At 71.9% G+C, this 57,671-nt stretch carries 44 protein-coding genes (1 of these 44 running past the window's edge); 16 read left to right on the top strand and 28 right to left on the bottom strand.

The annotated features are described in order from the left end of the window. The 3 genes in view from AIIKEEIJ_RS10435 to AIIKEEIJ_RS10425 are tightly spaced (at most 58 nt apart) and all read right to left on the bottom strand, a layout consistent with a single transcriptional unit that may run on beyond the window. Positions 1-563, bottom strand: the beginning of a protein-coding gene (locus tag AIIKEEIJ_RS10435) for a fumarate reductase/succinate dehydrogenase flavoprotein subunit (RefSeq protein ID WP_006946168.1). Its footprint begins 1,354 nt before the window's first position; only the first 563 of its 1,917 coding nucleotides appear in the window; its start codon is at positions 561-563; the stop codon falls past the left edge of the window. 58 nt (positions 564-621) lie between these two features. Then, entirely contained in the window at positions 622-1,437 is an 816-nt protein-coding gene (locus AIIKEEIJ_RS10430) for a hypothetical protein (protein WP_161995598.1), read from the bottom strand. Beyond that, positions 1,434-1,718 (bottom strand): hypothetical protein, encoded by a 285-nt coding sequence (locus AIIKEEIJ_RS10425; RefSeq protein WP_006946170.1) that lies wholly within the window; start codon positions 1,716-1,718, stop codon positions 1,434-1,436. The genes AIIKEEIJ_RS10430 and AIIKEEIJ_RS10425 overlap by 4 nt, the downstream gene beginning before the upstream one ends. Positions 1,719-1,986: 268 nt before the next feature. On the opposite strand from AIIKEEIJ_RS10425, the gene AIIKEEIJ_RS32545 reads away from it, so the two are divergent. Next, a complete protein-coding gene (locus AIIKEEIJ_RS32545; RefSeq protein ID WP_006946171.1) occupies positions 1,987-2,139 on the top strand; it encodes a hypothetical protein in 153 nt (50 codons plus the stop codon). Positions 2,140-2,174: 35 nt separating this feature from the next. Then, positions 2,175-2,603 carry a hypothetical protein gene (locus tag AIIKEEIJ_RS10420; RefSeq protein WP_029544103.1) on the top strand — a complete coding sequence of 143 codons (429 nt, stop codon included), beginning with the start codon at positions 2,175-2,177 and terminating at the stop codon, positions 2,601-2,603. A gap of 108 nt (positions 2,604-2,711) precedes the next feature. On the opposite strand, the gene AIIKEEIJ_RS10415 is transcribed toward AIIKEEIJ_RS10420, so the two are convergent. The 6 genes from AIIKEEIJ_RS10415 to AIIKEEIJ_RS10390 all read right to left on the bottom strand — a co-directional run bounded on the left by AIIKEEIJ_RS10415 (position 2,712) and on the right by AIIKEEIJ_RS10390 (position 8,481). Continuing rightward, positions 2,712-3,161: an ATP-binding protein gene (locus AIIKEEIJ_RS10415; RefSeq protein WP_006946173.1), complete on the bottom strand. Its 450-nt coding sequence runs from the start codon at positions 3,159-3,161 to the stop codon at positions 2,712-2,714. Between the two features lie 94 nt (positions 3,162-3,255). Then, positions 3,256-3,645, bottom strand: coding sequence for an STAS domain-containing protein (locus AIIKEEIJ_RS10410; protein WP_006946175.1), 390 nt, complete (start codon positions 3,643-3,645; stop codon positions 3,256-3,258). A gap of 62 nt (positions 3,646-3,707) precedes the next feature. Further along, positions 3,708-4,994: a SpoIIE family protein phosphatase gene (locus tag AIIKEEIJ_RS10405; RefSeq protein WP_161995597.1), complete on the bottom strand. Its 1,287-nt coding sequence runs from the start codon at positions 4,992-4,994 to the stop codon at positions 3,708-3,710. A 245-nt stretch (positions 4,995-5,239) separates the two neighbouring features. Beyond that, the gene (gene bioD / locus AIIKEEIJ_RS10400) at positions 5,240-5,935 is read right to left on the bottom strand and encodes a dethiobiotin synthase (protein WP_161995596.1); all 696 of its coding nucleotides are present in this window, start codon (positions 5,933-5,935) and stop codon (positions 5,240-5,242) included. Then, a complete protein-coding gene (locus tag AIIKEEIJ_RS10395) occupies positions 5,932-7,071 on the bottom strand; it encodes an 8-amino-7-oxononanoate synthase (RefSeq protein WP_006946185.1) in 1,140 nt (379 codons plus the stop codon). Before AIIKEEIJ_RS10395 ends, bioD begins: the two co-directional genes overlap by 4 nt. A gap of 129 nt (positions 7,072-7,200) precedes the next feature. Next, the gene (locus tag AIIKEEIJ_RS10390) at positions 7,201-8,481 is read right to left on the bottom strand and encodes an adenosylmethionine--8-amino-7-oxononanoate transaminase (RefSeq protein WP_029544114.1); all 1,281 of its coding nucleotides are present in this window, start codon (positions 8,479-8,481) and stop codon (positions 7,201-7,203) included. Between the two features lie 103 nt (positions 8,482-8,584). Here AIIKEEIJ_RS10390 and glgX point away from each other — a divergent pair, with 103 nt between their 5' ends. Both glgX and treY read left to right on the top strand, forming a co-directional pair. Further along, positions 8,585-10,999 (top strand): glycogen debranching protein GlgX, encoded by a 2,415-nt coding sequence (gene glgX / locus AIIKEEIJ_RS10385; RefSeq protein ID WP_161995595.1) that lies wholly within the window; start codon positions 8,585-8,587, stop codon positions 10,997-10,999. Then, positions 10,996-13,356 carry a malto-oligosyltrehalose synthase gene (gene treY, locus AIIKEEIJ_RS10380; protein ID WP_161995594.1) on the top strand — a complete coding sequence of 787 codons (2,361 nt, stop codon included), beginning with the start codon at positions 10,996-10,998 and terminating at the stop codon, positions 13,354-13,356. Before glgX ends, treY begins: the two co-directional genes overlap by 4 nt. A gap of 79 nt (positions 13,357-13,435) precedes the next feature. On the opposite strand, the gene AIIKEEIJ_RS10375 is transcribed toward treY, so the two are convergent. From AIIKEEIJ_RS10375 to AIIKEEIJ_RS10345, 7 genes are all read right to left on the bottom strand, one after another. Continuing rightward, on the bottom strand, positions 13,436-13,681 hold the full coding sequence (locus AIIKEEIJ_RS10375; RefSeq protein ID WP_161995593.1) for a hypothetical protein: 246 nt from the start codon (positions 13,679-13,681) through the stop codon (positions 13,436-13,438). Between the two features lie 698 nt (positions 13,682-14,379). Continuing rightward, complete coding sequence (locus AIIKEEIJ_RS10370; RefSeq protein WP_006935401.1) at positions 14,380-14,637, bottom strand: chorismate mutase; 258 nt, start codon at positions 14,635-14,637, stop codon at positions 14,380-14,382. A gap of 133 nt (positions 14,638-14,770) precedes the next feature. Beyond that, positions 14,771-15,562 (bottom strand): ABC transporter permease, encoded by a 792-nt coding sequence (locus AIIKEEIJ_RS10365; RefSeq protein ID WP_029544126.1) that lies wholly within the window; start codon positions 15,560-15,562, stop codon positions 14,771-14,773. Next, positions 15,559-16,344 (bottom strand): ABC transporter permease, encoded by a 786-nt coding sequence (locus AIIKEEIJ_RS10360; RefSeq protein ID WP_006935399.1) that lies wholly within the window; start codon positions 16,342-16,344, stop codon positions 15,559-15,561. Before AIIKEEIJ_RS10360 ends, AIIKEEIJ_RS10365 begins: the two co-directional genes overlap by 4 nt. Then, a complete protein-coding gene (locus tag AIIKEEIJ_RS10355) occupies positions 16,341-17,303 on the bottom strand; it encodes a daunorubicin resistance protein DrrA family ABC transporter ATP-binding protein (protein ID WP_006935398.1) in 963 nt (320 codons plus the stop codon). The genes AIIKEEIJ_RS10360 and AIIKEEIJ_RS10355 overlap by 4 nt, the downstream gene beginning before the upstream one ends. Positions 17,304-17,335: 32 nt before the next feature. After that, positions 17,336-28,960: an amino acid adenylation domain-containing protein gene (locus tag AIIKEEIJ_RS10350; protein ID WP_338020935.1), complete on the bottom strand. Its 11,625-nt coding sequence runs from the start codon at positions 28,958-28,960 to the stop codon at positions 17,336-17,338. A 134-nt stretch (positions 28,961-29,094) separates the two neighbouring features. Further along, positions 29,095-29,586, bottom strand: a complete 492-nt coding sequence (locus tag AIIKEEIJ_RS10345; protein ID WP_029544130.1) for a TIGR00725 family protein — start codon at positions 29,584-29,586, stop codon at positions 29,095-29,097. Between the two features lie 106 nt (positions 29,587-29,692). Between AIIKEEIJ_RS10345 and AIIKEEIJ_RS10340 the strand changes: the two genes are divergently transcribed. Then, complete coding sequence (locus tag AIIKEEIJ_RS10340) at positions 29,693-30,595, top strand: alpha/beta fold hydrolase (RefSeq protein ID WP_029544132.1); 903 nt, start codon at positions 29,693-29,695, stop codon at positions 30,593-30,595. A gap of 8 nt (positions 30,596-30,603) precedes the next feature. Here AIIKEEIJ_RS10340 and AIIKEEIJ_RS10335 read toward each other — a convergent pair whose 3' ends face one another. From AIIKEEIJ_RS10335 to AIIKEEIJ_RS10325, 3 genes are all read right to left on the bottom strand, one after another. Then, entirely contained in the window at positions 30,604-31,224 is a 621-nt protein-coding gene (locus AIIKEEIJ_RS10335) for an FHA domain-containing protein (RefSeq protein WP_006943787.1), read from the bottom strand. 21 nt (positions 31,225-31,245) lie between these two features. Next, entirely contained in the window at positions 31,246-31,566 is a 321-nt protein-coding gene (locus tag AIIKEEIJ_RS10330) for a chorismate mutase (RefSeq protein WP_161995592.1), read from the bottom strand. A gap of 93 nt (positions 31,567-31,659) precedes the next feature. Further along, positions 31,660-32,649, bottom strand: a complete 990-nt coding sequence (locus tag AIIKEEIJ_RS10325; RefSeq protein WP_006943783.1) for a magnesium transporter — start codon at positions 32,647-32,649, stop codon at positions 31,660-31,662. Positions 32,650-32,742: 93 nt separating this feature from the next. On the opposite strand from AIIKEEIJ_RS10325, the gene AIIKEEIJ_RS10320 reads away from it, so the two are divergent. Beyond that, entirely contained in the window at positions 32,743-33,150 is a 408-nt protein-coding gene (locus tag AIIKEEIJ_RS10320) for a YchJ family protein (protein ID WP_082120248.1), read from the top strand. Positions 33,151-33,182: 32 nt separating this feature from the next. Here AIIKEEIJ_RS10320 and AIIKEEIJ_RS10315 read toward each other — a convergent pair whose 3' ends face one another. The 3 genes from AIIKEEIJ_RS10315 to AIIKEEIJ_RS10305 all read right to left on the bottom strand — a co-directional run bounded on the left by AIIKEEIJ_RS10315 (position 33,183) and on the right by AIIKEEIJ_RS10305 (position 35,462). Continuing rightward, complete coding sequence (locus AIIKEEIJ_RS10315) at positions 33,183-33,413, bottom strand: DUF6480 family protein (protein WP_006943781.1); 231 nt, start codon at positions 33,411-33,413, stop codon at positions 33,183-33,185. 101 nt (positions 33,414-33,514) lie between these two features. Next, positions 33,515-33,766 (bottom strand): hypothetical protein, encoded by a 252-nt coding sequence (locus AIIKEEIJ_RS10310; protein ID WP_006943779.1) that lies wholly within the window; start codon positions 33,764-33,766, stop codon positions 33,515-33,517. Positions 33,767-34,616: 850 nt separating this feature from the next. After that, positions 34,617-35,462, bottom strand: coding sequence for an alpha/beta fold hydrolase (locus AIIKEEIJ_RS10305; RefSeq protein ID WP_338020934.1), 846 nt, complete (start codon positions 35,460-35,462; stop codon positions 34,617-34,619). 117 nt (positions 35,463-35,579) lie between these two features. On the opposite strand from AIIKEEIJ_RS10305, the gene AIIKEEIJ_RS10300 reads away from it, so the two are divergent. After that, entirely contained in the window at positions 35,580-36,554 is a 975-nt protein-coding gene (locus AIIKEEIJ_RS10300; RefSeq protein ID WP_161995590.1) for a helix-turn-helix domain-containing protein, read from the top strand. A gap of 15 nt (positions 36,555-36,569) precedes the next feature. Here the strand turns inward: AIIKEEIJ_RS10300 and AIIKEEIJ_RS10295 are convergent, their stop codons facing one another. Beyond that, positions 36,570-37,238 (bottom strand): TetR/AcrR family transcriptional regulator, encoded by a 669-nt coding sequence (locus AIIKEEIJ_RS10295; protein ID WP_006943771.1) that lies wholly within the window; start codon positions 37,236-37,238, stop codon positions 36,570-36,572. Positions 37,239-37,261: 23 nt separating this feature from the next. Between AIIKEEIJ_RS10295 and treZ the strand changes: the two genes are divergently transcribed. Further along, entirely contained in the window at positions 37,262-39,073 is a 1,812-nt protein-coding gene (gene treZ / locus AIIKEEIJ_RS10290) for a malto-oligosyltrehalose trehalohydrolase (RefSeq protein WP_161995589.1), read from the top strand. Positions 39,074-39,137: 64 nt separating this feature from the next. Here treZ and AIIKEEIJ_RS10285 read toward each other — a convergent pair whose 3' ends face one another. Next, complete coding sequence (locus AIIKEEIJ_RS10285; RefSeq protein ID WP_161995588.1) at positions 39,138-40,661, bottom strand: MFS transporter; 1,524 nt, start codon at positions 40,659-40,661, stop codon at positions 39,138-39,140. A gap of 94 nt (positions 40,662-40,755) precedes the next feature. Here AIIKEEIJ_RS10285 and AIIKEEIJ_RS10280 point away from each other — a divergent pair, with 94 nt between their 5' ends. Further along, a complete protein-coding gene (locus AIIKEEIJ_RS10280; RefSeq protein ID WP_161995587.1) occupies positions 40,756-41,292 on the top strand; it encodes a TetR family transcriptional regulator in 537 nt (178 codons plus the stop codon). Positions 41,293-41,427: 135 nt separating this feature from the next. Here the strand turns inward: AIIKEEIJ_RS10280 and ilvA are convergent, their stop codons facing one another. The 3 genes from ilvA to AIIKEEIJ_RS33650 form a co-directional block, all read right to left on the bottom strand. Continuing rightward, positions 41,428-42,750 (bottom strand): threonine ammonia-lyase IlvA, encoded by a 1,323-nt coding sequence (gene ilvA, locus AIIKEEIJ_RS10275; protein WP_037200948.1) that lies wholly within the window; start codon positions 42,748-42,750, stop codon positions 41,428-41,430. A gap of 115 nt (positions 42,751-42,865) precedes the next feature. Continuing rightward, positions 42,866-43,300 carry a nitroreductase family deazaflavin-dependent oxidoreductase gene (locus AIIKEEIJ_RS10270; protein ID WP_006943762.1) on the bottom strand — a complete coding sequence of 145 codons (435 nt, stop codon included), beginning with the start codon at positions 43,298-43,300 and terminating at the stop codon, positions 42,866-42,868. A 55-nt stretch (positions 43,301-43,355) separates the two neighbouring features. Beyond that, positions 43,356-43,487 carry a hypothetical protein gene (locus AIIKEEIJ_RS33650; RefSeq protein ID WP_255326746.1) on the bottom strand — a complete coding sequence of 44 codons (132 nt, stop codon included), beginning with the start codon at positions 43,485-43,487 and terminating at the stop codon, positions 43,356-43,358. A 1,476-nt stretch (positions 43,488-44,963) separates the two neighbouring features. On the opposite strand from AIIKEEIJ_RS33650, the gene AIIKEEIJ_RS10265 reads away from it, so the two are divergent. The 7 genes from AIIKEEIJ_RS10265 to AIIKEEIJ_RS10235 all read left to right on the top strand — a co-directional run bounded on the left by AIIKEEIJ_RS10265 (position 44,964) and on the right by AIIKEEIJ_RS10235 (position 54,420). Beyond that, positions 44,964-46,637, top strand: a complete 1,674-nt coding sequence (locus AIIKEEIJ_RS10265; RefSeq protein ID WP_065922498.1) for a thiamine pyrophosphate-binding protein — start codon at positions 44,964-44,966, stop codon at positions 46,635-46,637. 20 nt (positions 46,638-46,657) lie between these two features. Beyond that, positions 46,658-47,314, top strand: a complete 657-nt coding sequence (locus tag AIIKEEIJ_RS10260; protein WP_161995586.1) for an SRPBCC family protein — start codon at positions 46,658-46,660, stop codon at positions 47,312-47,314. Between the two features lie 2 nt (positions 47,315-47,316). Next, complete coding sequence (locus AIIKEEIJ_RS10255) at positions 47,317-48,372, top strand: 3-oxoacyl-ACP synthase III family protein (RefSeq protein WP_029544146.1); 1,056 nt, start codon at positions 47,317-47,319, stop codon at positions 48,370-48,372. Then, the gene (locus tag AIIKEEIJ_RS10250; protein ID WP_161995585.1) at positions 48,369-49,400 is read left to right on the top strand and encodes an aminotransferase class I/II-fold pyridoxal phosphate-dependent enzyme; all 1,032 of its coding nucleotides are present in this window, start codon (positions 48,369-48,371) and stop codon (positions 49,398-49,400) included. The genes AIIKEEIJ_RS10255 and AIIKEEIJ_RS10250 overlap by 4 nt, the downstream gene beginning before the upstream one ends. A gap of 10 nt (positions 49,401-49,410) precedes the next feature. Then, complete coding sequence (locus AIIKEEIJ_RS10245; protein WP_161995584.1) at positions 49,411-50,811, top strand: cytochrome P450; 1,401 nt, start codon at positions 49,411-49,413, stop codon at positions 50,809-50,811. 73 nt (positions 50,812-50,884) lie between these two features. Further along, a complete protein-coding gene (locus AIIKEEIJ_RS10240) occupies positions 50,885-53,260 on the top strand; it encodes an MMPL family transporter (protein WP_238406293.1) in 2,376 nt (791 codons plus the stop codon). A gap of 875 nt (positions 53,261-54,135) precedes the next feature. Then, positions 54,136-54,420 (top strand): chorismate mutase, encoded by a 285-nt coding sequence (locus tag AIIKEEIJ_RS10235; RefSeq protein ID WP_006943743.1) that lies wholly within the window; start codon positions 54,136-54,138, stop codon positions 54,418-54,420. 768 nt (positions 54,421-55,188) lie between these two features. On the opposite strand, the gene AIIKEEIJ_RS10230 is transcribed toward AIIKEEIJ_RS10235, so the two are convergent. After that, a complete protein-coding gene (locus AIIKEEIJ_RS10230; protein WP_238406292.1) occupies positions 55,189-57,537 on the bottom strand; it encodes a LuxR C-terminal-related transcriptional regulator in 2,349 nt (782 codons plus the stop codon). Positions 57,538-57,671: the final 134 nt, after the last annotated feature.

Genomic DNA, 57,671 nt, shown 5'->3' with positions numbered 1-57,671 from the left:
GCACCGGCGATGCGGCCCTCGGCGTCCTTCAGCAGTTCGGTGACGGTGCATTCGGCGAACACCCGCACCCGGGCGTCGTAGTCGCCCGTGGCGGCGTGGTCCTCCTGCTGCAGGGACACGATCTTCTGCTGCATCGTGCGGATCAGCTCGAGGCCGGTGCGGTCACCGACGTGCGCCAGCCGCGGATAGGTGTGACCGCCGAAGTTGCGCTGGCTGATCCGGCCGTCGGGGGTGCGGTCGAACAACGCACCGTAGGTCTCGAGTTCCCACACCCGGTCGGGCGCCTCGCGGGCGTGCAGTTCGGCCATGCGCCAGTTGTTGAGGAACTTGCCTCCTCGCATGGTGTCCTGGAAGTGCACCTGCCACGAGTCGTGCGGGTTGGCGTTGCCCATCGCGGCGGCGCAACCGCCCTCCGCCATGACGGTGTGCGCCTTGCCGAACAGCGACTTGCACACGACCGCGACCCGCAGTCCGCGTTGACGCGCCTCGATGACGGCGCGCAGCCCCGCCCCGCCCGCGCCGATGACCACCACGTCGTAGCTGTGCCGTTCGACGTCCGCCATCCAGTCCTCCTTCGCTGCCGAGTCGGCCCGGGGCCGGCGCCCGGGCCGTCGTCGTGGCTCAGCCGACGAACCGCAGGTCCGAGATGGTGCCGCTCGCCACGAGCATGATGTAGAAATCCGTGATCATCAGGGTGCCCAGCGTGGTCCACGCCAGTTGCATGTGCCGGGTGTTGAGCCGGGAAACCGCCGTCCAGATCCGGTAACGCAGCGGGTGTTTCGAGAAGTGCTTGAGCCGGCCGCCGGTGACGTGCCGGCACGAGTGGCACGAGACGGTGTACGCCCACAGGAGCAGCACGTTCCCCACCAGGATGAGGTTGCCGAGGCCGAAGCCGAACCCGCCGCCGGAACCGTGGAACGCGACGATCGCGTCGTAGGTGTTGATCGCCGAGATGACGAGCGCGACGTAGAAGAAGTAGCGGTGCGAGTTCTGGATCAGCAGCGGCAGCCGCGTCTCCCCCGTGTACCGGGCGTGCGGCTCGGCGACGGCGCAGGCCGGCGGCGCCAGCCAGATCGAGCGATAGTAGGCCTTGCGGTAGTAGTAGCACGTCAGCCGGAATCCGAGCAGGAACGGCAGCGACAGGAACGCCAGGGGGATCCACATGGGCAGCTCGCCCACCCACGTCCCGAAGTGCCGGGCGCCGGGCACGCACGACGCGCTGACACACGGCGAGTAGAACGGCGTGAGGTAGTGGTACTCCTCCACCCAGTACGCGGTGCGCACGAAGGACCGAATCGTCGCGTAGACGACGAAGACGGCCAGCCCGAGCGTGGTGAGCACGGGCGGTTGCCACCACCGGTCGGTGCGTAGCGTGCGCGCCGCGATCCGGGCCCGCGTCGAGGACCGGACGCCGGCGCCTGCCGCGGGGACGCTCACCGCGAGCCGTGCAGGCCGCCGAGCCCCTCGTCGTCACAGTCGACGCCGCGGAAGATCTCGTCGTACGGGGTGTCGGGGATCGGAATCCGCTCGCCGGCCGGCCGGGACGTCTCGCGCGGCGGCGAAGCCGCCAGATCCTGCGCGTCGATGTCGAGCCGGTCCACGTCGTTGATCAGGCGGCGCACCGCAGCGGCGTCGCCGTACCTCGACCGGAGCGAGGTCAGGCAGTGCCGAAGGTGACCGATGGTGCGGTGCAGTTCCTGCATTTCGGTGGTGGACATTCGTACCTCCGAGAGGGCGGTCGGCACGTCGACACCTGCCGACTCGATGTGACAGCTATCACAGTACGACATTCGCGCGGCAACACATGCGAATCCGGCGATCGGCGCGTAAACGCCCCGCCGGGCGGCCTATCCGCCCCGGATCCGGACATTTCAGTCCAGGAAATGTGAAATCTCTGCTACAGGTTTCGAAAATCCCGCATCCGGGAAAGCTTTGGTGCCAGTGTGAAAACAGCTCGCGCTGAAGAGAGTAAGGACCGAAACCGTCATGCAGACCACCTTGTTCGCCTCCGCCGCTTCCCGTCGCGCCACGGCCTCGGCCGGCTCGGCCATGAGTACCGAGGAGATCAAGCGCCGCATCGAGGCGATGTTCGCCGAACCACGCACCGACGAGCGGTCGGCGAGCACCGGGCGCGCATGAGGTCGACGACGTCGATGTGGAAAGCAGGGGATCAGATGAGTTCAGGATCGATCGAAGGGGTACCGGCCGGCGAACTGCTGATCGTCGGTGACTGCTCCCGGGTGCTCGACGGCGCCCGCGGTGCCGAGCTGCGGACGTGGGCGCGTCACCACGGACTCGGTTTCACCGACACCTTCGCCCCGGGCCGGGTGGTGTGCGCGATCGTCACCGAGGAGGTGCTCGACGGCGCCTGCTCTCCCGCCGAGGCGATGACGATGCAGTCCGTGCGCGCCGCCGGCATCCCCTGCGTCTGCGTGCACGACGCCCCCGAACGGATCCTCGAGGCACTCGTCGAACACGACCTGCTCGGCGACACCGTGACCCGGTCCCGCGGGGACGTCACGGTGCCCGCCGGGACCGTGTGCACCTCGGTGTTCGCCCTGAACGGTGACGCCGGGGCCCGCCGGGACCCGCAACCGGCCTGACTCCGTCCACGAAATCGACTCCGGCCCCGGCGCGTCGTGCGCCGGGGCCGGAGTCGTTCGGTCGACCAGCCGTCGGGCGAGCAGGAGACGCCGCCCCGGCGGCCCGGATCAACCCGAGAAGGCCGAGGCCTCCTGCGGCAGGTGCCAGCGCATCGCCACCACGGTGCCGTCGGAATTGACGGCCAGGTCGGTGTCCGCGGCCAGGTTCCGGATCAGCGTCAGGCCGTGCCCGCGCGAGCTCCCGGCGGTCGGCACGGCCGATTCCCGCCAGTGCCCGCGATCGGTGACGACGATCTCGACGCACCGGTCCTGAGGCGAGTACTTCGCCTCGAGGTCGACCGTGCCGTCACCGTCGGCGTAAGCGTGCTCCACCGCGTTCGCGAGCGCCTCGTAACTGGCCAGCAGCACATCCTGGCCGCCGACCTCGGCGAGCCGCAGGCCGCTGAGCCACCGATCGAGAGCCTGCCGCAGCATCGTCACCTGCGAGGCCTCGGCGCGTACGCCGCGGTAGTACAGTCCGGTCGTCAGAAAGGCTGGTGCTACGCCTCGCGTCTGCATCCTCGTTCCCTCGTCGTCGACAGGTCCCCGACCGGTTCGTGTCCGGCGTGCCAGGTCTCCGCCCGGCGCATGCCTCCCTGCCGGCCTTGTCGGCTCATGCCTCCGTGCCGGCCTTGTCGGCCTGCAGGGCGGCCAGCGCCTCGTCGAGGCGGCTGTGGATCGGGAACACCTCGTCGAGCCCGAGCAGCGACAGGGGCCGCGCGGTGGCCGAGCCCTGCGCGACGACGGCGTAGGGGATCGTGCCGGCGGTCTTCTTCGACAGGTCCACCAGCACGGCGATGCCCACCGAGGCAAGGAAGTTGACGGCACCCAGGTCCACGATCAGACCCCGGCACTTGTCGTTACCCAGGGTGGCGACGGCTTCCTCCTCGAGCTGCGGGGCGCTGACCAGATCCACGTCACCGGCCACCGACAGCACCGCGATGTCGCCGCTCCACGTCTGGGATACGGCCATGATCGGCTGTTCGGAAGTCGCTTCGTTCATCTGTCCATCATGCAAGACTCTGTCCTCCTGTGCGATAGCGGGTCCGATCCGGGGATCGGAAGTCAACGGGGTACACCCACGGCGAGCAGGGCGATGTCGTCCTGCGCCCGCAGGCTGGGAATCAGTTCGGAAAGCTCGGCGACGAGGCGGATCGGGGTGGCGTCCGGCACTCGCGCGGAGAGGAATGCGACGACGTTCTCCTCCCCGAAGATCTCCCGCCCGTCGGGGCGGGCCTCGGTGAGTCCGTCGGTGTAGAGCAGCAGCGTCTCTCCCGGCTCGAGGTCGACGGTGCACGCTCCGAAGCGGGCCTCGGGCAGCGCGCCCACCAGCATGCCGCGCACGCCGACCGCAGCGCACACCGCCCCCGAGCGCCGCAGCAGCAGCGCGGGCGGATGCCCGCCGGTGGCGAGGGTCACCCGGGCGCCCTCGCGACCCTCGAGGTTCGGTTCGATGATCCCGAGCAGCACGGTGCAGAACCGGTGCTGCTGCGGGTCGAGCAGCAGGACGGTGTTGAGTTCGGCCAGCGCCAGCCGCGGGTCGGAGAATCGCACGGCGGCCGCCCGCAGCGTGTACCTGATCAGCGAGGTGACCGAGGCCGCGACGGGCCCGTGCCCCTCGACATCCCCGAGGAAGAACGCCCACCGGTCGTCACCGAGGTGGAACACGTCGTAGAAGTCGCCGCCGACCTGCTGGGAGGACGCCGCATGGTAGTGGCACGCGAGCTCGATGCCCTCGATGGCCGGCAGCGACGGCGGCAGCAGGGTCCGCTGCAGGGTCGTGGCGAGTTCGGCGAGCACGTGCCGGTCGCGCTCGGCCTGCAGCCGCAGGTCCCGTTCGGCCCGGACGGTGGCCAGCGCCGACAACCGCAGCTCCAGCTGATCCATCACCACCGACGCGAGGTCCTCGAGGACGGACAGGTCCGCGGCGGAGACCTCCCGGGGCCGGGTGTCGAGGACGTTGACCGTGCCGAGCCGGTAGCCGTCCGCGGTGGTGATGGGGGCGGCGGCGTAGAACCGCACCCCCAGCTCGCCGTGGACGAGGGGATTCTGCGCGGTCCGCGGGTCGGTCCGGGCATCGGCCACCACATAGGGACGGTCGCAGAGAATCGCGGAGGCGCACAGGCCCGGGTCGCGGTCGATCTGCCGCACCCCCTCGAGGCCGTGGGCGGCCTTGAACCAGATGCGGTCCTCGTCGACGATCGTCACCGTGGCGATCGGGGTGCCGAACCAGGACGCAGCCAGTCGGGCGATCCGGTCGAACGTGCCGTCGGCCGGGGTGTCGAGAATGTTGTAGCGGGAAACGGCCCGCATGCGGGCAGTCTCCCACTGCTGGTGATCGAGCACCGTCATCGCCTGCGCTGTCTCCTACACCGACTTCCGGTCCTGCCTCGGTCGGTGAAACACAGCAGTCGACACCCAACGCGACGAGCACTGCGTAGCACTGACGTAGGGACGCGTAGTCGGAACGCGTACCTCACAGGCACTACGGCTGGTGTCTCAACCGCATCGGACACCCTACCCGAACTCGCCGTCTTCGCACATTCGTTCACCTGCAGGAAACGTGCCGGGGCGCCGACCGGGGGCCGCGACGGGCGTCAGGATCGCATCGGCAGCCCGGTCCGGTCGGCCGGCAGCCAGCGTGCGGCCTGCTCGCCGAAGGCCACGGCGTCGAGGGCGCCACTGCCCGCCGGGATACGCCCGACGACGGGCACGCCGGTCACCTCGGGCAGGTCCTGCAGATTGCACCGCTCGGCCAGACCGGGCTGCTCCGGCCACGCGCCGATCACCACGCCCGCGCACCCGACGCCGCCGGCCTGCAGCGCGGCGACGGTCAGCGCGCTGTGGTTCAGGGTGCCCAGGGCGGGGGCCGCCACCACCACGGTCGGGGCGCTCAGCGCGGCGGCGACGTCGAGGAGGGTGAACCCGTCCGCTCCCAGCCGGACGAGCAGCCCGCCGGCCCCCTCGACGAGCACCAGGTCGTACGCGTCCGCGAGTGCCCGCACGGCGGTGACGACGTCGGGCAGGTGCAGCGGCGGCCGCCCGCTGCGCCGCGCCGCGGTGTCCGGTGCGAGCGGCTCCGGGTAGCGGGCCAGTTCGACGGTGTGGACCCGGTGCCCGGTGAGCCGGGCGATCTCGGCGAGGTCGCCGGGTGCGTCGTCGGCGACGCCGGTCTGCGCCGGTTTGCACACGGCGACCCGCAGGCCCGCCGCGGCGGCCACGGCGGCGTAGGCGGCCGTGACGACGGTCTTGCCCACCTCGGTGGAGGTGCCGGTCACACACAGGACGGTCATGCCCGCACCCCGGCCAGCACGTCGGTGAGGACGCTTTCGATGCGGGCGAGCTCGTCGGCGCCGAGATTCGCGCGCGCGGTCAGCCGCAGCCGGGACGTGCCCTCGGGGACGGACGGCGGCCGGAAGCAGCCGACGTGGACGCCCCGGCTGCGGCACGCCTGGGCGGCGTCGAACGCGACCTGCGGGTCACCGAGGATCACCGACACCACCGCCGACGTGGGGGCGGCGACGCCGGTGATCCGGGCCAGGTCGGCGGCCCGTTCGAGCACGGCGGTGGCCCGTTGCGGCTCGTCGCGCAGCACGCGCAGCGCACCGCGGGCGGCGCCGACGGCCGCGGGCGCGAGACCGGTGTCGAAGATGAAGGTGCGGGCGGCGTCGATCAGGTGGGCCCGCACGCGGGTATCGGCGAGGACCACGCCGCCCTGCGAGGCCAGGGACTTCGACAGCGTGGCGGTGACCACGACGTCGGGTTCGCCGGCGAGACCCGCCTCGTGGACGAGTCCGCGGCCCCCCTCACCGCGGACTCCGACCCCGTGGGCCTCGTCGACGAGCAGCAGTGCGCCGTGCGCGCGGCACGCCGCATGCAGTTCCGGCAGCGGCGCGAGGTCTCCGTCGGCGCTGAACACGGAGTCGGTGAGCACGAGGGCGCGCCGCTCGGTGCGGGTGGCGAGGGCCGTCCGCACGAAGTCGACGTCGGCGTGCGGGGCGATCTGCACCCGCGCGCGGGTCAGCCGGCATGCGTCGACCAGGGACGCGTGGCAACCCGCGTCGGAGACCACGAGGGTGTCGCGGTCGGCGAGGGCGGTGACGGCGCCGAGGTTGGCGGCGTAGCCGCTGGCGAATACGAGGCCGGACTCGGCGCCGGTGAACTCGGCGAGTTCACGCTCGAGCAGTTCGTGCTCGCTGGTGGTGCCCGTGACGAGGCGGGATCCGGTGGCGCCGCCGCCCCACCGGCGCAGCGCGGCGGTCGCGGCGGCGAGGACCTCGGGGTGCCGGACGAGCCCGAGGTAGTCGTTGGAGGCGAGGTCGACGGTGCCCGGTGCCGGGGTGCGCGGATGCAGGGTGCGGCGCAGGCCCGCCGCGCGACGGGCGTCGGCGACGTCGTCGAGCCACTGGAGGCTGGCGAAGGCGGTCATGTCGGCAGACCATACCTGAACACTGTTCAAGTGACGCTCCGGGCGGCCGATTCCTCCCCGTGCGGTGGCTGCCGGCGGTGACCGCCGCCCCGCGAGTTCCCCGCTCGTGACCCGGCGTGCCGGGCCGGATCAGGCCCGGGCCGCCGCGCACATCCCCGCGGCGATCCTCTGCACGTCGTCGGCGCTGCAGACGTAGGGCGGCATCGCGTAGATCAGGTTGCGGAACGGGCGCAGCCACACACCGGCCGCGACGGCGGCCGCCGTCGCGGCGCCCATGTCCACCGGCCGGTCCAGTTCGAGCACGCCGATGCCGCCGAGCACCCGCGCGTCCACCACGCCCGGCAGCTCCCGCGCCGGCGCCAGGCCCGCCTCGAGGCCGGCGGTCAGCGCGGCCACTTCGCCGCGCCAATCCCGTGACAGCAGCAACTCCACGGCAGCGACGGCAACCGCGCACGCGAGCGGATTGCCCATGAACGTCGGGCCGTGCATGATGCCGCCGCCCTCGCCCGCACTGACCACTTCGGCGACGGCCGATGTGCACAGCACCGCGGCCAGGGTCAGATAGCCACCGGTCAACGCCTTGCCGACGCACATGACGTCCGGCGCGACGGCCGCGTGGTCGGCGGCGAACAGCTCCCCGGTACGGCCGAACCCGGTGGCGATCTCGTCGAAGATCAGCAGCAGCCCGTGTGCGTCGCACATCCGGCGCAGCTCGTTCAGATAGCGGGGGTCGTGGAAGCGCATCCCGCCCGCCCCCTGGACCACCGGCTCGACGATCACGGCGGCCAGCTCGTCCGTATGGGCTTCGAGCAGCGCTTCGAACTCGGCGACGTACGCCGGATCGAACTCGCGGGGCGGCGCCGGGGCGAACACCTGCCGCTGCAGCACGCCGGTCCACATCGAGTGCATGCCGCCCTCGGGGTCGCACACGCTCATCGGCGCGAACGTGTCGCCGTGGTAGCCGCCGCGCCACGTCATGAGCCGGTGACGTCCCGGCCTGCCGGCCGCGCGCTGATACTGCAATGCGAGTTTGACCGCGACCTCCACCGACACCGACCCGGAATCGGCGAGGAAGACCTTGTCCAGACCGTCGGGGGTGATCTCCACGAGCAGCTCCGCGAGCCGCGCGGCCGGCTCGTGGGTGAGGCCCCCGAACATGACGTGGCTCATCCGGCCCAGCTGCTGCGTGACCGCCGCGTCGAGGACCGGGTGGCGGTATCCGTGCACGGCGGCCCACCACGAGCTCATGCCGTCGACGAGTTCCCGGCCGTCGGCCAGCCGCAGCCGGGTCCCGTGCGCCTCGTCGACCACGAGCGGCGCGGTCGATGCAGGGACGGCTCCGTAGGGGTGCCACAGGTGCGCCGCGTCGAGCGCGGCGACCCGGTCGGGACTCAGACGACGAACGGTCACGAGGATCGACTGTAGGCGTCCCCGCCCCGGGGCCGATCGTCGCCCGTGCCGGGGAGGATCGCTCGCCCCGTACGCGACCGTCGATCCGGTTAGGGTTGCGGTCATGGAACCCACCGAGCCGAGCACGTCCACGGAGGCCCTCCCGGCCGACATCCCGGTGTGGCCGGGGAGCGCATATCCGCTCGGCGCGACCTACGACGGGGCGGGCACGAACTTCGCCCTCTTCTCCGAGGTCGCCGAGAAGGTCGAACTGTGCCTGATCGCCAAGGACGGCACCGAGACCCGCGTGCCGATCGAGGAGGTCGACGGCAACGTCTGGCACGTCTACCTGCCCACGGTGACCCCCGGCCAGCGATACGGCTACCGGGTGCACGGCCCCTACGACCCGGCGCAGGGTCTGCGCTGCGATCCGAGCAAGCTGCTGCTCGACCCCTACGGCAAGGCCTACGACGGCGCGTTCGACGGCGATGCGTCCCTGTTCTCGTACGCGATGGTCGGGGCCGAGGACGCACCGTCCGAACCGGAGCATTCGGCAGGAGCCGAGGAGGCACAGTCGGCGCCGGAGCCGGCGGCCCGGGCCGCGGAGGACGCCGGCGCCGAGGCCGCCGGGGACACGACCGCCGACGAGGCGGACGACTCGGACGGGACCGGGTCCGGCGAGACCGAGGGCGACGGGACCGGGGGCGACGGGACCGGGGACGACGGGGCCGGGGACGACACGGCGGCCGAGTCCGCCCCCGAGCCCGCCGCACCGGCGAATCCCGATTTCCCGCAGCTCGATTCGCTCGGGCACACGATGACGACCGTGGTGATCAACCCGTTCTTCGACTGGGCCTCCGACCGGCACCCGCGCCGGCCCTACTACGAGACCGTCATCTACGAAGCCCACGTGAAGGGCATGACCGCGACCCATCCCGGCGTGCCGGAGCAGCTGCGCGGCACCTACGCCGGACTGGCGCACCCGGTGATCATCGACCATCTGCAGAGCCTCGGGGTCACCGCGATCGAACTGATGCCCGTGCACCAGTTCATGCACGATCAGGTCCTGCTGGACCGTGGGCTGCGGAACTACTGGGGCTACAACACCTTCGGCTTCCTGGCCCCGCACCTGGACTACTCGTCGGCGAGCAACCCGAGCGGCGTCGTCGCCGAGTTCAAGGCGATGGTGCGCGCCTACCACGAGGCAGGCATCGAGGTGATCCTCGACGTGGTCTACAACCACACCGCGGAGGGCAACCACCTGGGACCGACCATCTCGTTCCGCGGCATCGACAACGCCGCCTACTACCGGCTGGTCGACGACGACAAGTCCTACTACATGGACTACACCGGCACCGGCAACAGCCTCAACGCCCGCCACCCGCACACCCTGCAGCTGATCATGGATTCGCTGCGCTACTGGGTGACCGAGATGCACGTCGACGGCTTCCGCTTCGACCTGGCCTCCACCCTGGCCCGCGAACTGCACGACGTGGACCGGCTGTCCGCGTTCTTCGACCTGGTGCAGCAGGATCCGATCGTCTCGCAGGTCAAGCTGATCGCCGAACCGTGGGACGTCGGCGAGGGCGGCTACCAGGTGGGGAACTTCCCCGGCCTGTGGACCGAGTGGAACGGCAAGTACCGCGACACGGTCCGCGACTACTGGCGCGGTGAACCGGCCACTCTCGGCGAGTTCGCCTCCCGGCTCACCGGCTCGTCGGACCTGTACGAGGCCACCGGCCGCCGCCCGAGCGCCTCGATCAACTTCGTCACCGCGCACGACGGCTTCACCCTCGCCGACCTCGTCTCCTACAACGAGAAGCACAACGACGCCAACGGCGAGAACAACATGGACGGCGAGTCGCACAACCGGTCGTGGAACTGCGGCGCCGAGGGCCCCACCGACGACCCGGAGGTGCTGGCCCTGCGGCAGCGGCAGAGCCGCAACATCCTGGCGACGCTGATGCTCTCCCAGGGCACCCCGATGATCGCGCACGGCGACGAGTTCGGGCGCACGCAGCAGGGCAACAACAACGTCTACTGCCAGGACAACGAGCTGTCCTGGATGGACTGGTCGCTCGCGGAGACGAACGCGGACCTGCTGGACTTCACCCGCAACGTGATCGCCCTGCGCCGGTCGCACCCGGTGTTCCGGCGGCGGCGGTTCTTCGAGGGCCGGCCGATCCGCAGCGGCGAGCAGTCCCGCGACATCGCCTGGCGCACCCCGGCGGGCGAGGAGATGACCCCGGAGGACTGGGACAGCGGGTTCGGCAAGTCGCTGTCGGTGTTCCTCAACGGCGAGGGCATCCACGAGCCGAACCAGCGCGGCGAACGCGTCGTCGACGATTCGTTCCTGCTGTGCTTCAACGCCCACGACGAGCCGATCGACTTCGTCACCCCAGACGGGCCGCACGCACAGGAATGGTCGGTGGCGCTGGACACGGACGTGCCGGACGGACTGCGCGAACAGGTCGTGACCGCCGGGGGGTCGGTGCGGGTGCAGGCCCGTTCGCTGCTGGTGTTGCGGAGGACCGCATGAGCCCGCGCCCGGTGTCGTCGACGTATCGGCTGCAGCTCACCGGCGACGGGACGACCTTCGCGGACGCGATCGCGCTCGTGGACTACCTCGAGGCGCTCGGGGTCTCACACGTGTACCTGTCCCCCGTGCTCAGCGCCGCGGCCGGATCGACCCACGGCTACGACGTGGTGGACCCGACCACGGTGTCGGCGGCGCTCGGCGGCCGCGCGGGCCTCGAGGCCCTCGCCCGCGAGGTCCGCTCCCGCGGGATGGGTCTGCTGATCGACATCGTGCCCAACCACGTCGGCGTCGGCGATCCCCGCGAGAACCCGTGGTGGTGGGACGTGCTGCGGCACGGCCGCGACTCGCGGTACGCGACCTACTTCGACGTCGACTGGGCCGCGGACAACGGCACCGACGGCCGGATCGCCCTGCCCGTGCTGGGTTCGGCGGCCGACGTCGAGGAGCTGACCGTCGACCGCACCGGCGACGAGCCGACGCTGGCCTACTACGAGCGGCGCTTCCCCGTCGCCCCGGGCACCGACACCGGGACCGGAGCGGAAGTACATGCGCAGCAGGCGTATCGGCTGGTGCCGTGGGACAGCGGCCTGATCGGGTACCGCCGGTTCTTCACCGTCGACGACCTCGCCGCGGTGCGGGTGGAGGATCCCGCGGTGTTCGACGCGGTGCATGCCCAGGTGGCGTCGTGGATGGACGACGACCTCACCGACGGCGTCCGCGTGGACCATCCCGACGGCCTGGCCGACCCGACCGGCTACCTGCGGCGGCTGCGCGGGCTCGTCGGCCCGGACCGGTGGCTGGTGATCGAGAAGATTCTCGGCGACCGCGAACCGCTCGACCCGACCCTGCCCGTCGACGGCACCACGGGCTACGACGCGCTCGGCGAGGTCGGTGCGGTGTTCCTCGATCCGCGGGGCGAGAAGGACCTGAACGCGCTGTCACTCGACCGCACCGGCACCCCCGGCGACGCGGAGTGGCTGCACGCGCAGGAGAAGCAGATCAAGCGCGCGGTGCTGCAGACGGGGCTGGCGCCGGAGGTGCGCCGGCTGGTGCGGGCCGTGCGGCGAGATGCCGCCGATGCGACCTGCCCGGACGAGCGGCTGCGCGACGCCGTGATCGCGGTGGCGGCGGAACTGCCCGTGTACCGGTCGGACTATGCGTCGCTGGGCGGGATGCTGCCCCGCATCCTGGGTGACCGCGCCCGCGCCGACGCCGCGCTCGAACCCGCCCTCGAGGTGCTGGCCCGGGCCCTGGCCCGCGGCGGAGAGGCGGCGGCCCGGTTCGGCCAGGTGTGCGGCGCCGCGACGGCGAAGGCCGTCGAGGACTGCCTGTTCTACCGGGCGGCGCGGCTGGTGTCGCTGCAGGAAGTCGGTGGCCACCCGGGACGGTTCGGGTTGCCCGTCGCCGAGTTCCACCTGGCGTGGGCGGAGCGGGCGCGGCGGTGGCCGCGGGCGATGACGTCGCTGTCGACGCACGACACCAAGCGGGGCGAGGACGTCCGCGCCCGCATCGGGGTGCTCTCCCAGGTGCCGCAGCTGTGGGCGGCGTGCCTGTCCGAATGGGAATCCGTCGCCCCGCCGCCGGACGCCGCCACCGGGCTGTTCCTGTGGCAGAACCTGTTCGGCGCGTGGCCGCGCGACGGCGTGGTGACCGGGGAACTGCGGTCGCGGCTGCGCGAGTACGCCCATAAGGCGTTGCGGGAGAACGGCTTGCGCACCACCTGGACCGAGGTCGACGAGGAGTTCGAGGGCGCGGTGGCGGCCTGGCTCGACGCAGTGTGCGACGGGCCGGTCGGCGCGTCACTGACCGAGTTCGTCTCGTCCCTGACCCCTCATTTCTCCGCGGATTCGCTCGGGCAGAAGCTGCTGCAGCTGCTCGGACCCGGCATCCCCGACGTGTACCAGGGCACCGAACTGTGGGAGGACTCGCTCGTCGACCCGGACAACCGGCGGCCCGTGGACTTCGCCACCAGACGCCGGCTGCTCGCACAGGACGCACCGCCGGCCGTGGACGACGCCGGCACCGCGAAGCTCGCCGTGGTGCGGACGGCGCTGCGCCTGCGCCGCGAGCGGCCGGCGAGCTTCGTCGGCGGGGCCTACGTTCCGCTGTCCGCGTCGGGGCCGGCCGCCGGTCACCTGATCGGGTTCGGGCGGGGCCCGGCGGCCGAGGAGGTCGACGTGGTGGCGCTCGCGTCGCGGCACACTGTCACGCTGAAGGAAACCGGGTGGGGCGACACGACGCTCGACCTGCCGCCGGGACTCTGGGTCGATCGGCTCACCGGGCGGCGGCTGTCGGGAACGGTGTCGCCGGCGGAGGTGTTCGCGGATCTTCCCGTTGCGGCGCTGGCCCGCGATTAGGAATTCTCCTCCTGGGGGTGGACGGCCCTCGGCCGGCGACGCCGGCCGAGGGACCCGGCGACCGGGACGAGCCGGCGGTTCAGCCCACACCGGTCGGCGGTGGCCCCGTGGGGGTCTCGAAGCCTTTGCGCCCTTGCGCGAGGAGGACGCGCGTCACCTTACGCAACAGCCATCCCTTGATCCCGGGAAGACTCGCGGCGATCTGCTCTTCGATGGCCAGCTTGTCGTAGTACGAGCGGAGCCGGTGGATCCGGGCCGACCCATCGAACTCGTAGACCGTGACCACCGGAGCTCGATATGCGATCCCCCGGTACGTCTGGGTCATCCGACCTGGGGTTAGCCCAGGGTCGTGTGGCGGGAGGGGTCCCCCCTTCGGCGTGGCGTGGCCCGGACCGAGCGGTGCTTGTCACCGGTTGGGGCTACCGCCGAGGTACTGCGCGACAGGGGCGCTACAGCGTTGGTAGAGGAGCTGACGGAGGACGTCGTGGCAGTGTCGGCCTCGCTCTCCGGCAGGGACAGGAGGTAACCGATGAGTACCACGGGAGATCGTCGGTCTGCCCGGAAAGCGAAAGCCCGTGCCGATCGCGCGTTGTGCCCGGTCGCGGTATCAGCCACCTTGGGGCTTCGGGTCGCTGATGTGGCGGAGGCGATGCGCGCCCACGCCGTCGCGAGGCCACTCGACGTCGCGACCGCCGGGCGCCGGCTCCGCGGCGCGGAGCCCATGCCGGACCGGGTCTGTCAGCTGCTCGCCCGCAAGGCCGTACGAGCAGCTCGGCGGTGCGCCGGCAACGGAGCCGGGCGTTTCGAGGAGGAGCATGCGAACCTGCTTCGGTCCGAGCGGGTGCACCGGCTCCTCGAATCCGGCAGGCGCCGACGCTTCGACGAGCCGGCGATGATCACGGTGCGGGACGTCGCCTTCCGGGCGGCGAGACCTTGCGCGCGGCGCGACGGCGGGCGATCTCTCGGACGGCGAGCGGGCGGCTCTGCGGATTGTGGGTGTGGACCCGGGACTGCCCCGCACCGCTAACGCAGGCGCAGCAGGACCAGGGCCAGGGCCGTGCCGTCCTCGCCGAGCTCCGCGGCGTATCGGCGGATCACGCTCATGTCGTGGGCGTGGGTGACGCGGGGCGCGCCCGTCCCGACCCGAAGCTGCCCGATCCGTCGTTCGAGCGCGATGCGGCGCCGCACCACGGCGAGGAGCTCGGCGTCGAGGCCGTCGATGTCGGCGCGCAGACGGGGCAGTTCGGAGTCAGTGGTGCCTGGTTCGGCAACGGCGGTCATGATGCCTCCCTTCGGGATTCGGTGTGTTCGCTGCATCGATACTCCCGCGCGGGCGCGGCGGGTAACAGCCACCCCAGGTGGCGGATTCGCCACCCCGACGGGGTCACTGTCACCGGCGCGCCGTCGGATCCGGTCACAGTGCCCGCCGGTAACCGCGGATCACCGGCACGGCGCACACCGCGAGCAGGGCGACCGACCAGGCCACGGTGCGCAACAGCGGCCCCTGGACGGCGCCACCGAGGGCGAGCGCCTGCATCGTCTCGACGGCACTCGTCATGGGCTGGTTGCGGATCACCGGCGCAAGCACCTCCGGGTACGCACCGATCGGCACGAACCCCGGGTTGAAGAACAGCATCAGCGTGCACAGCAGCGAGATCGATTCGATGACAACGGTTTTCGCGGCCATGAGCGCGGCCGCGGTGACCAGCGCGGCGAACGCCACCCCGAACAGCACCGGCACCGCCAGGAAGCCGATCGCGGCGAGCGGGCCCCGCTGGAAGCGGAAGCCGAGGACGAAGCCGGCGGCGACGATGACGACGGTGGTCACGGCGATGCGCACCGCCTCGGCGAGGAACCGCGACGCCAGCGCCGACGCCCGGTGGACGGGCAGCACCCACAGCCGCGCGGGCAGCCCGGCCGCGCATTCGCGGCCGAGCGTGACGGCGCCGGCCAGCGAGCCGAGCAGGGCGCTCATCACGACGACCATCGGCACCGTCCCATACAGGGCGTCGTGCCCGGCGAACGCCGAGACCTGCCGGCCGAGCACCGCCTCGAGCATGAGCAGCAGCAGCACCGGGTAGGCGAGGCTCTGCAGCATCGTCATCGGATCCCTGCGCCACCGGGTGAGCAGGCGCCCCGCCTGCAGCCAGGTGTGCCTGACGAGAGCGGGTACCGAGTTCTCGGGTGCGGTCACGGTGGTGCTCATCGCTGTCTCCGATTCGTGCGGGCCGCCAGGGGGACGACGACCAGAAGGATCCCGCCGAGCCACAGCAGCGTCGGCGTCAGCGCGGTGGCGGTGGCGGTGCCGTCGGCGAGACCGCGCAGGCTCGACGCGAACTGTGAGACGGGCTGGTTGCGGACGAACGGCTGGATCCAGGCCGGAAACTGGTCGATCGGGACGAAGCCGCAGGAGAGCATCCCGAGCACGAGCTGCGGCAGCATCAGTGCCTGGGTCGTGGCTTCCGGGCTGCGGAACAGGGTGCCGATCACGTCGGCGCCGAGCGTGAGGACCATCCCGACGGTCAGCGCGAGTGCGCAGAACCCGACGGCTGCGGCGGTTCCGGCGAACCGGAACCCGATCACGTGCCCGCAGCCGATCGCCGCCGAGAGCGACAGCGCGCACTTGACGGCGCTCGCGGACAGGCGCGCGGCGAGCGGCACGGCCGCCGCGATCGGCATCGTCGCGAAGCGGCGGTCGATGCCGTGCACCGCGTCGGTCGCGGCCAGGAAGGCTGCGGAGATCGCGGTGAAGGACACGGCTTGCAACGCGATCAGCGGCATCAGGAACTGCCCGTAATCGACGGTTCCGCCGGTGAACAGGGCGATCACGCGTTGCAGCGGCACGTAGAACCCGACGGTGAACACGAGCGGCGCGACGAGCGCGGTGACGAGTTCGCCGCCGCGGATCGCCGGGATCAGGGTGCGTACGGACAGCACCCACCACTGGTAGAGCGGCGAGGGAACCGGTGCGACGGTCGTCGTGGTCATGCCACCACCTCGAATCGCGGCCGGGCGGCGGTGAGGGCGAGGAAGACCTCGTCCAGCGACGGTCGCCGCAGCGCGATGTCGGAGACGGCGACGCCGTGGGCGGCGACGGCGGTGGCGACCTGCGCCAAGGTGCCGGCGCCGTGCGGCGCGGGGATCGTGACACGGTCGGCGGCGACCTCGATCGCCGCGGCCGGCGCGAACCGGCCGAGCACGTGCGCCACGGCCGGCACGTCGGCCACCCGCACCGGGACGACCTCGCAGAAGGTGGCGCCGACGCGCTGCTTCAGCTGGGCGGGGGTGCCCTCGGCGACGACGGTGCCCCGGTCGATGACGACGATCCGGTCGGCGAGCAGGTCGGCCTCCTCGAGGTACTGCGTGGTGAGCAGCGTGGTGACGCCCTGGGATTTGAATCCGGCGATCAGGTCCCAGACCCGTTGGCGGCTGCGCGGATCGAGCCCGGTGGTCGGCTCGTCGAGGAACACCACCTGGGGCGGGACGACGAGCCCGCAGGCGATGTCGATGCGGCGGCGCATGCCGCCGGAGTACTTGCCGACCCGCCGGTCGGCGGCATCCTCGAGGTCGAATTCGGCGAGCAGTTCCCGCGCCCGGGCGCGGGCCGCGCGGCGCCGCAGCCCGAGCAGCCGGGCGAACAGGACCAGGTTCTCGAAGCCGGTGAGCATGTCGTCGAGGGCGGCGTACTGGCCGGTGAGCATCACCGCGCGGCGCACCCCGGCCGCGTCGGCGACGACGTCGTGGCCGGCGACGACGGCGCGACCGGAATCCGGCCGCAGCAGGGTGGACAGGATGTTCACGGTGGTGGTCTTGCCGGCGCCGTTGGGGCCGAGGACGCCGAGGACCTCGCCGGCCTCGGCGGTGAAGCTCACGCCGCACAGGGCCGGGACCGGCCCGAAGCTCTTGGTGACGGCGTCGACGAGGACGGCTGGGGTCGAGGGGGACATGGTGCTCCGTTCGGAAGGGGTGGACTGCGGGATCAGGACGCGGCGAGGTACCGGTCGTCGCCGAGGTGCCGATCGAGCACCGCGGCCAGGGCGGGCACCGCGTCGGGTGCGGTCATCCGGTCGTGCTCGACGTCGAGCAGGTGGTTGTGCATCGCGCCGGTGACGTAGGGCCCCCAGCCGGCGAAGCCCCCGGCATGGTGCGTCTTGTCGGCCGTCGCGGTGACGAAGACGAGATCGCCGTCGTAGAGCGGCGGCCGGTACCCGGCGAGCAGCGATGCCGAGCCGTTGTAGGCGGCGGTCATCCGGTCGAGGTGACCGGCGTCGACGGGGGCCCCGATGTGGGTCCGGATCAGCGCGGCGGCCTCGGCCGCCGTCAGCGCCGGATCGGCGTCGGGCAGGCCCAGCGACGAACCGAGGGTGGCGACGAGTTCGCCGACCGTCAGCGGTTCCGGCGCGGCAACGTCGCGGGCGATCAGGTCCGCGTCGAGCAGCGCGAGCAGCGCCACCTCCTCGCCGGTCTCGCGCAGCCGCGCGGCGACGGCGTGGGCGATGAATCCGCCGAGGGACCAGCCGAGCAGGTGGTACGGGCCGCTGGGTTGGACCGCGCGGATCTCGTCGACGTATCGCTCGGCGTACGCGGCGATCGTTTCCGGGGCGTCCTCGAGGCCTTCGAGATGCGGGGACTGCAGTCCGTACACCGGCCGTCCGGGGGCGAGTTGCGCGGCGAGCCCGGCGTAGCACCAGGCCAGTCCGGCCGCCGGATGCACGCAGAACAGCGGGGCGCCGTCGCCCTCGGTGCGCAGCGGCAGCCGCACCGCGAACGGTGAGTCCGGCTGCCCGGCGGTGTCCGCGGCCTCGATGCGGGCGGCCAGGGCCGCCGGGGTGGGCGCCGAGAACAGCTGGATCACCGGCACGGTGGTCCCGAGGGCGGCGCCGAGCCGATCGCAGACCCGGGTGCCGTCGAGGGAGTTGCCGCCCAGGTCGAAGAACGAATCGTCGATCCCGACCTGCGCGAGGCCGAGCACCTGCGCGAACGCGGCGACCACCGCCTCCTCCGTCGGTGTGCGCGGAGCGCGCCCCGAGCCGGCCGCGAACACCGGCTCGGGCAGCGCCGCCCGGTCCAGCTTGCCCACCGGGGTCAGCGGCACCGCGTCGAGCACGACGACCGCCGCCGGCACCAGGTGTCCGGGCAGCAGCTCGGCCGTCCGGCGCTGCACCCGGGCCGGGTCGAGTTCCTGCCCCGGAGCCGGGAGCACGTACGACACGAGCACCTGGGCGCCGGACGGGCCGGGCCGCCCCACGGTGACCGCGTAGTCGACCTCGGGCAGTCCCGTGAGCGCCGCGTCGATCTCCCCGACCTCGACCCGCATCCCGCGGACCTTGACCTGATGATCACCCCGGCCGAGGTACTCGAGTTCGAGCCGGCCCCCGGCCCGCACCCACCGCACCAGGTCGCCGGTGCGATACATCCGCGCCCCCGGGACCTGCGGATGCGCCACGAACCGGCCCGCGGTCAACCCCGCCCGCCCGTGATAGCCCCGCGCCAGCCCGTCCCCGGCCAGGTACAACTCCCCCACCACGCCCACCGGGGCCGGCCGCAACCGCCCGTCGAGCACCAGCGGCATCACTCCGCGCACGGCCGATCCGATCGTCACCGCCCGTCCCGGCGCCAGCGGTCCCGCCGTCGCCCAGATCGTCGCCTCCGTCGGCCCGTACAGGTTCAGCATCGTCCGCCCCCCGGCGAACCGCTCGACCAACTCGGCTCCGACCGCCTCCCCGGCCACCGCCAGCACCTCGACCGACGTCAATGCCGCCGGCTCCAGCGTCGAGAGCACCGACGGCGTGAGGACCATGTGCGTCACCTGCTCGGCATCGAGCAGCGTGGCGAGTTCGGCGCCGCCGACGACGCCGGCCGGAACCGACACCAGGCAGCCCCCGGAGCCGAACGCGGCCAGTTGTTCGAAGATCGCCGCGTCGAAGCTCGGCGAGGCGAAGCCGAGGACCCGCGCGTCCGGTCCGACCGCGAGCGAATCACCCTGGGCGCGAACGATGTTCGCCAACCCGCGGTGGGTGGCCGTGACGGCCTTCGGGGTGCCGGTCGAGCCGGAGGTGTAGATCAGGTAGGCGGCGTGGTCGGGATGCAGCGGCCGGGTCCGGTCCGCGTCGGTCAACGGCGCGGCGGATTCGGCGGCGGATGCGGCCCGCAGCGCCGGGTCGTCGAGCTCGAGCCAGGTGAGCGCGCCGGGCAGCGCGGACCGGTGCGCGGTCGTGGTCAGCCCGAGCGTGGCACCGCAGTCGCCGAGCATGTGCGCGATGCGCTCGGCCGGATACGCCGGGTCGACGGGCACGAAGGCGCCGCCGGCCTTGGCGACCGCCCACACGGCGAGCACCGACTCCGCCGAGCGGGGCAGCGCGAGGGCCACGCGCACGTCCGGGCCCACCCCGGCGGCGACGAGCAGGCGGGCGAGCCGGCCGGCGGCGGCATCGAGTTCCCGGTAGGTCCAGGTGGTGCCGTCGGCACGCACGGCCGGGCGCTCGGGGTGCGCCGCGGCGGCGGCCCCGAGCAGCGTGGGCAGCAGCCACGGCCCGACACCGGCGGGACCCGCCGTCGCGTGCAGGGCGGCGGACTCGGCGGCGTCGAGCAGATCCACGTCCCCGACGGGCACGGCCGGGTCGGTGGTGACGGCGGTGAGGAGCCGCACGAACCGCGCGGCGATCGTGCGCGCGGTGGCCTCGTCGAACAGGTCGGTGGCGTAGGTGAGGGTGGCGTCCAGCCCGGCGGGCCGGCCGTCGTCGCCGGTGTGTTCGCGCAGCTCGAGCCCGAGGTCGAACTGCGAGGAGCCACGCTCGACGTCCTCGACGGCGATCTCGAGCCCGTCGATCTCGAGGGTGGGTGCCGCGAAGTCGGCCAGCGCGAGGGAGACCTGGAACAGCGGGTGGTGCGCGGTGGACCGGGCCGGGCGCACCGCCTCGACCACCTGATCGAAGGCGACGTCGGCGTGGGCGAACGCGGCCAGGTCGGCCTCGCGCACCTGCGCCACCAGGTCGGCGAACGTGGCGTCGGGCCGCACCGCGGTGCGCAGGACCACGGTGTTGACGAACATCCCGATCAGGTCGTCGAGTTCGGCGGCGCCGCGGCCGGCCACCGCGGTGCCCACCGCGATGTCGTCGCCGGCGCCGAGGCGGGACAGCAGCGCGACGAGCGCGGCGTGCAGGGTCATGAACACGGTGGCGTTCTCGGCGCGGGCGAGGCGGCGCAGCGCGGCGTGGACGCCGGCGTCCACGGTGAAGGCGACGTCGGCGCTCGCGCCGGACTGCACCGCGGGTCCGGGCCGGTCGGTGGGCAGGACGACCCGATCCGGCAGGCCGGCCAGGGTGCGGGTCCAGAAGTCCAGTTGCCGGGCGGTGGTCGAGTCGGGGTCGTCGGGCTCGCCGAGCACCTCGCGCTGCCACAGCGTGTAGTCGGCGTACTGCACCGGCAGCGGCGCCCACGCCGGGGCCGCACCCGCGGTGCGGGCGGCGTACGCGGCGATCAGGTCCCGGGCCAGCGGCGCCACCGACACCCCGTCCGCGGCGATGTGGTGCAGCACCAGCACCAGCACGTGCTCCTCCGCGCCCAGGCGCAGCACCCGGGCCCGCACCGGCAGGTCCACGGTCAGGTCGAAGCCGGCCCCGGCGAAGCCCGCCACGGCGGCATGCACGGCGTCCGCGGGGACGTCGACGACGTCCGGACCGGTGGGCGCCGCGTCGAGGACCACCTGGCGGGGGCCCTCCGCGTCGGCGGGGAACACGGTGCGCAGGCTCTCGTGCCGGGCGGTCAGGTCGCCGAAGGCGGCAGCGAGCGGGGCGATGTCGAGCCGGCCCCGCAGGCGCAGCGCCACCGGGATGTTGTAGACGCCGGACGCGGGGTCGAGCTGGTTGAGCACCCACATGCGCTGCTGCGCCGGGCCGAGGGGCAGGCGGGCCGGCCGCTCCCGTCGCCCGAGTGCGACGGCGGCACCGGTGCGGCCCGCGGCGCGGGTGGCCAGCGCCGCGGGGGTGGGCGCCTCGAACAGGTCGCGCACCGCCAGGGCGGAGCCCGCGGTGGCGTTGATGCGGGCGATCACCCGGGTCGCGTCGAGGGAGTTGCCGCCCAGGTCGAAGAACGAGTCGTCGGCGCCGAGCCTGTCCAGGCCGAGGACGTCGGCGAAGGCGGCGGCGGCGGCGGTCTCGACCGGTCCACGCGGTGCGCGGGCCGGGCGCCGGCTGCGGCCGAAGTCCGGCTCCGGCAGCGCCGTCCGGTCCAGCTTGCCGACCGGGGTGAGCGGAACCTCGTCGAGGACGACGACCGCGGCGGGCACGAGATGGGCGGGCAGCTGTTCGCCGAGCCGGTCCCGCAGCCGGTCCGGGTCCAGCCCGCGGCCCGGCACGGGCCGCACGTAGGAGACGAGGACGGCCGAGCCGGTGGGACCGGGACGGCCGAGCGTGGCCGCGAAGTCCACGTCGGCGACGGCGGCGAGGGCCGCGTCGACCTCCCCGAGCTCGACGCGAATGCCGCGCACCTTGACCTGGAAGTCGGTGCGGCCCAGGTATTCCAGCACCGGGCCGCCGTCGGCGGCGCGGGTCCAGCGCACGAGGTCACCGGTGCGGTACATGCGCTCCCCGGGCCGTCCGGGATGCGCGACGAACCGGCTCGCGGTCAGCTGCGGACGGCCGTGGTAGCCGCGCGCCAGCCCGGGACCGGCCAGGTACAGCTCTCCGGCCGTGCCGAGCGGCACCGGCCGCAGCCAGCCGTCGAGGACTTCGGTTTCGGTGCCGGGCACACCGGCGCCGAGGGTGACGGGCGCATCGGCGGTGAGGGGGGCGACGGTGGCCCAGATGGTGGTCTCGGTGGGGCCGTAGAGGTTGAACATCGTGCGGCCGGGCGCCCACCGGCGCACCAGGTCGGTGGGGACGGCCTCACCGCAGACACCGACGACCCGCACGGTGTGCGCGGCGGCCGGGTCGAGGGTGGCCAGGACCGCGGGGGTGAGGACGAGGTGGGTGACGCCCGCGTCGGCGAGCCGGTCGGTCAGTTCGTCGCCGCCGACGACCGTCGGGGGTACGACGACGAGCCGGGCGCCGGCGGCGAACGCGGCGAGCTGTTCGAACACGGACGCGTCGAAGCTCGGCGACGCCACGTGCGCGACCCGTGCCGACGGGGTCGGCTCCAGCACGGCGAGCAGTGCGTCGACCAGGTTGCCGAGGCCCCGGTGGGTGACCGTGACGGCCTTCGGCGTCCCGGTCGAGCCGGAGGTGTAGATCAGGTAGGCCGGGTCGTCGAGCCGGGCCGGCGACGGCACCGCGGGGCCGGCCGGGGTGCGGCGGGCGGTCGCGGGATCGTCGAGCACCAGCCACGTCGTCGCGGAGCCGGGCAGCCGGTCCCGGTGGGCGGTGACGGTGACGCCGAGGCGGGCGCCGGAATCGGTGAGCATGTGCTCGATCCGGTCCAGGGGGTGGCGCGGGTCGACGGGGACGAACGCGGCGCCGGTCTTCGCGACCGCCCACACGGCGAGGACCGATTCGAGCGAGCGGGTCAGCGCGAGCGCGACCAGCGTGCCGGGTCCGGCGCCGTGCGCGGCGAGCAGCCCCGCCAGGGCGGCGGCCCGGTCGTCGAGTTCGCGGTAGGTGAGCTCGGCGGTGCCGGCGACGACGGCGACCGCATCCGGGTGACGGGTGGCGGTGCCGGCGAGGATGTCGGCGAGGGTGACGGCCCGGTCGCGGGCCGGCACGAACGGGGCGTCGACGCCGGGGGCGCCGAGCGCGGCGATGCGGCGGTCCGGGGTCCGGGCGAGCGCACCGAGCAGCTCCGCGCACCGCTCGAGGATGCGGCGCGCGACGCCGTCACCGACCGAGGCGGGGCGGTAGCGCACGCTCAGCTCCGGCCGGGCGCCCGGCTCGACGATCAGGCTCACGGGGTACGGGGTGGCTTCGGCGCCGGTGACGCCGAGGACCCGCATTCCGGCGCCGTCGGCGGTCGCGGACAGGGCGTCGCGGTCGAGCGGGTAGGACTCGACGACGGCGAGGGTGTCGAACAGTTCGGTGACGCCGGCCGCCCGGTGGATCTCGGCGAGCCCGAGGTGCTGGTGCTCGAGCAGCGCCGCCTGTTCGGCCTGGAGGCGGCGCAGCAGGTCGGCGCCGGTGTCGGTGGGCTGCAGGCGCACCCGCACCGGCACGGTGTTGACGAACAGGCCGAGCACGGCGTCCACGCCGGGCAGCTCGGGCGGGCGGCCGGAGACGGTGGAGCCGAACACCACGTCGGTGCGGCCGGTGAGCTCGGCCAGGGTGAGCGCCCACGCCGCCTGCACGACGGTGGCGAGGGTGACGTCGTGGGCGCGGGTGGCAGCGTCGAGGGCGGCGGCGGTTTCGGCGCTCAGCGCGACGGTGTGGGCGGCGCCGCCGGTGTCGGCGGGGTCGTCGTGCGGGGCGACGAGGGTGGGGGCGTCGATGCCGTCCAGGGCGCGGGCCCACGCGGTCCGCGCGGCGACGAGGTCCCGGCCGGCGAGCCAGGCCAGGTGGTCCCGGAACGACGGCGCCGGTCCGGGCACCGCCGCGCCCGCCGCGTAGGCGGTGAGCAGTTCGGCGACGAGCAGCGGGGTGGACCAGCCGTCGAGGACGAGGTGGTGGTTGGTCAGCAGCAGCCGGTACCGGTCGGCGGCGGTGCGGACCAGGTGGACGCGCAGCAGCGGCGCGGCGGCCAGGTCGAACCGGTCGGCGCGGTCCGCGTCGAGGATGCGCGCCAGCTCGCCGTCGGTGTCGGCACGGCCGCGCAGATCGGTTTCCCGCCAGGTCACGTCGGCCGTGCGGAGCACGACCTGGAGCGGGCCGGCGGCCGTGTCGCGGAAGGCGGCCCGCAGGCTGTCGTGCCGGTCGACCACGGACTGCGCCGCGGCGCGGAGCCGGGCGGGGTCCACGGTGCCGGCGAGTTCGAGCACGGTCTGCACGGTGTAGTCGTCGGGGGCGTCGGTGGCGGCGTACCCGGTGTGGAACAGCAGCCCGGCCTGCAGCGGGGACAGCGGCCACACGTCGGCCAGGCCTCCGCGGTCGCGCTCCCACGCGTCGATCCGGTCCTGGTCGACGGCGACCAGCGGGAAGTCGGAGGGGCTGTGACCGCCGGCGGCCGGGTCGCCGACGTGCCAGGCGAGCGCGGCGAGCGCGGCCACCCACAGCTGCGCGAACTCGTCGACGGCGTCCTCGTCGAGCAGGCCGGTCGCGTAGGTGAAGGTGGCGGCGAGGCCGTCGGCCTCGACGGCGGCGTCGATGTCGAGCACCGCGGGCAGCGGCATCTGCGGTTCACGGGTGGCGGCGGTGCCGAGCGGCAGCCACGGTCCCTCGACCGTGGTGTCGATGCGGCCGAGGAAGTTGAACGCGATCTGCGGGGCCGGATGCGCGGGCAGGGTGCCGGCGACGTACCGGAGCAGGCCGTAGCCGATGCCGTGGTCGGGAACGGCGGCGAGCCGTTCCTTGACCGACCGGATCGCCGCGCCCGCCGCGGCACCGCCACCGAAGGCGTCGTCGACGTCGATGCCGGTGAGGTCCACGTCGAGGGGGTGCACGGTGGTGAACCATCCGACGGTGCGGGACAGGTCGGCTCCGGGGACCGCCGCCTCCTCGCGGCCGTGGCCCTCGACGCCGACGAGCGTCGCGGGGGCGGTGCGGCCGCGGTTGCGGCGCCACCGCTCGGCCGCCAGGCCGAGCGCGGCGAGCAACGCCTCGGCGGTGCCGCAGTGGAAGCGCTGGGGCACAGCGGTCAGCACGGCGTCGGTGACCTCGGCGGGCACGTGCACGCGCAGCCGGGCGGAGGTGGCGACGGTGTCGCGCGCCGGATCGAACGGCCGCTCCCCCAGTGCCGGGTCGGGCGTCGCGAGAATCCGCTCCCACAACGGCAGTTCGTCGCTGCGGTCGGCCTCGGTCAGGCCGTGCGCCCACCGGCGCAGCGACGTGCCGACCGGGGCGAGGGCGGGCGCGGCACCGCCGGCGAGGTCGGTGTAGGCGGCGGCCAGGTCGGGCAGCAGGATGCGCCAGGACACCGCATCCACGGCGAGGTGGTGGACGACGGCCACGAGCAGGTCGTCGCGGCCGTCGGGCGAGGCCAGCCACTCGAACTGCGCGACGATCCCGGCGGCCGGATCGAGTCGGTCCGCCGCGGCCTCCAGCGCGGCCGCGGCGGCGCCGCGTGGCTCGTCGACGGCGGCGCGGCGCAGCACCGCGTCGGCGACCGCGCCGACGGGGAGCACCTCGAGCGTGCGGGCAGCGGTCAGCCGCATCCGCAGCGCGTCGTGCCGATCGAGCAGCGCCTGCACGGCCCCGGCCAGGTGCGCCGGGTCGGGATGCTCGGGCAGCCGGATCAGCACTGCCTGCCCGTACCGGTCGACGGGCCCGCCGCCGGCCAGCAGTTCGGCGACGATCGGGGTGGTGTCGACCGGACCGGTGCCGCCGCCGGGGAGTTCGGCAAGGACTGTGCCGGCTCCGGTGTCCGCGACCGCGACGGCGGCCAGAGCGGCGACGGTGCGGCGCTCGAAGACGTCGCGCGCGGTGAACCGCAGTCCGGCGGCGCGGGCGCGGGAGACGAGGGTGATCGCGACGATGCTGTCGCCGCCGAGGGCGAAGAAACTGTCGTCGGCGCCGACTCGTTCCACGCCGAGCACCTGGGTGAACAGGGCGGCGATCACTTCCTCGCGGGCGCCCTCGGGGGCGCGGCCGGCGGTGGGGGTGCCGAAGTCCGGGGCGGGCAACGCGGCGCGGTCGATCTTCCCGACGGGGGTGAGCGGCAGTTCGGGCAGCACGGTGATCGCCGCGGGCACGAGGTAGGCGGGCAGGGTGTCGGCGAGTTCGCCGCGCAGGGCGTCGACGTCGACGGCGGCGCCGGCGTGCCCGACGACGTAGGCGGCGAGGACGGTCGCGCCGGCGGGCGTGGTGGCGCCGACGGTGACGGCCCGGGCAACGGTGTGGTGCCGGAGCAGCGCGGCGTCGACCTCGCCGAGTTCGACGCGGAACCCCCGGATCTTGACCTGGTGATCGGTGCGGCCGGCGAACTCGAGCGCGGCGGCTGCGCCGCCGGTGTGTCCTTCGGGCTCCCCTGGCAGCCCAAAGGACGCACCGCGCCAGCGCACCAGGTCACCGGTGCGGTACATGCGTTCTCCGGGCGCGTACGGGTCGGCCACGAAGCGGGCGGCGGTCAGGTCGGGGCGGCCGAGATAGCCGCGGGCGATCCCGGCGCCGGCCAGGTACAGCTCGCCGGTGACCCCTGCGGGCACGGGCTGCAGCCGGCGGTCCAGGACGAGGGCGCGCATGCCGCGGATCGGGGTGCCGACCCCGACCCGGTCGCCGCGGTGGTGCGGAGCCGCGAAGGTGGCGGTGACGGTGGCCTCGGTGGGGCCGTACGCGTTGAGGAACGCCCGGCCCACCGACCACCGATCGGCCAGGTCGGGCGGGCAGGCGTCGCCACCGACGACGACCGTGCCGATCTCGGGGTGGTCGTCGGGGTCGAGGGTGGCGAGCACGGCCGGGGTCGCGTCGAGGTGGGTGACTCGTCCGGCGCGGAGAACCTCGGCGAGCTCGGTGCCGCCGTAGGCCTGCGGCGGCACCACCACCAGGGTGGCGCCGGCGGTGAAGGTCACCAGCAGCTCCTCGATCGAGGAGTCGAAGGCCGGCGAGTACAGGTGGGTGGCGCGCGAGCCGGCGGCGACGGCCAGACGCGCGCGGGCGTCGTCGGCGAGGTTCGCCAGGCCGGCATGGGTGACGACGACCCCCTTGGGGGTGCCGGTGGAACCGGAGGTGTAGACGACGTAGGCGGCGTGCTCGGGCCGCAGCGGGATTCCCCGCTCCGCGTCGGTGACCGGGCCGGCGTCCGCCGCCGTGACCGCGGCGACGGTCGCGGGGTCGTCCAGGGCGATCCAGTCGGTGTCGTCGGGCAGTCCGTCCCGGTGCGCGGCGACGGTCAGGCCGATGCGGGCGCCGCTGTCGCGCAGGACGTGCTCGAGCCGGGCCCGGGGGTGACCGGGGTCGACGGGCACGAACGCGGCTCCCGTCTTGGCGACGGCCCACACGGCCTGCACCGATTCGACGGACCGCGACAGCGCCAGCGCCACCGTGGTCTCCGGGCCGGCGCCGCGGGCGAGCAGCAGCCGGGCGAGCCGGTCGGTGGCGGCGTCCAGGTCGGAGTAGGTCACGGTGCGCGCACCGTCGATCACCGCGACGGCGCCGGGGTCGAGGGCCGCCCCGGCGGTGAGCAGGTCGGCCAGGGTGCGGGGCGGCACCGGATCGGCGCCGCGGGCCGGGACGAGGGCGGCGCGCTCGTCGTCGCCGAGCAGGTCCAGGTCGGCGAGACGCCGGTCGGGTGCGGCGGTGGCGAAACGGTGCAGGAACGCGAGGAACCGCCGGTGGTGCGCGGCGAGCTCGTCCCGGTCGTACAGGTTGGGGTTGGCCTGGAAGTCGAGGTGCGTGCTGTGGCCGCCCGGATAGAGGTTGACGAACAGGTCCTCGATGAGCCCGGAGGTGAGCACGTGGACCCGCCCGGTGAGCGCGCCGAGCCGGACCCGGTGGTCGAACAGCATGAGGTTGACCGAGGGGCCGAACCCGGCGGCGTGATCGCCGGTGAGACCGAGGTCGCGGGCGATGTCCTCCTGCCGGTACCGCTGGCGGCGCAGTGCCCCGGTCAGCTCGAGTTCCGCCGCGGCGATCACGGCGGCGACGGTGGCGGCGTCGGTGCGCAACCGCAGCGGCACCACGTTGGCGAGCATGCCCCCGGAGCGGCGCAGCGTGGCGGTGGTGCGGGCCGAGACGGGCAGGCTGAGCATCACCTCGTCGTGGCCGGTCATCCGGGCGAGGTAGGTGCCGAACGCGGCGACCACCAGCGGTGCGAGGCTCGACCCGCGCCGGGCCGCGGCGTCGCGCAGGGCCTGCTCGGTGTCGGCGGGCAGCTCCGCGCCGACCAGCAGCGGGTGCGCGTCGGCGGGGGCGGCCCGGCCGGCCAGCGACACGGGATCGCTCAGCCCGGCCAGGTGCTCGGTCCAGTACGCACGGTCGGCCTCGAACCGCGGGGAGCGGCGGTAGGTCTCGTCCGCGGCGACGATGTCGGGCAGCGCCGCGGTGCGCGGCGTGTGCACCGCGGTTCCGGTGACGGTGGCGGTGTAGAGCTCGGCGGTGCGCGCGACGAGGGTCATCGCGCCGACGCCGTCGAGGGCGATGTGGTGGATCCGGGCGTACCAGAACCAGCGGTCCTCGGCGATGCGGAGCACGGCGGTGACGGCGAGCCGGTCGGTGCACATGTCGACCGGGGCGGTGTAGTCGCGCTCCATCCATTCGCGGGCCGCGGCCACGGGATCGGCCTCGCCCCGCAGATCGACCACCGTCAGCCGCTCGCCGGTGTGCACGACGGTCTGGAACGGGTGGCCGTCCTCCTCGACGATGCGCAGGAAGCCGGTGCCGAACTCGCGTCCGACGGCACGGGCGGCACCTTCGAGGGCGTCGAGGTCGAGGTCCCCGGCGATGTCGACGTACTGGGCGATGTTGACGGGCGTGGCGCCGGCCAGGTGCTGTGCGAACCAGATCCCGCGCTGGGCCGCCGAGAGCGGGAACGCGCCGGCGGGCTGCGGGGCAGCGAAATGTTCTTGGGCGACCGGGCTTTCGTGCAACACGGGGGTACTCCTGACGACCGGTGGACTGTGCTGCTTCCACGGTCGTCCGCAGACCCCGGTGCCGATACCGACCCCAGCGGTGGGCGCGGCACCCGCAGGGGTGGTCGAGAATCACCCTCGGGTGCGAGAACTCCTCAGCCGGTCCAGCCCGCGGTGGGATCGCGCCGCCACAACAGGTCGTGGATGGCGTCGACGGCGTCCCCGGCGGAGGTCACGGCGAGCACCCCGGCGGCGGGCAGCGGCCACCCCCCGATCGAGATCACCGGGACGCCGGTGCGGACGGCGAGCGCGATCTCGCTGAGCGTGCCCCAGCTGCCGCCGACCGCGATGAGCGCCTCGCAGGTGCGTACCAGCAGGGCGTTGCGCATCTCGCCGAGACCGGTCGGGATCGACACGGTGAGGTACGGGTTGGCCTCCGCGCGGTCGTCGCCGGGCAGCAGGCCGAGGGTGGTGCCGCCGGCCTCCGCGGCTCCGCGCGATGCCGCGGCCATCACCCCGCCCAGTCCCCCGGTCACGACGACGGCGCGTCGCGCCGCGAGCAGCCCGCCGACCTGACGGGCGATCCGGCGTTGTTCGGCCGTGGCCTCCGCGGGCCCGACCACGCCGACATACCGCTGCGCATCCATGACGCGATTGTCCACCACCCAGGGTGCGGAAGTGGCCCCCTGAGGTGAAATCCACCACCACCGGGGTTGCTCGCCCGGCACCGGCATCCGGCGGATCCTTGTCCGCATGTCCACCCTCCGCACCGAGCGTCTCGTACGCCGCCATACGGTGATCGCCGACGACGGCGTGCCGCTCGCGGTCCACGAGATCGGCGCGGCCGGCGCACCGCTCACCGCCGTGTTCGTCCATGGGCACTGCGGCCGCACGGAAACCTGGTCGCCTCTTCGGGATTCGCTGCTCCGGCGCCGCGGAGCGACGCTGCGGATGGTGTTCTTCGACCACCGCGGTCACGGCGCGTCCGGCACCGCCGGGCCGGAGACGTACACCGTCGAGCAGCTCGGGCGCGATCTCGCGGCGGTGCTGCGCGCGGTCTCCGCCGGTCCGGTGGTGCTGGTCGGCCACTCGATGGGCGGCATGACGATCCTGTCCTACGCCCGTCAACATCCGCACGAGATCGGCACCCGGGTCGCCGGGATCTGCCTGATCGGCACCGCCGCCGGTGATCTCGGCCGGTCGGGGCTCGGGCGGTACCTCGAGAGCCCCGCGGTCGAGTTGTTCCACCGCGCGGTGCAGCACGCACCCGGCGCCGTGCAGCACGCGCTGCACCTGGGCGGACGGGCGGTGCGGCCGCTGAGACGGGCGGCGCAGCGACGCGCCCCCGGTTCCCGGTGGGCGGCCCTGCTGGCGGTGCTCGCGAACGACACGCCGGTGGTGACGATGGCGGCGTTCCTGCGATCGTTCGCCGTGCTCGACGAATCCGCCGCGTTGGCGGTGCTCGCCGCGGTCCCCGCGCTCGTGCTGTGCGGGTCGGCGGACGAGTGGACCCCGTTCGAGCTGTCCGCCGGTCTCGCAGCGCGGCTGCCGCGCGCCGAGCTGGTGCGGGTCGACGGCGCCGGGCACTCGGTGATCGCCGACCGCCCCGCGGAGGTCGCGCGGGCCCTCGGCAGGTTGCTGCAGCGGGTGGGGTGAGCCGCAGTTCAGAGGTCGCGTTCGGTGATGACGCCGCTGTGCAAGGCAAGCTCGGCGAGCCGGACCCGCTTCTGGTTCTGCGGCAGATCCTCGACACCGAACTTCGCGAACAGCGCCCGCAGATGCGTCTTGACGGCGTCGACGCTGAGGAACAGCTCGGTGGCGATGTCCTGGTTGGAGGCGGGGGTGGCGAACGCGGCGCCGTGCTTGTAGGGCCGGCACAGCGCGAGCAGGATTCCGCGTTGCGTCTCCGTGAGCGAACGCACCGTCGGCAGCTCCGACGCGACGCGGGTCGCCTCGTCCGGTCCGGCACCGATCTCCTGGAAGGTCAGTCGGATCGAGCCGATCCGGATGCTGTCGCCCTCCCGCAGGCGGCGGCGTCCGGTGATGCGTTCCCCGTTGAGGAACGTGCCGTTGCGGGAGAGCCCGTCGTCGAGGATGGTCCAGTGGGTGCCGATCCACTCCACGACGGCGTGCAGGCGGGAGACCTCGTTGTCGCCGGTGAACGCCACGTCGGAGCTCGGAGCACGGCCGATGGTGACGCGCGGCGACTCCGGCGACAGCTCGAACCGATGCTGCCGCCCCTGCTTGTCGACATACGACAGACGCGATTCGGTGACGACGCTCATCACAACCTCCAGGGCGCGGACTCAATCCTGCCCGTAGGTTGCAGCGTCGGCAAGGGGGTCGCGTCCCAACCGCAGCAGCGTCGCCGCCAGCGCCGAACCGTCCCGCCCCAGTGCCGCGGTGAACCGCGCGAGCACCGCCATCTCGCGACACGTGTGCGCCGGCACCGTTCCGTGACCGGCGCGGCGCAGCCGGCCGGCGTGGTGCGCGAGACCGGTCCGGCGCCGGATCGCGGCGACGATCTCGGCGTCGACCCGGTCGATCTCGTCGAACACGTGATCCAGTTCGGCCGTGCCGGCGAGGGCGGTGGGGTTCGGGGTGAACGTTTCCGACGTTACGGTCACGGGGCCTCCACGGGATTGGCGGTCGGTCGCCCCATCGTGGCTCGGGAACGCCTTGTCCCCCAAGGACCCCTGGGGTGGGGAACACCCCACCCCTCAGCCGAGCAGAAGCGTCACCGCCACGAAGTAGATGACGATGGAGAGCAGGTCCTGGATCACCGTGGCGAGCGGGCCGGACCCGAACGCCGGGTCCTTGCCCAGCCGCTGCAGTGCCCACGGCAGGACCATCGCGACGGTGGTCGCGATGGTGCTGGCGGCCAGCACGGCCGATGCCACGGCGACCGCGAGATCCCGGTTTCCCGTCATGAGCAGCACCGCCGGCAGCATCGTCGCACCCAGCAGCGCCCCCACCGACAGGCCGGTCAGCACCTCGCGGCGCACGATCCGGCGGATCCCCACACCCACCGAGAACCCGCGGATGACCAGCGCCTCGGTCTGCGTACCGACCGCGTCCGCCAGGTACACGATGCCCGGCACGAAGTAGGCGACGGCGAGGTCGGCGTCGAGCTCGGCCTCGAAGACCTGCATCAGGCGGGCCGAGACCATGGCCCCGACCAGACCGACGACGAGCCACGGCAGCCGGTGCCACAGGCGTCGACGGATTCCCTCGACGCTCGAGGCCCGTGCCGCGTCCACCGAGTGCACGAAGCCGCCGAGCCGGGCCATGTCCTGGTCGTGCTCGTGCAGCAGCACGGCGAGCAGCTGCTGGGGCGCGATGAGACCACGGAACCGGCCGCGGCCGTCCACGACGGCGAGGCCGGGTTCACCGTGCTGAACAGCCTTCCACGCGGCCCGTTCCTGCGCGGTGTCCGGACGCACCACCGGCGGATCCGGATCCATCACGTCGCTCATCCGGGTGGTGCCGGGGGCCGCCAGCAGCCGTTCGATCGTGACGAGACCGACGAGCACCTCACCGGCGAGCACGGCGACGACGGCGGCGCTGTCGAAACTGTGCTCCCGCATCCGGTCGAGCACCCCGGCAACCGTGTCGTCCGGCCCGGCAAGCGGGACGGCCGCGAAGCTGTGCCGCAGCGCGGTGCCGGGACTGCCCTGCTCCCATGCCTGTGTGTCGGCAGATTCGACCATGCCCCACCGTTCCTCCGGCCGCGCTCGTCCCGAGGTTCGATCGTGCCACGGCCGGCACCACCGCCCGATCCCGACCGTGGCGATAATGTGCCGGTGAGTCCACGCGAGCGCGCCCCCCGACCCGGCCCCACCACACCCTGCCCGTGCGGCCGGGGCCTGCCGTACGGCGAATGCTGCGGGCCGTTCCTCGCCGGCGGGCACGCGCCCACCGCCGAACAGCTGATGCGTTCGCGGTACACCGCCTTCGCGGTGGGCGACGAGGCGTATCTGCGCCGCACGTGGCACCCCGGGACTCGCCCGGTGCGGCTGGACCTCGATCCGGCGCAGCGGTGGACCGGGCTCGAGGTGCTGCGCACGAGCGGCGGCGGGTTCCTGCACACGGAGGGAACGGTCGAGTTCCGCGCCCACTACAGGTTCGGCGGTCACGCGGACGTGCTGCACGAACACAGCCGGTTCGTCCGCGAGGACGGCCGCTGGCTCTACGTCGACGCTCTCGGCTGACCTGGCGGGCGCGGTTCGGTCGTTCGGCGTACTCAGTCGAAGAGGGCGAACGCGCGCGCCACGAAGAACGCCGCCACTCCGAGCACGATCAACGCGATGAGCAGGATCGCGAAGACGGGCATCACCCGGCTCGGGTTGGGTTGGGGATGCGACAGACCGGAGGTCTGTCCGGCATCGGGCGGCGTGTCCCCGGGCTGTACTCCCCCGCCGGCGTCGAGGCCGGGGGTGTCTTCCGGCTGAGGTCCGGGGTTCTGGGTACTCACGTGCGCTCCTGGTGTCGGCGGTGCGGGAACGGTGCCGAGAGCAGCGCCTCGGCCCCGACGACATACCCGGTTTCCGGCCGCGTAATCCTCGGGCGCGAGCGTCAGCCGAACGGTCCGGGCAGATGACGCGAGAACCAGACGGCCTCGCCGAGCGGCTCCGTCGCCGCGTCGAGGTGCCCGCTCACGTCGGTGAGAGCGTCGACGAGCCCGGTCACGGCGATCTCGTCGGCGAGCGGCAGGGACTCCCGGTCGAGTGCCTCGGCGGCCTCCACGATCGCGGCGATCTCGCGGGCCAGGTCGAACAGCTTGTCGCGAGTGGCACCGACCCGGGACGCGAAACTGGCATGACTCATGGGGTCCTCTCGGGCAACGTCGTGGGTTCGCGGTCCCCGTCGCCGTCGAGGCGACGTATGTCACCGTCCGCCCCCGGGCGGGGCGCGGACGGTGAGGCCCTGTCTCAGCTCAACCAGCCGAACAGGTCACGGAACAGATGCATGAACCAGTTGAACTCAGGTCGGAAGTTCCACATGACCGATTTCCTCCTTCCCTGCCTCGACGTCCCGACCCACTGTCTCGGATATCCGGCGGAATGTGATCCGAAACACATTCGAGCGCCCCACCGCCGGGACCCCTCACGATTCCGCCGGCCCGGCGGTCTCGGGGACGTGCAGCGGCCGGTCGTGGCCACTCGCGACGACCCGGGGCGCGAGCCCCGCGATCCGGGACATCGATTCGCGCGCGTAGGCCCGGTTCCACGTGGTGAGGCGGGGCGGACCGGACGTCCCGCGCCTGCGGCGCAGCAGGCCGGGGCAGCGAGCTCACGTCGACCGTCAGCACGGCGCCGCCGGTGATCGCCACCCGGCCGGACCTGCGGAACAACGCGAGGTGCCCCGGTGTGTGCCCCGACCGCACGAGGTAGACGTTGGCCTCGGTCAGGCCGCGGCCGGCCCCGAGCCGGTACACGCCCGCGGCGACCTCTTCCGGATGCGGCCCGTTCCGGGCGGTCGTTCCCGAGCCCGTGCCCGCCGCGGTGCGCCCGCGCCGGGAGGGCGCCCCGTCTTCGGTGCAATTCTCGGACGCGAGGAACCGCGCGGACCTGGTTCGGTAAATTCCATTTTTCCGTAGGCCGTGGATTCCACATACCCGGTGCGCCGGTCTCCGCGGCGCACGCTGGGGCGCCACCCCGGCTGCCGCGGCGCGCCGTCACCCGCCGGATCGGTCCCGCCAGGCCGGGGCGAAGTGCTCCGAGAGATGCCTCGCGACCTCGTCCGGTTGCTCGAGCGCCACGGAGTGCCCCGCGGCGTCGACCGTGACGTGCCGGCCTCCCGCGGCGTCGGCGATGTTCACCGACGAGATCGGCGGCGGGTAGGCGTGGTCCTCGCGGCCGGCGACGGCGAGGACCGGCACGCGGCAGCCGGCCAACTCCTCGACGATCCGTCCGCGGTGGATGACGCCGTGGGCCGCGTCTCCGATGCGCGGCCCGAGCCGGGCGATCGCCGCGCGCCAGGTGCTCGTCATCGCGCTCTCCTGAGCGAGGCTCGAATCGCCGAACATGATGTACATGATCGTGTCGACGACGTCGGCCGTGCCGTGCTCGGTGAGGTGGCCGACCAGCGGAGCGAACTCGTCGAGCTTGTACTCCTCCTCCGCCGACGAGCCGAGTGCGGCGGCCGTGCGGAGCAGTTCGGGCCGTCGCGCGGCGAGCCGCAGCGCGACGAATCCGCCGAGGGAATTCCCCACGACGTGACAGGGTGCGAGATCGAGATGCTCGATCAGGGCCGCGGCGTCCTCGGCGAGAACGTCGACCGCCAGTTCGTCCCGCGCAGCCGGGGCGCTCTCACCCTGCCCACGATGGTCGTAGGCGACCACCCGGTACCCGTCGTCGGCGAATTTCTGCACGAGCGCGTCGAACATCGTGTGATCGAAGAAGAGCGAGTGGCTGAACACGATCGGCACCCCGTCGCGCGGACCGACGTCGACGAAGGCGAGTTCCGTCCCGTTGACCGATGCTCGAAGCATGAGAAACCTCCTGGATCCGGGCCACCGCACCGCGCTGTGGCGCTCGTCACTACACTGCCGACGAGCGTAGGGAGCGGTCCGGTCGCAGCACTCGTCGATCCGCGCAGGACCCTGCCCGTCCCGCGCACGGCCGGTGAGGAGGTCACGGTGACAGCGGACTACCAGGTGCAGTTCACGACGACCCGCCGCGTGCCGCAGCGCGACCGCGCCGAGTTCTGGACCGACCACGTGCGGTTCAACCACGGCACCCTGGACTACTTCTTCCCCGCTCCGGGCGAGCGGTCGCCGGCCGACTTCGCCGGCGCCACGCACGTGCAGCGCTGCGGGAATCACCAGCTCGTCGAGTTCTGGTCCGATCGGATCACCTACGCGCGGACCGCGCGGCACGTCCGGGCGGACGACGACCGGAGCATGCGACTGTTCGTGCCGAAATCCGGCACCCTCACCGTCGCGCACGACGGGGTCACGCTGCCGGTGCCGGTCGGCCGCGCGGCCCTCGTGTCGATGGCCCGCCCCTTCGAGCTGCTCCATCGCGCGCAGACCCGGGCGTGGGTGCTCACCGTGCCCGAAGGGTGCCTGCCCGACCGTGCCGTCGCCGACGGGCCGAGCGTGCTCGACCTGCGCCGCGGCGTCGCGTCGGTGGCGGAGACGATGACGCGGGCGCTGGCCCGGGAACGGAAGTCGTTGTCCGGTCCCGCATTCGTCACGATCAGCGCGCGGGTGATCGAACTCGTGGCCGTCGCCCTGGCCGACCTGCGCGACGGCATCCGCCCGGGCGGCCTGGAGGCGGTGGCCGCGGCCGCCCGGGCCTACGTCGACGAACGTTCGGACGATCCTGACCTGACACCGGCGTCGATCGCGCGCGACCTGGGCTGGTCGCTGCGGCAGCTCCAGCTCGCGTTGCGGACGGCTGGCACCACGCCCGCCGAACTGCTCCGCAACCGGCGGCTGGACCGCGCCCGCAGCCGCCTCGAGGACCCACGCTGGAGCGCGGTCGCCGTGGGCGACATCGCGTTCGCCTCCGGCTTCGGATCGCTCAGCGCGTTCGGGACGGCGTTCCGTGCCCGCTTCGGGACCACCCCGCGGGCGGTGCGCGTCCCGGCCCCGGCGGCCTGGCCGTGAGGAGGCGGCACCGGCTCAGCGCAGCAGCGTCGCCCGCAGGGTCGCCGTGAGCCACGCCCGGTACTCGTCCACGTCCCAGCCGCAGTCGCGGCGCAGCAGCGCATGCACCTGCGGAGAACCCAGCGTGTAGAGCACGTGCGCCGCGTGATCGACGCTCACGTCGTCGCGCAGCAGCCCGTGCCGGTGCAGCCCGACCGCGATCGTGCGCGCGTTGTCCGCGGTGGCGCGGGCGTCCTCGTCGGCGAACCGGCGCATGTCCGGGTCCGCGCCCGACGACTCGACCGAGGTCATCAGCAGCCCGCCGGCCCGCTCGAGCAGGTCCGCGCCGTAACGGACCACCTGCTCGACGATGCGTTCGGCGTCCGATCCCGCCGGGCCGGAGGCGACCCGCCCCGGGCGCGAACGCTCGGCCGGAGCCGGATCGTCGCCGGCCGAGTCCGCGGACCCGCCCGCGACCGCGGCGTCGAGCGCCTCCCGGAACAGTTCGGACTTGCCGCCGGGGAACGCCGTGAAGACGGTTCGCACGGCGACCCCGGCCGTCTCCGCGATCTGCTTGACCGTGGTGCTGACGTACCCGCGATCGACGAAGAGCCGGGCGGCAGCGTCGACGACGGTCGCCCGGGTACGGCGCGCGGCCTCCTCGCGCAGCGGCGAACTGTAGGTCCTCTTGGCATGCTGGGACATCGATCTCAGCGTATCAGCATCGGTTGCATCGAAACTGCAACAGATTTCGGAGGCCTGCAGGCGCGACGACGACCGGGCATGCTGGTCGGGTGCATACCTTCGAGGTCTGGGCTCCGACCCCGCAATCCGTCCGGCTCCGCGTCGACGGCACGGACCACCCCATGCGCCGGGACGACGGCGGCTGGTGGCGCGCCGAGGTCGACGCCTCCCCCGGTGCCCGCTACGGGTACGTCCTCGACGACGACGAGACCGTGCTGCCCGACCCGCGCTCGCCGCGGCAACCCGACGGCGTGCACGGCCTGTCCCAGCTGCACTCGCTCGACGAGAGCGCCTGGACCGACGCGTCCTGGACCGGTCGGCAACTCGCCGGCGGAGTGGTCTACGAGCTGCACGTGGGCACCTTCACCGATGGCGGCACCTTCGACGCGGCCGTCGACCGCCTCGACGACCTCGTCGAGCTCGGGGTGGACCTCGTCGAGCTGATGCCGGTCAACGCCTACAACGGCACCCGCGGCTGGGGCTACGACGGGGTGCTCTGGTATGCGGTGCACGAGCCGTACGGCGGCCCGGACGGCCTGCAGCGCTTCGTGGACGCCGCCCACGCCCGCGGCCTCGGGGTGATCCTGGACGTGGTCTACAACCATCTCGGACCGTCCGGCAACTACCTGGACCGCTACGGCCCGTACCTGTCCGGCGGGCAGGGCACGTGGGGCGCATCGGTCAACCTCGACGGGCCGGACTCCGGCGAGGTGCGCCGCTACATCCTCGACAATGCCCTGCGGTGGATGCGGGACTTCCATATCGACGGGCTGCGCCTGGACGCGGTGCACGCACTGGTCGACCACACCGCCGTGCACCTGCTCGAGGAACTGGCCGTCGCGACGTACCGGATGTCCGCGCACCTCGGCCGGCCGCTGAGCCTGATCGCCGAGAGCGACCTGAACGATCCGAAGACGATCTCGCCCCGCGCCGCCGGCGGCTACGGCCTGCAGGCGCAGTGGGACGACGACATCCACCACGCCGTGCACGCCGCCGTCTCCGGCGAACGACAGGGCTACTACGGCGATTTCGGTTCGCTCGACTGTCTCGCCCGCACCCTGCGGCACGGGTTCTTCCACGCCGGGACCTATTCGAGCTTCCGCGGGCGCACGCACGGGCGCCCGCTCGACGTCGGGCGCATCCCGGCGAGCGCCCTGCTCGCCTACACGTGCACCCACGACCAGGTGGGTAACCGGGCGATCGGCGACCGGCCCGGTCACTACCTCGACCACGGTCAGCTCGCCGTCAAGGCCGCGCTGGTGCTCACCTCCCCCTTCACGCCGATGTTGTTCATGGGCGAGGAGTGGGACGCGAGTTCACCGTTCCAGTACTTCACCTCCCACCCGGAACCAGAGCTGGCCCGGGCCACCGCCGAGGGACGCCGGCGCGAGTTCTCCGAGCACGGATGGGACGCCGAGGACGTGCCCGACCCTCAGGATCCGGAGACGTTCCGGCGGTCGACGCTGAACTGGGCCGAGCGCGCCGAGCCTGGCCACGCGCGGGTGCTCGACTGCTACCGGCAGCTGCTGGCGCTGCGCCGCGAACGCGCCGAGCTGACCGATCCGTGGCTCGAGCACCTGCACGTCGACTACGACGAGGACGAGCGCTGGATCGTGATGCACCGCGGCGGCCTTCATGTGGCGTGCAACCTCGGGCCCGACCCGGTGACCGTGCCCTTCGGTGGTGCTCCCCTGGTGTGGTGGGAGCCGGTTGTGGTCAACCGGACCGGGTCCGCGACGCTCGTGCCGGGGCACTCGTTCGTCGTGCTCGACTCTGCCGTCACACCGCGGGTCTGAGGCCGCGCAGGGTCACCGCAGGCCGGAGGCCGCACAGGGTCACCGCAGCCGGAGGCGCACAGGATCACCGCCGGCGGAGCATGCGCAGGGTCAGCGCGGCGGTGGCCGCCAGGATCACCGCCGTGGCGGCCGCGGCCCCGTGCGTGCCGGCGACGAACGCGTCCCGCGCCGACTCGAGCAGGGCCTCGGCCTCCGCCGCCGGGAGTCGTCCGGCCGCGGCCACCGCGCCGCCGAGGATGTCGAACTCGTGGCCGGAGCCCGGAATCCCGAGCCGGGAACGGTAGACGGCCGTGACGACGCTGCCGAGCACCGCCACCCCCAGCGCGACACCGAGTTCGTACGCCGTCTCCGACACCGCCGACGCGGCGCCGGCCCGGTCCGCCGGGGCGGCCCCGACCACCAGGTCGATGGTGAGGGTCAGCGCGACGCCGACCCCCACGCCGATGAGGGTGAAGCCGACGACGAACAACCCCGCCCCGCGGGTGGTGCCGAGAGCCAGCAACAGCGCCGCACCCACGGCCGCGATGGCCAGAGCACCCGACAGGACGGTCCCGACGGGCAGGCGCCGCACGAGCCATGCCGCTCCGAGCGAGGACAGAGCGCTGGTCGCGGTCCCGGGGAGCATCAGCAGACCCGCCTGTAGAGGTCCGATCCCGAGCACCAGCTGCAGATACTGCGACCCGAAGAACAACACCCCGGCGAGGGCGAAGATCGCCAGCAGATTCGTCAGTACGGCCGCGGAGAACTCGCGCCGCCGGAACAGAGTGAGATCGAGCAGCGGGTTCTTCGCGACCCGCTGACGGTGCACGAACGCCGCGGCGGCCGTCAGACCGCCGCCCAGCGCGACCAGCGCGGCGGCATGCGGGCCGTGCAGCGCCGTTTCCTTGACCGCGTAGACGATCGGAACCACGGCCAGCAGCGACAGCGCGGCCCCCGGCAAGTCGAAGCGGCCCGGGTGCGGATCCCGCGATTCCGGGACGAGGAACGGCCCGGCGAGGACGAGCACCGCCATGATCGGCAGGTTGATCAGGAAGACCGACCCCCACCAGAAGTGTTCGAGCAGCCAGCCGCCCACGAGCGGGCCGAGCGCGGCGCCGCCGCCGGCCATCGCGCCCCACACGCCGATGGCGACGGTCCGCTCCCGCGGGTCGGTGAACATGTGCCGGATGAGCCCCAGGGTCGCGGGCATGAGGGTGGCGCCGGAGATTCCCTGCAATGCACGCGCCAGGATCAGCATCTCGGGGCTCACCGCCCACGCCGCGACGGCCGAGGCCGCGGCGAAGCCGACGGCGCCGACCAGCAGGAGCCGGCGACGGCCGACGCGGTCGCCGAGCACGCCCATCGTCACGAGCAGGCCGGCGACGGCGAACGAGTACACGTCGATGATCCACAGCAGCTGCACCCCGCTCGGGGCCAGATCGGCACTGAGGAAGGGCAGGGCGAGGTCGAGAACGGTCGCGTCGACCGCGATCAGCAACACGGCACAGGCGAGTACCACCAGCCCCGCCCAGGTGCGCACACCCGCGGGCGCAGGCCCGGTCCCCGCGTCCGCCGGGCGGAGCCCCGGCATCTGCCCGGTGTTCGTCATCCGTCTTCCCTCCACACTGAACCGTCCAGCCGGTACAGAAATACGGTAGCACCGACCGTCCGGACGGTACAAAGACAATCGGTAGAATCGGCCCATGGCCTCCGACACCCGCGACCGCATCCTCGACGCCCTCGAACGCACCCTCGTCGACGTGGGGGTCGCCCAGGTGACGCTCGAGGGCGTCGCGGCCGCCGCGGGCGTCTCGAAAGGCGGCCTGCTGTACCACTTTCCGACCAAGGAGTCGATGCTCGCCGCGATGGTGCGGCGCCTCGGCGAACGGGGCGACGCCCGGCTCGCCGATGCCGTCGCCGGCGGCACCCCGGTCGCGGAGTGGTATCTCGCCGATCCGGACGAGACCGGCGACGCCGCGGAGATGGCCCTGTTCCGGTCCACGGTGGCGGCGCTGCGCAGTGCCGACGGCCAGCACGACGACGTGCAGCGCGCGGTGGTCGAGGTGATGCGCTCGTGGGACGAGGGCCTGCGCGCCGAGATCGACGATCCCGTCACCGCCGAGATCGTGCGCCTCGTGGGCGACGGCATCTACCTCGGTGCGATGCTCGGCCTCCCGAAGCCCGATCCGGAACTGCACAGCCAGGTGGTCGCCCGCCTGCTCGGCTCCGCACACCCCTGATCGCCGGAACCGCCGCCACACCCGCACCGATCGGAATCACCCGGGCGGCGCACGCGGTTCACGGGCGCCGGCACACACCGGACGGGCGGGCCCGGCGGGGACAACACACCTCCCCCGCCGGGAATCCCGTGCGGCTCAGGTGAGATAACGGTAGGCTGGCGAGCCCGGCTCGAGCCGCTGCGCCTCGATCGGCGAGGCCGACATGCGCGCCAGCAGCGGCGACAGGCCGTCCGCCGCCCCGAGTTCGATGCCGACCAGCGCCGCCCCGAATTCCCGGTTGTTGCGCTTGACGTACTCGAACAGCGTGATGTCGTCGTCGGGTCCGAGCACCTCGTCGAGGAACCGCCGCAACGCACCCGGCTCCTGGGGGAAGTCCACCAGGAAGTAGTGCTTGAGGCCGCGGTGCACGAGGGAGCGCTCGATGATTTCCCCGTAGCGGGAGACGTCGTTGTTGCCCCCCGAGATCAGGCACACCACCGTCGAGCCCGGCGCGATGGTCAACCCCTCGAGAGCAGCGACGGACAGCGCGCCCGCGGGCTCGGCGATGATGCCCTCGTTCTGGTACAGATCCAGCATCGCGGTGCACACTGCACCCTCGTCGACCTGGGTCATCCCGAACGGCCCGGTGCCCAGACCGTCGTTGCGGAGCGCCGCGACCAGCGGCAGGTTCGCGTGGGAGACGATCTCGGCGCCGAGCCGGGAGACCACCGCGTAGGGCACGTCGCCGACCCGCTTGACGGCGGCACCGTCGACGAACGGATCCACCTCGGGCAGGGTCACCGGTCCGCCCGCGACGAGGGCCGCGGTCATCGACGCCGCGCCGGCCGGTTCCACCCCGACGATGGAGGTGGACGGCGACTTCTCGTGCAGGTACGCCGCGATGCCGGCCAGACAACCGCCACCGCCGACCGGAACCAGCACCAGGTCCGGCGCCGCGGGGAGCTGGTCGAGCACCTCGCGGGCGATGGTCCCCTGCCCCGCCGCGGTGCGCGCGTCGTCGAACGGCGCGACCATCGTCGCGCCGGTACGCGCGACGTCCTCGGCGGCGGCGGCCGCCGCCGCGTCGAACGTGTCGCCCGTGGGGATGAGTTCGACGAAGGCACCGCCGTGCGCACGGATGCGGTCCCGCTTCTGCTTCGGGGTCCGGGTGGGCACGTAGATCCGGCCCATCACCCCCATCGCCCGGCAGGCGTAGGCCACACCCTGCGCGTGATTGCCGGCGCTGGCCGTCACCACACCCGCCTCGCGTTCGGCGGGAGAGAGCTGCGCCATGACGTTGTATGCGCCGCGCAGCTTGTAGGAGCGGACGCGGGTGAGGTCCTCGCGCTTGAGATAGACGTTCGCGCCGGTGAGGACGGAGAGCCGCTCGCTGTGCTCGAGCGGGGTGGGCGCGACCACCGCCGAAATTCGCTCCGCCGCGGCCTCGATGTCGGCCACGCTCAGGGCGGGCAGGTGCATCGGATCGGCGGCTCGCGAGGTAGTGGTCACCTACCTATGCTGCCACTGCCCGCCCGGAACCCCCAACGCGGGTTTCGTCACCCCGCCGGCCACACCCGGCTCCCGCGCTCGCGCGTCAGCGCGGTTCCAGGATCAGGAGCGGGATCTCCCGGTCCGTCTTCTTCTGGTACTCCGCGTAATCGGGGAAGGCCTCGACCGCGCGCCGCCACCACAGATCCTTCTCCTCGCCGTGGACCTCGCGGGCGGTCATGTCCCGGACCGTCGGCCCGTCGCGCAGTTCGACGTGCGGGTCCGCCAGGACGTTGTAGTACCAGACCGGATGCTTCGGGGCACCGCCGAGGGAGGCGACCACCGCGTAGACGCCGTCGTGCTCGACCCGCATCAGCGGGGTCTTGCGCAGCTTGCCGGTCCTCGCTCCGCGGCTGGTCAGCACGACGACGGGCCGGCCGTTCAGGGTCGTGCCCTCGGTACCGCCGGAACTCTCGTACAGCGCCACCTGGTCGGCGGCCCACTGGGACGGACTCGGTTCGTATTCTCCGGTGAGAGGCATGGCCCCGATTCGACCACGCCCGGCCGCCCCTCGCTGCCAAAACACGGCTCATCTGTCAAACCACCAGCGAAAAAGGGTCGCCAGGCAACCGACGTGCATTCAACGTCTCGACCAGCCGCCGGATCACTGGCTTCGGCTCGGACTCCCGATGCAGCCGCAACGCGCGTTCACGCAGCTGGCTGGGCACTTCCACATTCTCACGTGTATGGGTGCCAGAATATGATTAGCGTGACTAATTATCGGTTACATTGGCAGTTCGGGGCGTGGACACTCGAGAAGGACCGGTCTTGCTGTATTCGCCGAAGCGCGTCTGCCGGCCGGTCGGCCGCGACGATCGCGCCGACGGCAAGACGAAAGGATGCTGGTCCGAGTCCGTCACAACGGTGGCAAACGTACTGATCGCATGGAAGCCCAACGGTTTCATTCCGGGGTGTCCGCGCACCGCCGCGCCTACCTGCGCAAAGGATGCAGGTGCGGGCCTCGACCTCACCGACCACGCGGTTGACCGGCGCCGGGGTGGGGCGACAGTCAACCAGGTCGAACCAGTCCGAGAGGGCCTCGAGCAGCCAGGGGTGTCGAGCAGACCGCCGACCAGCAGGACGGGCAGTCCTCCCGCCTCCAACGGTGGGGCCGTAACTCCTCGGACCAGGTTGTGTGCCTGCTGCCGCTGCCGAAGGGCACGTGCCTCCTCGTACAGGGGCACGTGCAGCGCGGTGGCGAACCGGTCGGCCGCACGCAACAGATCAACAGCCATGTGATAACTCTTGCGTGGATGACCTCGGTCACTCGACGGGGAAATCCCTCGAACTCGCCGTCCACCCGCTCCGATCGGGGACAACCCGGCGCGTCCGGTCCAGGGTTTTCCCCGTCGCCGGTCACCGTGCCCGTGCCGAATGCTGTTCTACGTCAACCATTCGTGGCCGCGGCTCATCACCCGCCCGGCGCACACTGCGAGGGAGAACACCTTGACCAAGAACGTGTGTCGTGCAGCGGTGGCCGCCCCCAAGGCGATCCATCCCGTCAGGCTCGGCCCGCTTGCTCCCGCATCCGCGTCGATGTTCAGGGTGCCGGTCGTGGGCGGGTCGTGGGCGCGGCACTGTCACGTCGAGCGCCCACCTATCGGGAATCGGCAGGTCAGGTAGTCGACTACTCGTTACCGCCGCAGGACGAAATGCGAGGCCTTCTGCACGGATGCTCTCCCCAGACCCGATATGGGACTTGCGAGTGCGTCGCAGGATGTGCCGATGAAGTGAGGGCGTCATGACCGCAGACGCAGCGATCGCCGAAGCCACGGGACGGTTCACCTCCGCCCGGCGCCGAAGCGGCTCGTCCGGCAGCGTGTCCGCCGTCGTCCGGTCCGGCCGCTGACTGCACGGTTCGTCCTGTCCCCACCCGTGGCATTTCCTCTCGGGGTAGAGATTTGCAACCTGGGGTGCCTACTGGGGGCAGCGGCGCCGGCACATTGTGGTAGGCGATCAGCTGCGCACCAGGCGGAGCGCAACGATGCAGGGATTCCGGGTAGGCCCGGCGCTCCCGAACCTGACCCCAGCCCCTACGTGTGGGGTCCCAAGGGCACCCGTGACGGTGACCCGATCGGGCCAGACCTCACCACATCGGGAAGCGACAAGAAGAGCAGGGACCGAAGTCCCGGGAGGAGCACGGCATGGTAACGAGCGGTCGAAGTCATGGACGCGAACAGCGGCGGGTCGTCGACTACCTGGTCGATGCGGTGGCCGCGCTGGGCGTGCGGAACATCTTCGGGGTGGACGGCGCCAACATCGAGGACCTCTACGACGCGGTCTTCGATGCCGACGTGGATGTGACCGGGGTGGTTGCCAAGCACGAGTTCTCCGCGGCCACCATGGCCGACGGGTACGCACGCTCGTCGAGTGGGCTCGGTGTTGTCGCCGCCACCTCGGGTGGTGGCGCGATGAACCTGGTCGCCGGACTGGCCGAGTCCTACACCTCGCGGGTGCCGGTGCTGGCCCTGGTCGGTCAGCCCCCGACCACGTTGGAGGGCGGCGGGGCGTTCCAGGATTCCAGCGGCCGGGCGGGTTCGATCGACGCTGCGCGGTTGTTCTTCGAGATCTCCCGCTACTGCGCGCGGGTCGAGCGGCCCGAGGACATCGCCGAGCACCTGGAGCGGGCGGTGTCCGCGGCGCTGTGCGGTGGGCCTGCGGTATTGCTGTTGCCCAAGGATGTTCAGCAGGCCACCGTTACGGGGCCCCGGTTCACCCCGCCGACCCGCCGGGTGGTTCGCGATCACATCGGGCTGGCCCGGGTCGCCGAGATGATCGCCGCGGCCCGGCGGACCGGCAAGATCGTGCTCATCGTCGGCGATCAGGTGGCGCGCAACGATGCCCGCGCGCAGGTGCGGGCGTTGGCCGTCGCGTTGGACGCGGCGGTCGGGGTGGCACCGGATGCGAAGGATTGCTACGCCGCCGACGAGCATGGATTCTGCGGTGTGGCAGGCATAATGGGCCACGCCGAACTCGTCGACGCCGTGCAGCAGGCGGCGTTGTGCCTGCTGGTGGGCACCCGGATGCCGATGACCGCACGAGCCGGGCTCGACGGTGCGCTGGCCGGAGTGCCGGTGGCCAGCATCGGCGCCGAACCACCCTATGCGCCCACGGTGCACGCGGTGAGCATGGACCTCGGGTCGACACTGGACGAGCTCACGGCGCTGTTCGACGTCGACGGCGTACCGGAACCGGCAGGCCCGCAGGCCCTGACGACGCTGGAGGTACCCGACTCCTCGGGTCCGGGGCTGCGCTACCGCGAGGCCGTGGAGGCGATCACAGCGATGCTGCCGGCGGGAGCGGACGTGTTCGCCGACGCCGGGAACACGGGCGCATCGGTGGTGCATCATCTTTCGGTGCCCCGCGGCGGGCGGTTCGTGGTTGCCCTCGGGATGGGCGGCATGGGCTACAGCTTCGGCGCGGGGATCGGCTCGGCGTTCGCGCGGAACAGAAGGACGTTCGTGATCGCCGGGGACGGCGCGTTCTTCATGCACGGCCTGGAGATGCACACCGCGATCGAGCACGACCTGCCGGTGACATTCATCGTGTTCAACAACAACGCGCACGCGATGTGCGTGACCCGCGAGCAACTGTTCTACCGCGATCGATACAGCTTCAACCGATTCCGGCCGGCCCTGCTCGGCGAGGGGATCGCGGCGATGTTCCCGACGCTGCCGGCATTCGCCGCGCGAAGTGTCGGCGAGCTGACCGACGCGCTGGCACGCAGCGCGCACACCGAAGGCCCGTCGTTCGTAGCGGTGGACTGCGATCCCGACGAGATACCACCGTTCCTGCCGTTCCTGACCAGCCCCCGATAAAGAACCGAAGGAGAGAAATCGTGACCATCAGTCTTCCCGCTCTGAGCGACATCGCCGAGGATCTGATCCCGGGTGTGCTGCGGATCGAAAATTCCGACAAGGAGGCCACCACACCGATCATCGTGGACATGCTGCGGTCGGTGTACCCGCACGACCAGGTGTTCGGTCAGTTCTGCCCGGTCAACGCCTACATCGCGGCGCCGCCGCGTGAGGTGTACGAGTACCTTGCGGACACCCGGTGTCTGGAGGAGTGGACCTACAGCCTGCGCGGGTTCACCGAGACCGACGAGCCCGGGCTGTGGCTCTCCTACGACCGACTCGGCGACCAGACGAAATGCTATGTGCGCACCGTCGCGAACCCCGACGCGATGACGGTGGACTACCACTGCGCGTGGGACCAGGGCCGACACCTGTGGATGATCTATCTGATGCGGGTGGTCGATGCGCAGGTGGTGCTCAACAAGCCCGGATCGGTGGTGCTGTGGACCAACTGCCGCCACCCGTTCTACGACGAGAACCCTTACCCGGAGACGGCACCGGCGAACCGCCCGGTGTGGGTCGGCGACTTCTGGGACATGTTCTCCGCCGGACATCAGTTGGAGATGGACAACCTCAAGGCCATCTGCGAGTACCGCGCCACCCACGGTCTGCCGATCAAGCCGGAATGGATGAGATGAGCATGACAGTGCACGCACCGATGACAGCGGCCCGGCCCACGGTCAGCCTGGTCGACGTCGCCAGCTATCTACCGGAGAATCGGGTTCCCACCGAATATTTCACTCAGTTCTCCCGCTCGGACCGGATGGCGAAGAACGTCATGTTCCGCTCGCCGAAGTATCGGCACCACGTGGCCCGTGACGAGACTGCGGTGGACATGGTGGAGCGGGCGGTGGCCCCGCTGATCGACAGGCACGGCGCGGACACGATTTCGAACGTGGATGTGCTGCTCACCCACACCCAGCTGCCCGACAACCCGGTGCTCGGCTGCGGCCCGGAGGTGGCCCGCCGGTTGGGATTGCGCCCGGACTGGGTGATCGACGTGCACAACGGCGGCTGCGCGTCGTTCGTGCACATGATGGCGCTGGCCCGGACCATCCTGCAGAGCTCCGATGCGACCACGGCGCTGGTCGCCACGACCCAGAACAGTGCGGGACAGGTCTTCACCCAGAGCGAGATCCGAGGGTTGGCGCATGCCTCGGTCCCCGGCGACGGCTGCGGGGTCGGCCTGTTGACCAAATCCGACGACGCCCCGATCCTGGGCATCGAATGCCGCACCTATCCGGAGTTCGGTGGGGACATGACCTTCGAGGGAGTTCCGGTCTCCGATCGCAAGTACTGGGAGCCGGGCCTCGGGCAGGTCTGCGTGGGGTTCACCGAGTCCAAGATCACCAAGGTGTTCGCCCGCGGCAACCGGCTGGTGCCGGAGGTGGCGCTGGCGGTCTGCGATCGGATCGGCGTGCAATCCGCCGAGGTCGACACCTTCGTCACCAACCAACCCAACCGGCTGTTCCTGCGGAACTGGCGCGAGGCCATGCAGCTGACCCCGGAGCAGCACCCGGACACCTTCGACGAGTGCGGAAACCTGTTCGGCGCCGGCATTCCGGTGACGCTGGATACCGCCAACCGGGACGGGCGCATCGGCAACGGGTCACTGGTGGTGCTGGCCGGATTCGCCCACGCCGGCGACTTCGCCGGTGCGGCCGCCGTCCGATGGGGAGCGGGGCCGACGCCATGACCGGCGAGATCGCGGAGGCGACGACACCGTCGGCGGGGAGCGGCGTGACCAGGCCGGTGCCCCACTTCGAGCTCGGGCTGAGCGAGAACCCGTTCCCGCCGTTGCCGTCGGTGCTGGCGGCGCTGTACGAACAGATGGCCCGGGCGAATCGATATCCGGAGTTTCTGCCGCAGCGGCTTCCCCGGATCATCGCCGACCGGGTCGGTGTGGACCCGGAGCAGGTGGCGGTCGGTTCGGGCGCGACGGGGGTGGCGATGCAGATCATGCAGGCCGTGCTGCGAAGCGGCGAAACCATGGTGTTCGCGAACCCGACGTTCGACGGTTATCCGATCATGGCCGACATGTTGGGCGTGGAAGCGGTGGCGGTGCCGCTCGATCATGGTGGTCGCCAGGATCTGTGTGCGATGGGCGAGGCGGTCGACGACCGGACCGGGCTGGTGGTGGTGTGCCGGCCGCACAACCCCACCGGCACCCTGGTCTCCGCGGCCGACCTGGAGGTGTTCCTGTCCTCGATTCCGCCGCAGGTGGTGGTGATCCTCGACGAGGCCTACGTCGAGTTCATCGACGCCGCCGACGCGGTCGATGTGCTCGGCCTCATTCGCCGCTACCCCAATATGCTGGTGCTGCGGACGTTTTCGAAGGCATTCGGGCTGGCCGGGCTGCGCATCGGGTACGTATTCGGAGGGCGGGAGCTGGTGGCGCGGGTGCGGCGCCGGCAGCTGCCGTTCGGGATGAGTTGCGCGGCGGTGGCGGCGGTGACCGCCTCCTATGCGGCGGAGGACGAGCTGCAAGCCCGGGTCGCGCGGATCACCGCCGAACGCGAACTCTTGTGGGTGGCGTTGCGGCAGAACGGGGTGCATGTTCCCCGCAGCCATGCCAACTTCCTCTACCTGAACGGGTCGCGCATCGCACCGGCGCTGCAGCGCGCCGGCATCGTGGCAAAACCCTACGCCGACGGCAGCGCCCGCATCGCGGTGGGCGATCCCGCCGCCGGCCGCGCGGTGCTGCGGGCACTGCAGGCGATCTGAGGGCCGCGGTATGTCGACGATGTTGCCGCGTGCCTCGCAGTTACGTGCGGCCGGGCGCGGTGCTGTTCGCACGCTCACCGCCGGGGCCGATCCCGATCGCTATTTTCGGTGGCGGCGCGACCGCGACGGTGACCCGTTCGAGGTCCGGTTTCCCGGCTTCACGCCGATCCTGTTCACCGGACATCCCGAGGGTGCCCGAGATATCTTCCGTGCGCCCGTCGATCTGGTCGAGCCCCCGACACCGAATCCGATCGCGCCGCTGGTCGGGGACGCGTCGCTGATCTTGATATCCGGAGAGCGGCACCGCCGGGAACGGAAATTGTTGACACCACCGTTCCACGGGGAGCGGATGCGGGCATACGGCGAGATCATCCGCGATTCGACCCTCGATGAGATCGCCGACTGGACTCCGGGACGCATCGTCGACTCGCGGTCTGCCCTTCGGGCCATCACCCTGCGCGTGATCCTGGAGGCGGTGTTCGGGCTCACCGGCACCGACCGCCCGGCCGAATACATCCGGGTGGTCGCCGATTTCCTCGCCGCCTACACCGGCCCGCTGATGTTGGTTCCACCGCTGCGCCGCGGTGTGTTCGGACACGCGCCCTGGGATCGGTTCGTCCGCGCCCGCGACGAATTCGATGCGTTGCTGACCGAGGACATCGAGCGCCGGCGCGCGGAGCCCGAGGACGGCCGGGTGGACATCCTGAGCATGCTGCTCGCCGCGACCTACGAAGACGGGTCGCGGATCGACGACGGCGAGCTGCGCGAGGAACTCCGCACATTGCTGGTGGCCGGGCACGAGACCACCGCGACCTCGGTGTGCTGGGCGTTGTTCCATCTGCACCGCCACCCTCAGGTCCGCGAGCGGGTGATAGCCGAGGTGCGGGACCTGGGCGCGACGGCGGCGCCCGAGGACCTCGCTCGGTTGCCGTACCTGGACGCGGTGTGCCACGAGACGCTGCGGTTGCACCCGCCGGTGCCGATCGTGCTGCGCCGGCTGACCGGGCCGCTGCACGTGCGCGGCGTCCCGGTAGCCGCGGGCGCAACGGTCGGTATCGCCCTGCCGCTCCTGCATTCGCATCCGGATGTCTGGGAACGACCCGACCGGTTCGATCCGGAGCGTTTCGTCGGGCGGCACTACAGTCCGTTCGAATTCGCGCCGTACGGCGGCGCGCATCGACGGTGCATCGGGTTCGCCCTGGCGGAGTACGAGATGCCGATCGTGCTGGCGACCATCCTGTCGCGGGTCCGGCTGGCTCTGCCGGAGCGGGCCCTACGCCGGCCGCCGCCGGTGTCGGTCCCACACAACATCGCGACCGGGCCGCGAAGGCCGATCATGTTCGAAGTGTTGGGCCCGCGGCACCAGGACGACCGTTCGGGCGGGTCGTCGGTCCCGCACGGTCCGGGGTGATGTCGAGCACAGCGGCGCTCGGCGTTCCGGGCGGGGATGAATCCGATTGCCGACGATCGAGAGCAGGATCGAGATGAGCACCACCACCGACGGCTACCCGGCCGGGCCCGGGTCGCAACGCCCTCGCCATGGTGCAGACTGCGGCGCTCACGGCGGCGCCGGTGAACGCGACGACGAGCCGCGACACGCGGCATCGGAGGAACAACAGCTCACCACCGCGCACGGCAAACGATCGGGAAGGAGCGACGACGTCATGCTGACACGGCTCGCCACCCTCATCGTCGACCGTCCCCGCCGGGTTCTCGCCGGCGCCCTGGCCTTCCTGGTGCTCGCCGGTGTGTTCGGCACGGGTGTCTCCGCCGAGCTGAAGGTCGGCGGTTTCGACGACCCCGGCTCGGAATCGTCTCTGGCCGAGGCCTTCCTCGACGAGCGCTTCGGCGGCTCCACACCCAACCTGGTGTTGCAGGTCACCGCCCGCGCCGGCGATGTGAACAGCCCCGAGGTGATGGCCGCGGCGCAGCGGCTCGAGCGGCGGATCGCGGCGGAGCCGGAGGTGACCGAGGTCGGCTCCTACTGGACCACGCGGCTGCCGGATCTGCGCAGCACCGACGGCCGGTCCGGGCTGGTGCTGCTGCACGTCGGCGGCACCGCGGAACAGGCCGCCCGGCACACCACGACGATCCTCGCGGAGCTGCCCGAGGACCCGGCGGTGCGGGTGGCGGCCGGGGGCAAGCTGGGGCTGACCGACGCCCTCGAGACCCACGTGGCGCAGGACCTGAAGCTGGCCGAATCGATCGCGCTGCCCGCGACGCTGCTGCTGCTGATCATCGTGTTCGGCAGCGTGGTGGCCGCGCTGCTGCCGCTGAGCCTGGGCGTGGCCTCGATTCTGGCGACGATGCTGGTGCTGTTCGTGCTGGCCCAGGTCACCGACGTGTCCGTCTATGCGCTGACCGTGGCCACGGCATTCGGGCTCGGCCTCGCCATCGACTTCGGGCTGCTGCTGGTGTCCCGGTTCCGCGAGGAGCGGGCCGCCGGGCATCCACCACGGGAAGCGGTGATCGAGTCGGTCGCGACGGCCGGCCGCACCATCCTGTTCAGCGCGGCCACCGTGACGGTGGCGATGGGCGGGATGCTCGTGTTCCCCATCTACTTCCTGCGGTCGGTCGGGTTCGCGGCGATGGCGGTGGTGGTGACGGCGGCCGTGAGCGCAGTGGTGGTGCTGCCGGCGATTCTGGCACTGCTCGGTGGGCGAATCGACTCGTTGGCGGTGCGGCGCCGACGCGACCGGCTGGCGGCGGATTCGCCGTTCTGGCGTCGCACCGCGGCGGCGGTGACGCGCCGACCGGTGCGCGCCGCGCTGCCGGTGCTGATGCTGTTGCTGCTGATGGGCCTTCCGGTCCTGCACGCCCGGTTCGCGACCCCGGACGAGCGAGCGCTGCCGGTCGATTCGGCCGCGCGTCAGGTCACCACCGCGATCCGGGACGACTATGCCGCCGACAGCTCGGACGCGGCGATCTTGGTGGCGCGCAACGACGCGGCGGCGCTCGAGCGGGTGGCCCGCGAGGTGTCCGCGCTCGACGAGGTGGCCCGGGTGGACGGCGCCTTCGGCCGCTACCAACACGGGATGCTGGTGGCCGGTCCGGGACCGCAGAGCGCGCGCTTCACCGCCGACGATGCCGGGTACGTGCTGGTCGAACCGACGGTGGACGCGCAATCGGAACCGGCCCAGGACCTGGTGCACGAGATCCGGGCGCTGCCGGCGGTGGCCGAGAACCGCGTTGCCGTCGGCGGCCCGACGGCGACGCTGATCGACAGCAATTCCGCGATCGCCGGCCGTCTGCCGTCGGCACTCGCACTGCTGGCCGTGTCGACCTTCGTGCTGTTGTTCCTATTCACCGGAAGCATGATCGTGCCGATCAAGGCGCTGCTGCTCAACGTGTTCGTGCTCATCGCGGTGATCGGCGCGATGGTGTGGCTGTTCCAGGACGGGCACCTGGCCGCGATCACCGGCGTGACGCCCGCACCGCTGAACATCGGCATGGTGGTGCTGCTGTGCTGCATCGCGTTCAGCCTGTCGGTGGACTACGAGATCTTCCTGCTCAGCCGGATCAAGGAGGCGCGCGACGGCGGGGCGGACACCACCGAGGCGACCATCGAGGGCCTGGGGAGCGTCGGGCGGATCGTGAGCAGCGCGGCCGCCCTGCTCACCGTGACCTTGCTGTCCTTCTCGACCGGACTGTCGTTCATGCAGATGTTCGGGATCGGCACTGCGCTCGCCGTACTGATGGACGCCACACTGGTGCGCGGTGTGCTGGTGCCGGCGTTCATGCGGGTGGCCGGCGAGTTCAACTGGTGGGCACCGGGACCGCTGCGCCGACTGCACGCGCGGATCGGGGTGCGCGAGTCCCCGAGGTCGTCCGCTCCCGCAGGGTCGCGGCCAGGCAGCTGAACGTTCGGGTCGGCTGCGGCGTGCACGGGCTGCGCCACCAGCGGGGACTGTCCAGCGGCAGCGTGCCGAACAGCGTCCCCATCACGATGGTCCAGGCTGTCCCTGTGCCGCCGCGGGATTTCGCAGGCCGGGCACGCGAGCCGGGAGGACAGCGCGGTGGCGACCTGGTGTTCGACCACGGTGTCCTGCACCGCGGCGAACAGGTGCTCGGCCCAAACATCGCGGTCGAGGGTTTTCCCCGTCGCCGGTCACCGTGCCCATGCCGAATGATGTTCTCCACGTCAACCACTCGTGCCGGGTGCAACACCCGCCGAAACACACCACGAGAAGAACACCTTGAACAAGAAAGTGTTTCGCGCAGCGATGGCCGTTCCCGAGGCGATCCATCCCGTCAGGCTCGGCCCGCTTGCTCCCGCATCCGCGCCGTTGTTCAGCGTGCCGGTCGTGGGCGCCGTCCCGCCCGACGTGGCGAGGTTGCCGCGGAAACAAGAGTCGGCTACTCGTTACCGCCACGCGGTGAAGTGCGACGGCTTCGTCAAGGATGCTCTCCCCATACCCGATATGAGACCGGCAAGTACGTCGCAGAATGCGCCGATGAAGCGAGGCCTTCATGATCGAGGACGCAGCGATCACCGAAGCCACGAGACGGTTCACCCCCGGCTCGTCGCCGAACAGGCTCGCCCGGCAACGTGCCCGCCATCGCCCGGTCCGGCCGCCGACTGCACGATCCGTCCCGTCCCCACCCGTGACCCTTTCCCTCGGTGTGGAGATTTGCAGCCGTCGGTACTTCGTGGAATCCATAGTGTCGGTCTCGGTTCCACGGTGAACCGCCGACAACCACCGACCTGATACGCGATAGTTGCCAGGAGCTGGAGATGAACCCACTTGCGTTCCCCCAATCGGACGAGCGATCGATCACAATCGAGTTCGACGAGCTGCACAACGAGATCGACCACATCGACGCGGAAATTCTCGCGGCGGTCGTCCGGCGCACGGAACTCTCTCGGAGAGTTGCCGCGGTCGAGCGGGCCTGCGGCGTCACCGGCACCCCGTACAAGCGCGACCTCGCGGTGATCCACCGCTTCGGAGTGCTCGGTAAGGAAGGCCACTCGCTCGGCAGCCTGCTGATCCGGCTGGCGCATCCGCGCAACCACCGCTGAACTTGCCACCCCAAACCCGACAAGAGGAGGACTTCCGATGAGAAACATCCGACTCAGAAACATCCGACGTGCCGGGTCGGTGGCAGCGGCAGCGGCGCTCGGTCTGCTGGCAGTCGGCACTGCGTCCGCGACCCCGCCGGTCGCCACACCCGAACCCGGCGGGGTCATCCGCATGGACCTGGCACCAGGGGAAACGTGGGAGTGCGAGGGATGGAGTCTCGAGCCGCCGTACCTACAAGTGGTCCCGGACTTCTACAAATTCGAGACTGGACCGAACCCGATCTTCTTCCGATACACACCCGGTACCCGAGCGTTCATCCAGTGCATCGGCACGGGTGCACCGTACTACTACGTCGGCCCAATCGTGACCGCCATCCCATAAGTTCGCGCACGCACTGTCAGCTTCGCTGATGGCCGGCTGCAGCGGATGATCTCGCCGCTCGTGCTCATCGATGTCCTCGATGAGCACGAGGCCCGGTTCTTCGGCCAGATCGGTGCCGCCGCCCTCGCGACCTACCAGCCCGGTACCGCAGGAACGGTGAGAGCGGCGCCCCTGCCCGAGGTGGCTGACGAGCTGACCGAGTGGGGTGTCTCGAGAAGGACGAGGTCCGTGCAGGTCGAAGGGCCGGAGCCGGTAGCGCGAAGCCGGGGCCGTCCCCCGCCTGGAATCGGGTGCTGTCCCGGCAACCGCGTCGCCAGGGGAGGCAGTCGAAGCGCCCTTGACGACGACCACGGGCGGGGTGGATCGCGTACAGCGCCCGGCGGTGATCACACGCAGTCCTTCACGCTGTCCCGGAAGGAGTTGGCGAGCTGCGTCCGGGAGCGGACACCAACCTTGCGATAAACCCGTCCCAGGTGCATCTCGATCGTCTTGACACTGAGGAACAGCTGCGTGGCGATCTCACGGTTCGTGCCACCGTTTGCAGCAAGCTGGGCCACCTCCAACTCCTGTGCGGTGAGCGCGTCGGCAACGCTTCCACTTCGCGCCTTGGCTGGTTGCCCGGCGGCGGTGAGTTCGGTGGCCGCCCGCGCCGCCCACAGGCGGGCCCCAATGCGCTCGAACCCGTCGAGTGAGCAACGAAGATGCTCGCGCGCGTCGCGCCGACGACCCGCCCGACGGAGCCGTTCGCCATAGCACAATCGCGTGCGGGCCGCATCGAACGGCGACGGGCACCGAGCGTGGAAGGCGAGTGCCCGCGAAAAGAACTCGTCGTAATCCCCATCGCCAGCTACCAACGCCATAGCCCGCCAGATCAAAGCACTGAGCGCCGGAGGCAGCGTCAATCCTGCGAATCCCCCCAGCTGATCTCGCATTGTGGCGCTGATGTCCGCACCGACCCGAACGTAAGCCTCGATGAGATCCAGGGACGAGACTCGCACCACCATCGGGTCGCGTACATCCGGCTCCGGGCCTCGATTGACCTCTTCGAGGTATGGAATCGCCCGATCGGGTCGGTTCAGGCTCAGCTCGAGCAGGCCCAATCCCTCCAGCGCCACGTGATGCATCACGCCCAAGCGGGTGACCTCACGCTGTCGCAGCGATTCCGCAGCATGAGCACGGCAGGACTGTTCGTCACCAACTTGCGCTTCGAGCAGCGCAAGGCAGCCCAGCGCCGGACACAGCGTGAAGACGTCACCGATACCGGCCGCCAGTTCGGCCGCCTCCGCGGCCGCGGACCGGCCCGACTGCAGCCGTCCTCGCCTACTGTCGGCGAGCGCTGCAACATGCAGCGCCAGCGGTAGATGGCCCAGCGCGCCGCTGCGCCGTAGCTGATGAAGCAACGGATCGAGGAACCCCCGCGGATCGATCTCCTCGCCGTACCAGGTCACACCACTGAGCGCGCCGACAAGGACCCACTCGAGGTCGGGCTCACCTGCCGCAGGCTTCCGGGTCGACGCGGCCGCCTCCCGCATCCACCGCATGCCGTCCGACTCCTGGCCCATCAGTGTCAGAGCGTTCCCGATGACGGTCTTGCTCAGGAGTTGGGTGTTTCCGTCGGCCGGGGAAGCTGAGTGGGCGGCCTCCCGCGCGAGCGCACAGGCGCCCGCGGGATCACCCGCTGCCAGCGCTCCAATGGCAGCCGTGGCCCGCAACGAGGCCGCCCGCGCGGGGTCTACCTCGCTGACCGCAACCGCGCCGGCCTGCCACACCATGCGGGCGACGCTGGCCCGTCCCGTGTGAAGTTCAATTCGACCGCGCATGTCCGCGATGTCGGCATGCAGGACGGGATCGACCGTGTACTCTTCGGACTTCCTCAGCAGTCGCAGCGCAGTGTCAAGCTGTCCCGCGGAGTGCGCCGCGTTCGCGGCGGCACAGAATCGGCGCGCCTTCGAGGGGCCGTCCCTGGAGAGTTCAGCGGCGCGCTCGAGCGCCAGAGCGGCGCCGGCATAGCCGCTGCGTCTCAGCGCATGGTCTGCAGCCTGTTCGAGGGCTCGAGCGGCGGCCTCGTCAGGCCCCAGAGCGGCCTCGGCGAGGTGCCAGGCCCGGCGTTCCGCCTGTGACGGCGCCGTCATGACGGAGGCAACAGTTCGGTGGAGTGCCCGTAATTGGCCCGGTGTCAGATTGGTCAGTACGGCAGTACGCAGCAACGGGTGCACGAAATGAACATCGGCGACCTCGACGGCGACCAGCCCCTTGTTCTCGAGCGATTCCAGCGCGGCACAATCTCCAGGTTCCGCCGCCAGCGCGGCGAGCACCACCTCGAGGCCATCACCGGCGGCGACCGCGGTGATGCGGAGCGCGTGCAGCGATGCACGGTCGAGGGCGGAGATGCGCGGGCCGAAGATGCGTGATGCGGCGTTCTCCGCCGAGAATGGCGCTCGGAGCGGGTCGGTGCCGGTCAGCTCAGCGCGGGTGAGGGTGCCGCTGACCTCATGCAATGCCAGTGGGTTGCCTCCGAGTTCCGCGGTAAGCGCGCGCACGACCTCCTCGGCGGGTGCAGCCGCGAATCGGGCGGTGAGCAACTCCGCGGCGGAATCCTCGTCGAGCGCGCCGATGTTCAGCTGCTCGATGTCCGCGAAGCCTCCGACGTCGCGCGTGGCGATCAACAGCACGAGTCCCTCGGCCCGCAGTCGGCGTGCAGTGAAGGCGAGTGCCTCGGCGGTGGAGACATCCAACCATTGCGTTGCGAGGATTCAGTGCCATCCAATCTGAAGTATTGCACGTAAGAGGTGTCTCTCCTGGAAATTACGAGTACTTCCTGAGAGAGATTGAGAGTGTATTTCAAGCACCGGGACTTGCTGATTTGGAG

This window comes from Rhodococcus sp. YH1 (genome assembly GCF_009939605.1).
Classification (GTDB): Bacteria; Actinomycetota; Actinomycetes; order Mycobacteriales; family Mycobacteriaceae; genus Rhodococcus; species Rhodococcus aetherivorans.
Note: the sequence above shows the minus strand (reverse complement) of the source record. Positions and strands in the feature narration are given on the sequence as shown.

Excerpts from the sequence above, each read along its gene's own strand:
- AIIKEEIJ_RS10425 (WP_006946170.1), bottom strand. The coding sequence starts at position 1,718 with ATGTCCACCACCGAAATGCAGGAACTGCACCGCACCATCGGTCACCTT.
- AIIKEEIJ_RS32545 (WP_006946171.1), top strand. The coding sequence starts at position 1,987 with ATGCAGACCACCTTGTTCGCCTCCGCCGCTTCCCGTCGCGCCACGGCC.
- AIIKEEIJ_RS10420 (WP_029544103.1), top strand. The coding sequence starts at position 2,175 with ATGAGTTCAGGATCGATCGAAGGGGTACCGGCCGGCGAACTGCTGATC.
- AIIKEEIJ_RS10415 (WP_006946173.1), bottom strand. The coding sequence starts at position 3,161 with ATGCAGACGCGAGGCGTAGCACCAGCCTTTCTGACGACCGGACTGTAC.
- AIIKEEIJ_RS10410 (WP_006946175.1), bottom strand. The coding sequence starts at position 3,645 with ATGAACGAAGCGACTTCCGAACAGCCGATCATGGCCGTATCCCAGACG.
- AIIKEEIJ_RS10405 (WP_161995597.1), bottom strand. The coding sequence starts at position 4,994 with ATGACGGTGCTCGATCACCAGCAGTGGGAGACTGCCCGCATGCGGGCC.
- bioD (WP_161995596.1), bottom strand. The coding sequence starts at position 5,935 with ATGACCGTCCTGTGTGTGACCGGCACCTCCACCGAGGTGGGCAAGACC.
- AIIKEEIJ_RS10395 (WP_006946185.1), bottom strand. The coding sequence starts at position 7,071 with ATGACCGCCTTCGCCAGCCTCCAGTGGCTCGACGACGTCGCCGACGCC.
- glgX (WP_161995595.1), top strand. The coding sequence starts at position 8,585 with ATGGAACCCACCGAGCCGAGCACGTCCACGGAGGCCCTCCCGGCCGAC.
- treY (WP_161995594.1), top strand. The coding sequence starts at position 10,996 with ATGAGCCCGCGCCCGGTGTCGTCGACGTATCGGCTGCAGCTCACCGGC.
- AIIKEEIJ_RS10375 (WP_161995593.1), bottom strand. The coding sequence starts at position 13,681 with ATGACCCAGACGTACCGGGGGATCGCATATCGAGCTCCGGTGGTCACG.
- AIIKEEIJ_RS10370 (WP_006935401.1), bottom strand. The coding sequence starts at position 14,637 with ATGACCGCCGTTGCCGAACCAGGCACCACTGACTCCGAACTGCCCCGT.
- AIIKEEIJ_RS10365 (WP_029544126.1), bottom strand. The coding sequence starts at position 15,562 with ATGAGCACCACCGTGACCGCACCCGAGAACTCGGTACCCGCTCTCGTC.
- AIIKEEIJ_RS10360 (WP_006935399.1), bottom strand. The coding sequence starts at position 16,344 with ATGACCACGACGACCGTCGCACCGGTTCCCTCGCCGCTCTACCAGTGG.
- AIIKEEIJ_RS10355 (WP_006935398.1), bottom strand. The coding sequence starts at position 17,303 with ATGTCCCCCTCGACCCCAGCCGTCCTCGTCGACGCCGTCACCAAGAGC.
- AIIKEEIJ_RS10345 (WP_029544130.1), bottom strand. The coding sequence starts at position 29,586 with ATGGATGCGCAGCGGTATGTCGGCGTGGTCGGGCCCGCGGAGGCCACG.
- AIIKEEIJ_RS10340 (WP_029544132.1), top strand. The coding sequence starts at position 29,693 with ATGTCCACCCTCCGCACCGAGCGTCTCGTACGCCGCCATACGGTGATC.
- AIIKEEIJ_RS10335 (WP_006943787.1), bottom strand. The coding sequence starts at position 31,224 with ATGAGCGTCGTCACCGAATCGCGTCTGTCGTATGTCGACAAGCAGGGG.
- AIIKEEIJ_RS10325 (WP_006943783.1), bottom strand. The coding sequence starts at position 32,649 with ATGGTCGAATCTGCCGACACACAGGCATGGGAGCAGGGCAGTCCCGGC.
- AIIKEEIJ_RS10310 (WP_006943779.1), bottom strand. The coding sequence starts at position 33,766 with ATGAGTCATGCCAGTTTCGCGTCCCGGGTCGGTGCCACTCGCGACAAG.
- AIIKEEIJ_RS10295 (WP_006943771.1), bottom strand. The coding sequence starts at position 37,238 with ATGTCCCAGCATGCCAAGAGGACCTACAGTTCGCCGCTGCGCGAGGAG.
- AIIKEEIJ_RS10285 (WP_161995588.1), bottom strand. The coding sequence starts at position 40,661 with ATGACGAACACCGGGCAGATGCCGGGGCTCCGCCCGGCGGACGCGGGG.
- AIIKEEIJ_RS10280 (WP_161995587.1), top strand. The coding sequence starts at position 40,756 with ATGGCCTCCGACACCCGCGACCGCATCCTCGACGCCCTCGAACGCACC.
- ilvA (WP_037200948.1), bottom strand. The coding sequence starts at position 42,750 with ATGCACCTGCCCGCCCTGAGCGTGGCCGACATCGAGGCCGCGGCGGAG.
- AIIKEEIJ_RS10270 (WP_006943762.1), bottom strand. The coding sequence starts at position 43,300 with ATGCCTCTCACCGGAGAATACGAACCGAGTCCGTCCCAGTGGGCCGCC.
- AIIKEEIJ_RS10265 (WP_065922498.1), top strand. The coding sequence starts at position 44,964 with ATGGTAACGAGCGGTCGAAGTCATGGACGCGAACAGCGGCGGGTCGTC.
- AIIKEEIJ_RS10255 (WP_029544146.1), top strand. The coding sequence starts at position 47,317 with ATGACAGTGCACGCACCGATGACAGCGGCCCGGCCCACGGTCAGCCTG.
- AIIKEEIJ_RS10250 (WP_161995585.1), top strand. The coding sequence starts at position 48,369 with ATGACCGGCGAGATCGCGGAGGCGACGACACCGTCGGCGGGGAGCGGC.
- AIIKEEIJ_RS10245 (WP_161995584.1), top strand. The coding sequence starts at position 49,411 with ATGTCGACGATGTTGCCGCGTGCCTCGCAGTTACGTGCGGCCGGGCGC.
- AIIKEEIJ_RS10240 (WP_238406293.1), top strand. The coding sequence starts at position 50,885 with ATGAGCACCACCACCGACGGCTACCCGGCCGGGCCCGGGTCGCAACGC.
- AIIKEEIJ_RS10235 (WP_006943743.1), top strand. The coding sequence starts at position 54,136 with ATGAACCCACTTGCGTTCCCCCAATCGGACGAGCGATCGATCACAATC.